This is a genomic window from Streptomyces sp. NPDC052773, from assembly GCF_044547145.1.
Classification (GTDB): domain Bacteria; phylum Actinomycetota; class Actinomycetes; order Streptomycetales; family Streptomycetaceae; genus Streptomyces.
In genome coordinates, this window is sequence record NZ_JBITZX010000009.1 from 287,363 (window position 1) to 329,478 (window position 42,116).

Annotated in this window: 34 protein-coding genes and 1 riboswitch; of the genes, 14 read left to right on the forward strand and 20 right to left on the reverse strand. The window is 71.4% G+C overall.

Annotation, left to right across the window (positions count from 1 at the left end):
• Positions 1-72 precede the first annotated feature (72 nt).
• Complete coding sequence (locus ACIG0D_RS21880) at positions 73-699, forward strand: TetR family transcriptional regulator (RefSeq protein WP_399803255.1); 627 nt, start codon at positions 73-75, stop codon at positions 697-699.
• A gap of 52 nt (positions 700-751) precedes the next feature.
• On the opposite strand, the gene ACIG0D_RS21885 is transcribed toward ACIG0D_RS21880, so the two are convergent.
• The 10 genes from ACIG0D_RS21885 to ACIG0D_RS21930 all read right to left on the reverse strand — a co-directional run bounded on the left by ACIG0D_RS21885 (position 752) and on the right by ACIG0D_RS21930 (position 11,513).
• Positions 752-1,603 carry a thioesterase family protein gene (locus ACIG0D_RS21885; RefSeq protein WP_399803258.1) on the reverse strand — a complete coding sequence of 284 codons (852 nt, stop codon included), beginning with the start codon at positions 1,601-1,603 and terminating at the stop codon, positions 752-754.
• A 25-nt stretch (positions 1,604-1,628) separates the two neighbouring features.
• Positions 1,629-2,306, reverse strand: a complete 678-nt coding sequence (locus tag ACIG0D_RS21890) for a trimeric intracellular cation channel family protein (protein ID WP_365760960.1) — start codon at positions 2,304-2,306, stop codon at positions 1,629-1,631.
• A gap of 64 nt (positions 2,307-2,370) precedes the next feature.
• The gene (locus tag ACIG0D_RS21895; protein ID WP_399803374.1) at positions 2,371-3,609 is read right to left on the reverse strand and encodes an ABC transporter ATP-binding protein; all 1,239 of its coding nucleotides are present in this window, start codon (positions 3,607-3,609) and stop codon (positions 2,371-2,373) included.
• Positions 3,610-3,623: 14 nt separating this feature from the next.
• Positions 3,624-4,724, reverse strand: coding sequence for an ABC transporter ATP-binding protein (locus ACIG0D_RS21900; protein ID WP_399803261.1), 1,101 nt, complete (start codon positions 4,722-4,724; stop codon positions 3,624-3,626).
• Complete coding sequence (locus ACIG0D_RS21905) at positions 4,721-5,719, reverse strand: ABC transporter permease (protein ID WP_399803264.1); 999 nt, start codon at positions 5,717-5,719, stop codon at positions 4,721-4,723. The genes ACIG0D_RS21900 and ACIG0D_RS21905 overlap by 4 nt, the downstream gene beginning before the upstream one ends.
• Positions 5,720-5,826: 107 nt before the next feature.
• Positions 5,827-7,623 (reverse strand): ABC transporter substrate-binding protein, encoded by a 1,797-nt coding sequence (locus ACIG0D_RS21910; protein ID WP_399803267.1) that lies wholly within the window; start codon positions 7,621-7,623, stop codon positions 5,827-5,829.
• 70 nt (positions 7,624-7,693) lie between these two features.
• Positions 7,694-8,701, reverse strand: a complete 1,008-nt coding sequence (locus ACIG0D_RS21915; RefSeq protein WP_399803270.1) for an ABC transporter permease — start codon at positions 8,699-8,701, stop codon at positions 7,694-7,696.
• 338 nt (positions 8,702-9,039) lie between these two features.
• The gene (locus tag ACIG0D_RS21920) at positions 9,040-9,858 is read right to left on the reverse strand and encodes an enhanced serine sensitivity protein SseB C-terminal domain-containing protein (protein ID WP_399803272.1); all 819 of its coding nucleotides are present in this window, start codon (positions 9,856-9,858) and stop codon (positions 9,040-9,042) included.
• Positions 9,859-9,956: 98 nt separating this feature from the next.
• The gene (locus ACIG0D_RS21925) at positions 9,957-10,751 is read right to left on the reverse strand and encodes an enhanced serine sensitivity protein SseB (protein WP_399803275.1); all 795 of its coding nucleotides are present in this window, start codon (positions 10,749-10,751) and stop codon (positions 9,957-9,959) included.
• 90 nt (positions 10,752-10,841) lie between these two features.
• The gene (locus ACIG0D_RS21930) at positions 10,842-11,513 is read right to left on the reverse strand and encodes an AAA family ATPase (RefSeq protein WP_399803278.1); all 672 of its coding nucleotides are present in this window, start codon (positions 11,511-11,513) and stop codon (positions 10,842-10,844) included.
• Positions 11,514-11,691: 178 nt separating this feature from the next.
• Positions 11,692-11,791, forward strand: a riboswitch (glycine riboswitch).
• A 173-nt stretch (positions 11,792-11,964) separates the two neighbouring features.
• Here ACIG0D_RS21930 and gcvT point away from each other — a divergent pair.
• The 5 genes from gcvT (at position 11,965) to ACIG0D_RS21955 (ending at position 16,852) form a co-directional block, all read left to right on the forward strand.
• On the forward strand, positions 11,965-13,092 hold the full coding sequence (gene gcvT, locus ACIG0D_RS21935) for a glycine cleavage system aminomethyltransferase GcvT (RefSeq protein ID WP_399803281.1): 1,128 nt from the start codon (positions 11,965-11,967) through the stop codon (positions 13,090-13,092).
• Positions 13,093-13,201: 109 nt separating this feature from the next.
• Complete coding sequence (gcvH, locus tag ACIG0D_RS21940; RefSeq protein WP_399803283.1) at positions 13,202-13,579, forward strand: glycine cleavage system protein GcvH; 378 nt, start codon at positions 13,202-13,204, stop codon at positions 13,577-13,579.
• 14 nt (positions 13,580-13,593) lie between these two features.
• Complete coding sequence (gene glyA / locus ACIG0D_RS21945; protein ID WP_399803286.1) at positions 13,594-14,859, forward strand: serine hydroxymethyltransferase; 1,266 nt, start codon at positions 13,594-13,596, stop codon at positions 14,857-14,859.
• 63 nt (positions 14,860-14,922) lie between these two features.
• Complete coding sequence (locus ACIG0D_RS21950; RefSeq protein WP_399803289.1) at positions 14,923-16,290, forward strand: L-serine ammonia-lyase; 1,368 nt, start codon at positions 14,923-14,925, stop codon at positions 16,288-16,290.
• A gap of 19 nt (positions 16,291-16,309) precedes the next feature.
• On the forward strand, positions 16,310-16,852 hold the full coding sequence (locus ACIG0D_RS21955; RefSeq protein ID WP_399803291.1) for an MOSC domain-containing protein: 543 nt from the start codon (positions 16,310-16,312) through the stop codon (positions 16,850-16,852).
• 1 nt (position 16,853) lies between these two features.
• Here ACIG0D_RS21955 and ACIG0D_RS21960 read toward each other — a convergent pair whose 3' ends face one another.
• The 3 genes from ACIG0D_RS21960 to ACIG0D_RS21970 all read right to left on the reverse strand — a co-directional run bounded on the left by ACIG0D_RS21960 (position 16,854) and on the right by ACIG0D_RS21970 (position 18,871).
• Positions 16,854-17,516, reverse strand: coding sequence for an NADPH-dependent F420 reductase (locus ACIG0D_RS21960; RefSeq protein ID WP_399803294.1), 663 nt, complete (start codon positions 17,514-17,516; stop codon positions 16,854-16,856).
• 170 nt (positions 17,517-17,686) lie between these two features.
• The gene (locus ACIG0D_RS21965; RefSeq protein WP_043504252.1) at positions 17,687-17,899 is read right to left on the reverse strand and encodes an EF-hand domain-containing protein; all 213 of its coding nucleotides are present in this window, start codon (positions 17,897-17,899) and stop codon (positions 17,687-17,689) included.
• A 60-nt stretch (positions 17,900-17,959) separates the two neighbouring features.
• The gene (locus tag ACIG0D_RS21970; RefSeq protein ID WP_399803297.1) at positions 17,960-18,871 is read right to left on the reverse strand and encodes a MerR family transcriptional regulator; all 912 of its coding nucleotides are present in this window, start codon (positions 18,869-18,871) and stop codon (positions 17,960-17,962) included.
• A 47-nt stretch (positions 18,872-18,918) separates the two neighbouring features.
• On the opposite strand from ACIG0D_RS21970, the gene ACIG0D_RS21975 reads away from it, so the two are divergent.
• Positions 18,919-19,560, forward strand: coding sequence for a GNAT family N-acetyltransferase (locus ACIG0D_RS21975; RefSeq protein WP_399803300.1), 642 nt, complete (start codon positions 18,919-18,921; stop codon positions 19,558-19,560).
• Positions 19,561-19,564: 4 nt separating this feature from the next.
• On the opposite strand, the gene ACIG0D_RS21980 is transcribed toward ACIG0D_RS21975, so the two are convergent.
• The 6 genes from ACIG0D_RS21980 to ACIG0D_RS22005 form a co-directional block, all read right to left on the reverse strand.
• Entirely contained in the window at positions 19,565-20,743 is a 1,179-nt protein-coding gene (locus ACIG0D_RS21980) for a YncE family protein (protein ID WP_399803303.1), read from the reverse strand.
• Complete coding sequence (locus ACIG0D_RS21985; RefSeq protein WP_399803306.1) at positions 20,743-21,771, reverse strand: polysaccharide deacetylase family protein; 1,029 nt, start codon at positions 21,769-21,771, stop codon at positions 20,743-20,745. Before ACIG0D_RS21985 ends, ACIG0D_RS21980 begins: the two co-directional genes overlap by 1 nt.
• 121 nt (positions 21,772-21,892) lie before the next feature.
• Positions 21,893-22,396, reverse strand: coding sequence for an ATP-binding protein (locus tag ACIG0D_RS21990; protein WP_399803309.1), 504 nt, complete (start codon positions 22,394-22,396; stop codon positions 21,893-21,895).
• 266 nt (positions 22,397-22,662) lie between these two features.
• On the reverse strand, positions 22,663-23,430 hold the full coding sequence (locus ACIG0D_RS21995; RefSeq protein WP_399803312.1) for an enoyl-CoA hydratase/isomerase family protein: 768 nt from the start codon (positions 23,428-23,430) through the stop codon (positions 22,663-22,665).
• A 76-nt stretch (positions 23,431-23,506) separates the two neighbouring features.
• Positions 23,507-24,763 (reverse strand): Ig-like domain-containing protein, encoded by a 1,257-nt coding sequence (locus ACIG0D_RS22000; RefSeq protein WP_399803315.1) that lies wholly within the window; start codon positions 24,761-24,763, stop codon positions 23,507-23,509.
• A 187-nt stretch (positions 24,764-24,950) separates the two neighbouring features.
• A complete protein-coding gene (locus ACIG0D_RS22005) occupies positions 24,951-26,198 on the reverse strand; it encodes an Ig-like domain-containing protein (RefSeq protein WP_399803317.1) in 1,248 nt (415 codons plus the stop codon).
• Between the two features lie 156 nt (positions 26,199-26,354).
• Between ACIG0D_RS22005 and glgX the strand changes: the two genes are divergently transcribed.
• The 6 genes from glgX to ACIG0D_RS22035 all read left to right on the forward strand — a co-directional run bounded on the left by glgX (position 26,355) and on the right by ACIG0D_RS22035 (position 37,296).
• Positions 26,355-28,586, forward strand: coding sequence for a glycogen debranching protein GlgX (gene glgX, locus ACIG0D_RS22010; RefSeq protein WP_399803320.1), 2,232 nt, complete (start codon positions 26,355-26,357; stop codon positions 28,584-28,586).
• Between the two features lie 137 nt (positions 28,587-28,723).
• Positions 28,724-30,577 carry an ABC transporter ATP-binding protein gene (locus ACIG0D_RS22015; RefSeq protein WP_399803323.1) on the forward strand — a complete coding sequence of 618 codons (1,854 nt, stop codon included), beginning with the start codon at positions 28,724-28,726 and terminating at the stop codon, positions 30,575-30,577.
• On the forward strand, positions 30,574-32,448 hold the full coding sequence (locus tag ACIG0D_RS22020) for an ABC transporter ATP-binding protein (protein WP_399803326.1): 1,875 nt from the start codon (positions 30,574-30,576) through the stop codon (positions 32,446-32,448). Before ACIG0D_RS22015 ends, ACIG0D_RS22020 begins: the two co-directional genes overlap by 4 nt.
• A 330-nt stretch (positions 32,449-32,778) precedes the next feature.
• Positions 32,779-34,824, forward strand: coding sequence for a M4 family metallopeptidase (locus ACIG0D_RS22025; protein WP_399803328.1), 2,046 nt, complete (start codon positions 32,779-32,781; stop codon positions 34,822-34,824).
• Between the two features lie 239 nt (positions 34,825-35,063).
• Entirely contained in the window at positions 35,064-36,707 is a 1,644-nt protein-coding gene (locus tag ACIG0D_RS22030) for a M4 family metallopeptidase (RefSeq protein ID WP_399803331.1), read from the forward strand.
• Between the two features lie 70 nt (positions 36,708-36,777).
• Positions 36,778-37,296, forward strand: a complete 519-nt coding sequence (locus ACIG0D_RS22035; protein WP_399803334.1) for a DUF1990 domain-containing protein — start codon at positions 36,778-36,780, stop codon at positions 37,294-37,296.
• Positions 37,297-37,299: 3 nt separating this feature from the next.
• On the opposite strand, the gene ACIG0D_RS22040 is transcribed toward ACIG0D_RS22035, so the two are convergent.
• The gene (locus ACIG0D_RS22040; protein WP_399803337.1) at positions 37,300-39,918 is read right to left on the reverse strand and encodes a glycosyltransferase family 1 protein; all 2,619 of its coding nucleotides are present in this window, start codon (positions 39,916-39,918) and stop codon (positions 37,300-37,302) included.
• 1,116 nt (positions 39,919-41,034) lie between these two features.
• Here ACIG0D_RS22040 and ACIG0D_RS22045 point away from each other — a divergent pair.
• A partial coding sequence (locus ACIG0D_RS22045; RefSeq protein WP_399803340.1) for a maltotransferase domain-containing protein occupies positions 41,035-42,116 on the forward strand: 1,082 nt, incomplete at its 3' end.

Consider the following 42,116-nt stretch of genomic DNA (forward strand, 5'->3'; position numbering starts at 1 on the left):
TGTTCACTGACTACCCAGTCTAACGCGTCGCACCTCTTCCCCCTTACGGAGAACAGTTGTTAACTGCATGGCATGAGTCACACCCTCGGTATCCGGCAGGCCCAGAAGCAGAAGACCCGGCAGGCGCTCCTGGACGCGGCGTTGCGACTGCTGGAGGAGCAGAGCCTGAGCAGCCTGGGTCTGCGTGAGGTCACCCGCGCCGTCGGTGTCGCCCCGACCGCCTTCTACCGGCACTTCCGCTCCACGGCGGATCTCGGCGTGGCCCTGGTCGAGGAGGCGCTGGGCAGCCTGCACCCCATGATCCGGACGACGGTGTCCGCGGTGGACGACCACGACGAACGCATCGCGCGTACCGTCGAACTGATCGCCCGTCATGTGGACGCGTACCCCGCACACGTCCGGTTTATCGCCCGCGAGCGACATGGCGGAGTCCAGCCGGTGCGCGAGGCCATCCGGGAGCAACTGGCCCGGTTCACCGAGGAGGTGAGGACCGAGCTGGCCAAGGACCGGGAGTCCGAGGGCTGGAGCGACGACGACCTGCTGATGCTCGCCGGTCTCTACGTCGACCAGATGCTCGGCACCGCCTCGCTCTTCCTGGAGACCCTGGACGCCCCCGAGGAGGAGCGCCGGCGCGTCACCCGGCTCGCCACCCGCCGGCTCCGCCTGATCGGCCTCGGCCGGGCGCACTGGCGGGACTGAACCGCCGTAGGGGCAGCCGCGGTTCAGTCCGGCACGATCGGCGAGAAAGCCTCTAGGCCCCTTGGAGCCGGGCCCTCGCCAGCTGGCGGGACTGGGCGACCAGGCGGTCGTCGCTGTCCCAGACCTCCGCGTCCTCCTCCAGGAAGCCACCCGCGAGGTTGCGGGTGGTGATGGAGACGCGCAGCGGGCCGGGGGCCGGGCGGCAGCGGACGTGGACGGTCAGCTCGACCGTGGGCACCCAGCCGGAGAGGCCCAGTTCGAAGGCGGTGGGCGGCAGCGCGTCCACCGCGAGCAGCAGGGAGAAGGGGTCGGCGTCGCGGCCGTCCTTCAGGCCGAACCAGGCCCGCATCTCGCCCTTGCCGGAGGGCGCGCCGAGCGCCCAGCCGAGGGTGGCGGGGTCGAGCTTGAGCATCAGCCGGTCGGTGATGGCGGAGCTGCCGGGCACGGGGGCGGGCGCGTCGTCGGGGCCGAAGCACTGGTCGATCGGCGGGATCGCGGGCGGCTTCGCCGTCGTGCGGACGTCGTCGGGGAGGGCGTCCAGGTCGCCGTAGGAGGCGAGGACGCGGATCCGCTCGACCTCGTTGCCCTGCTCGTCGTACTGGAAGAGGGAGGCCTGGCCGGTCGACAGGGTGCGGCCGGTGCGGACCACGTCCGTGCGGACGACCGCGGGGCCCGGCTGGGAGGCGGTCAGGTAGTGCGCGGAGACGGTGAACGGGTCCGGGTGCGGCAGGGCGTCCGCCAGCGCGCGGCCCAGGACGGCCAGCAGATAGCCGCCGTTGACGGCGTTGATGATGGTCCAGCCGGCGGAGAGGTCGATGTCGTAGACGCCCTCCGCGCGGCGCGTGACGGCCGTGTCGCGGTCGAACTCGCTGTCGCCGATCGTCGCCTGGGATGCCTGAGCCATGGCGGTACGGTACAACAACAAACTACTAAGCGGTAGCTTTTGCGGGGTCCTCTTCCCGCACCGTCGACCGCCGGTTCCACGCCCGCGGCGCCCGCCAGTGGAACCGCATCGCCAGCAGCCGCAGCACGAACGCGGTGACGACGGCCGTCGCCGAGGTCACCGTGGTCAGCGCGTCGAAGCGGATGCACAGCACGACCATCGTGGCGCCCACCATCGCGGGCACCGCGTACAGATCGCGGTCCCAGCGCAGCAGCGAGGGCACCTCGTTGGCGAGGACGTCGCGCAGCACACCGCCGCCGACCGCGGTGGCGAGGCCGAGGGCCGCCGAGGCGGTCAGGCCCAGGCCGTACTCGTACGCCTTGATCGTCCCGGAGACGCAGAACAGGCCGAGGCCGGCGGCGTCGAAGACGTTCACGCCGGTCTGGATGCGCTCCACCTGCGGGTGGAGGAAGAAGACGAGCAGCGCCGCGAGCAGTGGGGTGAGGAAGTACCCCAGATCCGTGAAGGCGGCCGGCGGTACGGCGCCGATGATCAGGTCACGGAAGAGCCCGCCGCCCAGCGCGGTGACCTCGGCGAGGACGGCGATGCCGAAGACGTCGAAGTTCTTGCGGACGGCCAGCAGGGCACCGGAGATCGCGAAGACGAAGATGCCGATCAGATCCAGGGTGTGCTGGACGGACGGGGTGAACAGTTGCTGGAGCACCCGAACATTCTGACGCGTCAAGGGGGGTGCACCTGGCAAACGCAGGTGCACCCCCCTTGATCGTTTATTTCTCTTCGGTGGAGGTCCCGCCGTCGGACGCCTGCTCGGCAGTCTTCTCCGCGGGCTTCTCGCCGGTCTTCTCGCCCTTCTCGGCGGTCTTCTCGACGGCCTTCTTGACCGCCGCCGAGGTCTCCGCCGACTCCTCCAGCACCGCGTCCGGCACCAGTTCCCCGGCCTCCTTGGCGGCGCTCAGCAGGACGGTGTCCTGCGGGGCCTGGTCCTCGAAGTTCTCCGGGTGGTGGCAGGCGACCCGCTGACCGGGGCGCAGCTCGAGCAGCGGCGGCTCCGTCGTCTTGCAGATCTCCGTCGCCTTCCAGCAGCGGGTGTGGAACCGGCAGCCGCTCGGCGGGGAGATCGGCGAGGGCACGTCGCCCTTGAGCAGGATGCGCTCGCTCTTGACGTTCTTGCGGGCCGGGTCCGGGATCGGCACCGCCGACATCAGCGCCTTGGTGTACGGGTGCATCGGCGACTTGTAGAGCAGGTCGCGGTCGGCCAGCTCCACGATCTTGCCGAGGTACATCACCGCGATGCGGTCCGAGACGTGCCGGACCACCGAGAGGTCGTGCGCGATGATCACGTACGTCAGGCCCAGCTCCTGCTGGAGGTCGTCCAGCAGGTTCACCACCTGCGCCTGGATCGACACGTCCAGCGCGGACACCGGCTCGTCGGCGACGACCAGCTTCGGGTTCAGCGCGAGCGCGCGGGCGATGCCGATGCGCTGGCGCTGGCCGCCGGAGAACTCGTGCGGGTAGCGGTTGTAGTGCTCGGGGTTGAGCCCGACCACCGACAGCAGCCGCTGCACTTCCTTCTTGATCCCGCCCTCGGGCTCGACGCCCTGGAGCCGGAAGGGGGCGCCGACGATCGTGCCGATGGTGTGGCGCGGGTTCAGCGACGAGTACGGGTCCTGGAAGATCATCTGCACATCGCGGCGCAGCGGACGCATGCCCGTCACCCCGAGGTGCGTGATGTCCTTGCCCTCGAACTCGACCGTGCCGCCGGTCGGCTCCAGCAGCCGGGTGATGAGCCGGCCCATCGTCGACTTGCCGCAGCCGGACTCGCCGACGACGCCCAGGGTCTCGCCCCGGCGCACCTCGAAGTCGATGCCGTCGACCGCGTGCACCGCGCCGACCTGCCGCTTCAGCAGCCCCTTCTTGATCGGGAAGTGCTTCTGCAGGCCGGTGACCTTGAGCAGCACGTCACCGTCGGCCTCCCCGCGGGACGCGCTCTGCGCGGGGATCGTCACTGCTTTCTCGTCGCTCACAGCTTCGGCGCAATCTCTTCGGTCCAGATACGCTCCCGCTGCTCCTGCGTCATGTGGCAGGCGGCCCAGTGCCGGCTGCCGACCTCGGTCAGCTCCGGGCGGACCGTGCGGGTGACGTTGTCCTTCGGCAGGTCCGCGTACGGGCAGCGCGGGTTGAAGGCACAGCCGGACGGGACGTTGATGAGGGAGGGCGGGGAGCCCTTGACCGGGATCAGCCGCTCCTGCTGGTCGCGGTCGAGGCGCGGCATCGAGCCGAGCAGACCCCAGGTGTAGGGGTGGCGGGGCTCGTAGAACACCTTCTCGGCGGGGCCGCGCTCGACGCACCGGCCGCCGTACATCACCAGCAGGTCGTCGGCCAGCTCGGCGACGACGCCCAGGTCGTGGGTGATGATGATGACCGCCGAGCCGAACTCCTTCTGCAGATCCCGGATCAGGTCCAGGATCTGCGCCTGGACGGTGACGTCCAGGGCGGTGGTCGGCTCGTCCGCGATGAGCAGTTCGGGGTTGTTGACCAGCGACATCGCGATCATCGCGCGCTGGCGCATACCGCCGGAGAACTCGTGCGGGTAGCTGTCGACACGCTTGTCGGGCTGCGGGATGCCGACCCGGTCGAGCATCTCGACCGCGCGGCGCTTGGCGGTCTTCTTGTCGACGTCGTGGTGTATTCGGTACGCCTCCACGATCTGCTGGCCGATCGTGTAGTACGGGTGCAGCGCGGACAGCGGGTCCTGGAAGATCATCGCCATCTCGCGGCCGCGCATCCGCCGCACGTGGTCCGGGTCGGCCGACAGCAGCTCGGTGCCGTTCAGCCAGATCTCGCCGGAGATCTGCGGCTTGCGCTTGCCGTAGTTGCCGGCGGTGTGCAGGCCCATGATGCCGAGCGAGGTCACCGACTTGCCGGAGCCGGACTCGCCCACGATGCCGAGGGTCTTGCCCTTCTCCAGCTGGAAGCTGAGCCCGTCGACGGACTTGACCAGGCCGTCGTCGGTGGGGAAGTGCACCTTCAGGTCGCGCACTTCGAGGAAGGCGGTCGGGGCGGGACCGGCGGCGGGGGTGGGCTCGCCCACGGCCGCGCCCGTCTTGCTGAGTTCGGTCATGTGAGCCTCACTCGGGGGTCGATCACGGCGTACAGGACGTCCACCACGAGGTTGGCGATGAGCACCGCGAGAGAAGTGATCAGGGTGACGCCCAGGATGACGGGCAGGTCCTGGTTCTTGATCGCGTTCAGCACGGCCTGGCCGAGGCCGGGCAGGGAGAACGTGGTCTCGGTCAGGATCGCACCGCCGATGAGGGCGCCCAGGTCCATGCCGAGCATGGTGAGGATGGGCGTCATCGTCGAGCGCATGGCGTGCTTGCGGATGACGACCTGCTCCCGCAGACCCTTGGCGCGCGCCGTGCGGATGTAGTCCTCGCCGAGGATCTCCAGCATGGTGGCGCGGGTGATGCGGGCGTACATCGCCGCGTAGAGGAAGGCCAGGGTGACCCACGGCAGGATCATGCCGCCGAGCCAGCCGGTGAAGCTCTCCTCCAGGGGGACGAACTCGCCGTTGATCCAGCCCAGTCCGTAGGAGAAGATCGCGAGGCTGAGCAGACCGGTGAAGTAGATGGGAAGGGAGACACCCGCCAGGGCGACGATCATCGCGCCACGGTCCCAGAAGCTGCCCCGCTTGAGGGCGGAGAGCACACCCGCGGCCAGGCCGAAGATCAGCCACAGGACGGCCGCGCCGAGCGCCAGCCCCAGGGTCACCGGGAAGCGGTCGGTCAGCACGGGCCAGATGGCCTGTTCGCTGCGGAAGGAGTAGCCGAAGCACGGCGCGGCGCACTGCGTGACGTCACCGCCGCCGGCGTAGGTCCGGCCGACGAAGATGCCCTTGAAGAACTCCCAGACCTGCGAGTAGATCGGGTCGCCGAGGCCCAGCTTCTCCCGCACGCCCTCGACGGCGGCGGGGTCGGCCTGCTTGCCCACGAAGTTCAGGGCGACGTCGACGCCCGCCCACTTGGGGATGAGGAAGAAGATGCTGAAGACCACCACGACGATGACCACGAGCATCACTGCGGCGGCGAACAACCGCCTGATGAGGTAAGCGAGCACAGCTAACGGCCCGCCGCGGACCGCGGGCCGCCGGAGGTCTTCCGGGGCCCGCGGTCACGCCGCGCCGGCCTTCACCTGCCTTTCGTGCCGTACGGCGGGTGTGCCGGTTACTTCGTGTTCTTCAGACCGAGGTTGACGAAGTCGTACTGACCGCTGTACGCGTCGGTGGTGTAGACGTTCGCCAGCCGGTCCGAGCGCCAGTTCAGGAACCGCTCGAAGACGAAGGGCAGGTAGTACGCGCCGTCCATCACCTTGTGGTTGATCTGCGTGGCGATCTCGACCTTCTCGGCCTCGTCCAGCGTCTTCGTGTAGTCGGCGAAGAGGCCGTCGATCTCCTTGTCCTCGATCAGCGCGTAGTTGTTGTTGGCGCTCTCGAGGATGTACTTGCTGTGCCAGAGCGGCAGGCCGAAGCCCTGGACGGACGGGAAGTCCGCGCCCCAGCCCATGATGATGATGCCGTAGCCCTTCTTCTTCACGTTCGAGGGGCTGCCGACGACGCTGGAGTTCTGGGCACCGTCGTACTGGTCGATCTCGACGTCGATGCCGACCTTCTTCAGCGAGGCCTGGAGCGACTCGGCGGTGGCGACCTCGGCGGGCTTGTTGTTGCGGACCGCGATCTTGGTCTTGAAGCCGTTCGGCTTGCCGCAGGCCTTCAGCTCTTCCTTGGCCTTGGCGGCGTTGCCCTTCTTGTTCTCACCGGCCATGCCGTACGGGTCGTACTTCTGGCCCTCGCCGCCCGGGATGCCCGGAGGCAGCATGTTGGTGCCGATGTCGCCGCCGGCGACGGGGCCGCCGCGCGCGGTCTGCAGGGAGACGTGGTCGGCGCCGTAGAGCACCGCCTTGCGGCAGTGGATGTTGTCGAACGGCTTCACGTTCTGCGCGAGGGCCGCGTAACGGATGTAGCCGGAGACCGGGTTGTCCAGGTTGTCCTTGTGCTCCTTCAGGGCGGTGGCGCGGCCCTGCGGGGAGAGGCTGGTCTGGGCCAGGTCCAGGTCGTAGTCACCGGCGATCAGACGGGCGTCCAGGTCGTTGGCGTTCGAGAAGAACTTGACCGTGATCTTGTCCGGGTACGCCTTGCGGATCGGGTCCGAGGACTGCTTCCACTCGGTGTTGCGGACCAGCGTGAGGTCCTTGCCCGGGCTGTAGGACTCGAACTTGTACGGGCCGGAGGAGAACGGCCGCAGCGCGTACTTGGACTTGGTGTCCTTGTCCTGGCGGACCGGGGAGGCCGAGATGAGGGCCAGCATCTCCTCGAAGTCCGAGTTCGCCTCGGGCAGCTTGAAGACGATGGTCTTGTCGTCCGGCGTCTCGATGGCCTTCAGGCCGAGCTTGTCCTTGGACTTGTCCTTGTACGGACCCGGGTACTCGCCCTTGGGGTCGAGCACCTCCTTGAGGTACGTCGGGCCGCCGGACAGCACGTCCTGCGCCCAGACGCGCTCGATGCCGTACTTGATGTCCTTGGAGGTGATCGGCTTGCCGTCCTCCCAGGTGATGCCGTCACGCAGGGTGTACGTGTAGGTCTTGCCGTCGTCGCTGATCTTGGCGAGACCGGTGGCGAGGTCCGGGGTCAGCTCGGTGCCGGCCTTGCCCGGCTCCGTCTTGTTCGTGACGAGCTGGCGGCTGTAGTAGCGCGCGAAGTTCCACATGAAGCCGTAGTAGCCGCGGGTGGTGTCCCACGAGTCGGCGTCCTGCGGGGCGGCGAACTTCAGGGTGCCGCCCTTCTTCGCGAGGTCGGCCTGGGCGACCTTGTTGTTCGCCGCGTTGAAGCCGGCCGCGCCGTTCTTCGACCCGTTGTTGCTGTCCTTGCCACCGCCGCCGCACGCCGCCGTGGTCAGCAGCGCGGCGACCACCGCGGCAGCGGCCATGGCCTGCTTGCGCCGCCCTGAGGTGCGTTGGGTAGTCACGATCTCGGATCCTCCGGAATTGATGAGAGACCCCGTGCCTTGCGCCACGGGTCGCTTGCGGTACGGCAGTTCAGCGCGAGCCCTTCGGGTCGAGCGCGTCGCGGACGCCGTCGCCGAAGAGGTTGAAGGCCAGAACGGTGATGAAGATCGCCACGCCCGGGATCACCATGTACATGGGGTCCGAGTCGTAGTAGTCGATCGCGTTCGAGAGCATCTGCCCCCAGGACGGCGTCGGCGGCTTGACGCCGACGCCCAGGAAGCTGAGTGCCGCCTCGGTGAGGATGTTGGTGGGAATCATCATCGTCGTGTACACGATGATCGGCGCGACCAGGTTGGGCAGCAGCTCCTTGAAGAGGATGTAGAACCGCCCGGCGCCCAGCGAGCGGGCCGCCTCGACGTACTCGCGCTCGCGCAGCGACAGCGTCTGGCCGCGCACCACGCGTCCGATGTAGGGCCAGCCGAAGAAGCCGATGACCAGGATCATCACGAACAGGCGCACGCCGGTGCCGGTCAGTCCCAGCATCTCGCTCGGCATCACCGAGACCAGCGCGATGATGAACAGCAGCTGGGGGAAGGCCAGCAGGCCGTCCATGACCCGGCTGATGACGGTGTCGACCCAGCCGCCGAAGAAGCCGGCGAGGATGCCGAGAACGGTGCCGATGACGACGGCGACGATCGCCGACAGGAAGCCGACGAGCAGCGAGATCTGGGCGCCGTAGACGATCCGGGCGAAGATGTCGCGGCCGTTGACCGGCTCCACGCCGAGCCAGTGCTCGCCGCTGATGCCGCCGAACGAGCCGATGGGCGTGCCGAACAGCGGGTCGATGAGGTCCTCGTGGTGGGCCTCGGGGTCCTGTCCCGCGAGTCCGGTGATCACCGGCGCGAGCACCGCGACCAGGATCAGGAACAGCACCACGATGCCGCCCGCGAGGGCCAGTTTGTCGCGCTTCAGCCGTTCCCAGGCGATCCGTCCCAGGGAACGTCCCTGTACGGCCTTCGCCTCGCCGCCGGCCAGCGCCGCTTCCTCGGCCGCACTCGGAGCCGCTTCCGCGGTCGGCTCGTGCAATGGTGCCGTCATCTGGCAGGGACCCCTCTCAACCGGCGGTAGCCGGCCCGCACTTGCCGCTGTAGCGGCGTGATCAGTCCGTCGTACACAGGGGGCGAACACCCGGGCGAACACCCCTGGAGCGGGAGTCTTCAACGCTTTGGCGATCTGTTGCCAGACTTGACGGTGAATGGATGCGTAACCGTGATGCTGTCTGCCGGGTTCCGTTATCCGAACGGTGTGTAACGCGGGCCGGACAGGGGCGAGTTGGGGCAATCAGGACAGAACGGTTGTTTCTGCCCCACGTCTACGCGCGCAGAGGTGGTTGAGGTCCGGACCTGACCGGGATGCGGACGGGGCCCGCGGGCGCGTCAGTAGCGGCCCTGGACGGGCGGCACCGGCGGGTAGCCGTAACCGGCCGCCGGTGCCTGCGCGGGCGGCTGCGCCGGGGCGGCGTGGGCCTCGCGGTCGTAGAACGGGCGGGCGTGGGCGCGCAGCCACATCGCGACCGGGTCGTAGGTGTCGGACATCGCGACCGTCGACACCGGCAGGCCGTCCGGTACGGCGCCGATGGACTGCTGCATCATCGCGCGCACCGAGTCGACGGCGGCCGGGGAGGTGTCGTACACGTCCAGCCCGATGGCGAGGTACGGTGCGCCGAGCGCGGGCTGCACCCAGGCGCGGCGCAGTGAGCGGACGGCGGGGGTGCGGTGGGCGTTCTGGGTCAGCAGGGCGTAGAACGCGGGGATCTCGATGGTCGGCTCGGCGAGCCGCAGCGGGCCGGCGGGCTGGCGGTCCAGGCCGGTGGCGATACGGCGCAGATCGAGCCACGGGATGCCGACGCCGCCGCCGGGGGCGTGCGGGTTCAGCCAGAGGCCGTAGCGCTCGGGGTAGAGGGTGCGGGCCACGTCGACGCCGTCGACGACTTCGTAGCTCCGGTTCCAGCCGCTGGCGGACAGCTCCTGGGCGGAGGTGACGCAGGGCGCGTAGCCGTAGCCGTCGACCTCCATGGTGCCGTACTGGGCGTCGGGGCTGCCGGCCTGACCGTGCCACAGCAGCATCCAGACCTGGCCGGAGGAGGGGGTGGCGAGGGCGCGCAGCAGGGCCTCGTAGGCGTCGTAGCGGCCGGGGGTGACCTGGCGCAGCATGTGCTCGACCTGGCCGGCCGCGGCGGTGCCGCTCACGCTCACTGTTTACCGCCCCTTCGTACAGCGCCCTCGTTCGAGCCGTGACCCTAGCTTAAGGGTGCTCACCGGCTCCGGGACCGGTGCGTCGCGCGGGCACGGGTTCAGTGGGCGCGCGTGTAGAAGGGACGCACCTTCTCGCGCATCCAGCGGCCGACCGGGTCCTCCGCCACGTCCAGGAGGACGAGGTTGACGGGCCACTTCACGGGGACCTTGGCGAGGGCGCGGCCGAGGGCGTCCAGGGGCTGGACGCGGGCGTCGCCCTCCCACTGCGCGAGCTCGACGCCCACGAACATCACGGGGTCGGCGGTCTCGACGGCCGCGAGGCAGCGGCGGGCCGTCAGCACCACGCCGATTCCCTCGAACTCCTCGGAGGCGGCGGAGAGGAAGTCGACCGGGTCGTCCTGCCAGTCCGGCTCGAAGAGACGGACCCGGCCGCCGCTCGCGGGCCCGTCGAGGGGGGTGCGGCCGGCCCGGCACAGCTCGGCGACGGCGGGCGGCGGCAGCGGGACGCCGACCACGCCGCCGGGGTTCAGGGCGATACCGGCCTGCGGCGGCAGTCCGCGCGCGAACTCCACGGCCGGGGCGATGGTGTACGCCATGTGGGCGCCGGCGACCTGGCGGAGCTGCTCCTCCGAGCTGAACACCGGGACGTAGGCCTGACCGTCGATCTCCATGGCCGGCAGATCGAGCGAGCCGCTGTCCGGCCCGCCGCCGTTGGGCAGCGGCACCCACACGAAGCTGCGGCCGAGCACCTCGACGATCCGCCCGCCGGCCGAGGGGCCCGCCCCGAGGGACGCGGACAGCACCTCCTCCAACTCGTTGCCGGGCCAGCCACCGTGCGGCTGCGGGTGCGCCTGCGCCGGGAAGTCCGCGGAAAAACCCGCCGGGAAGTCCATCTGTCTACCGCCTGCTTCACAACCACTGCACTCCCTGTGCCCGCCCAGGCTAACGGGCGACCGGGGGCGTGGGCGCGGCCCCGTCCCGGGTCAGCCCGTGAAGCCGATGCGGTGGAGGGTGTTCGCGGCGTCGCGGTCCAGGAGGATGGCGGAGGTGCAGCCGCGGGGGAGGTTGCCCTGCTCGATGGCGCGGAGGAGGCGGGTCGCGGCGGCGCGGTGGCGGAGGAAGGCGTAGCGCGAGACGCCGCGGCCGCGGGCGCGCTGGCCGGCGAGGGCCTGTTCGGGGGTGACGTCGAGGAGCAGGAGGTGGAGGGTGCCGCCACGGCGGCGGGCCTCGCGGGTCAGCCAGCGCCGCACCCACGCCTGGGTGCCGCAGTCGTGGACGACGACGCCCTCGCCGGTGCGCAGGGCGCGGCGCAGGCCGGCGTAGTGCGCGAGGCGGACCAGGGGGCGGTAGACCGCGTACGGCAGCCAGGACGGCATCCGGCGGTCCCAGCGGTCGCGGGTGTCCTGGGAGTCGACGCGCCGGGCGTCGCGCACCGTGCGGCGCATCAGGGTCGACTTGCCGCTGCCGGGCAGCCCCGTGACCACCGCCAGGTCCTGGGGTCCGAAGAGCAGCGCGTGCGGGCTGCGTCCGCCGCGCTCGCGCAGGTCGCGGACGACGGGGGAGGGCAGCGGGGGGCAGGCCTGCTTCACCGGGACGCCCGGCTGGGTGGGCACCGCGATGCCGGTGGTGGTCGCGTACGCCGTGGTCCTGTTCACCGTGATCGTCCTCCCTGGGGCGGTTCACGTGTTCCCATGCCCGTCGAGTGTAAAGAGAAGGTAATCCGCGATGTCGTGTGTTTTCGTTCTCGTACCGCCACAGCCCGGTTACAGATGTGGTCTGCCACGATCCGGCGCGGCGTGCAATGATGTGCGCGCCAACTGCATACCGGCCGTTTGAATCCGCGCGGGAGAGTCCCCGGCCACCGTGTCGCCGGGGCGCCGAAGGAGCAAGTCCCTCCCTTGAATCTCTCAGGCCCCGTTACCGCGCGGGCGAGGCACATCTGAAAAGCGGGCCGCTCCTGTCCTCGACGAGGAGACCCGGCCCCACCCAAGGTGCAAGCCGTGATCGTCCCACTGGCGGTCGTGGCGAACCTCTCAGGTTCCGATGACAGATGGGGAGGACCTTTCCTCGCCCGCATGCGTTCATGCCCTGGGAGACGACCGACCGATGAGCAGTACCGAACCCTCGCAGAAGCGTCACACCGCGCTCGATGCCGTGCATCGCTCGCTGGGCGCGACGATGACCGACTTCGCCGGCTGGGACATGCCGCTGCGCTACGGCTCGGAGCGCGACGAGCACAACGCCGTGCGCACCAGGGCCGGCCTCTTCGACCTCTCCCACATGGGCGAGATCACCGTGACCGGCCCCCAGGCCGCCGCGCTGCTGAACTACGCCCTCGTCGGCAACATCGCCTCCGTCGGCGTGGGCCGCGCCCGCTACACCATGATCTGCCAGGAGGACGGCGGCATCCTCGACGACCTGATCGTCTACCGCCTGGCCGAGACCGAGTACATGGTCGTCGCCAACGCCTCCAACGCCCAGGTCGTGCTCGACGCGCTCACCGAGCGCTCCGCAGGCTTCGACGCCGAGGTCCGCGACGACCGCGACGCGTACGCGCTGATCGCCGTGCAGGGCCCGGCGTCCCCGGAGATCGTCAAGAGCCTCACCGACGCCGACCTCGACGGGCTGAAGTACTACGCCGGCCTGCCCGGCACCGTCGCCGGCGTCCCCGCGCTGATCGCCCGCACCGGTTACACCGGCGAGGACGGCTTCGAGCTGTTCGTGAAGCCGGAGCACGCCGTGGAGCTGTGGCAGGCGCTGACCAAGGCGGGCGAGGGCGCCGGGCTGGTGCCGTGCGGCCTGTCCTGCCGGGACACCCTGCGCCTGGAGGCGGGCATGCCGCTGTACGGGCACGAGCTGTCGACCTCGCTGACCCCGTTCGACGCCGGGCTCGGCCGGGTGGTCAAGTTCGACAAGGAGGGCGACTTCGTGGGCCGCGAGGCGCTCACCCAGGCCGCCGCGCGCGCCGAGCAGAACCCGCCGCGCGTGCTCGTCGGGCTGATCGCCGAGGGCCGCCGCGTCCCGCGCGCCGGGTACGCGGTCGTCGCGGACGGCGAGGTCATCGGCGAGGTCACCTCCGGCGCGCCCTCCCCGACGCTGGGCAAGCCGATCGCCATGGCCTACGTGGACGCCGCGCACGCCGCTCCGGGCACCCCCGGCGTCGGCGTGGACATCAGGGGCAGTCACGAGCCGTACGAGGTCGTCGCGCTCCCCTTCTACAAGCGTCAGAAGTAGCCACCGAGCGCGGTCCGTACGTGACACCGCGCACATTCGCGCTGCTCACGCACGGTTCCGGCAGTCCCCCATTCACCAGCACTCCCCCGCGTACAGGAGAATTCAGGCCATGAGCAACCCCCAGCAGCTGCGCTACAGCAAGGAGCACGAGTGGCTGTCGGCCGCCGAGGACGGCGTCGCGACGGTCGGCATCACGGAGCACGCGGCCAACGCGCTCGGCGATGTCGTCTTCGTTCAGCTCCCGGAGGTCGGTGACACGGTGTCCGCGGGCGAGACCTGCGGCGAGCTGGAGTCGACCAAGTCGGTCAGCGACCTGTACTCCCCGGTGTCCGGCGAGGTCACCGAGGTCAACGAGGACGTCGTCAACGACCCGTCGCTGGTGAACTCCGCCCCCTTCGAGGGCGGCTGGCTGTTCAAGGTACGCGTCGCGGAGGAGCCGGCCGAGCTGCTCTCCGCCGACGAGTACACCGCCTTCATCGCCGGCTGAGGAGTCGTAGACGTATGTCCGTCCTGAACACGCCCCTGCACGAGCTCGACCCGGACGTCGCCGCCGCCGTCGACGCCGAGCTGCGCCGCCAGCAGTCCACCCTGGAGATGATCGCCTCCGAGAACTTCGCCCCGCTGGCGGTCATGGAGGCCCAGGGCTCGGTCCTGACCAACAAGTACGCCGAGGGCTACCCGGGCCGCCGCTACTACGGCGGCTGCGAGCACGTCGACGTCACCGAGCAGATCGCCATCGACCGGGTCAAGGAGCTGTTCGGCGCGGAGTACGCCAACGTGCAGCCGCACTCGGGCGCCTCCGCCAACCAGGCCGCGCTGTTCGCCCTGGCCCAGCCCGGCGACACCATCCTGGGCCTGGACCTGGCGCACGGCGGTCACCTCACCCACGGGATGCGGCTGAACTTCTCCGGCAAGCAGTTCAACGTGGTCGCCTACCACGTGGACGACAACGGCCTGGTCGACATGGCCGAGGTCGAGCGGCTCGCCAAGGAGCACCGCCCGAAGGTGATCATCGCGGGCTGGTCGGCGTACCCGCGCCAGCTGGACTTCGGCGAGTTCCGCCGGATCGCCGACGAGGTCGAGGCGTACCTCTGGGTCGACATGGCGCACTTCGCGGGTCTGGTCGCCGCGGGGCTGCACGAGAACCCGGTGCCGTACGCCGATGTCGTGACGTCCACCACGCACAAGACGCTGGGCGGCCCGCGCGGCGGCATCATCCTCGCCCGCGGCAAGGACTTCGCGAAGAAGCTGAACTCCGCCGTCTTCCCGGGCTTCCAGGGCGGCCCCCTGGAGCACGTGATCGCGGCCAAGGCGGTCTCCTTCAAGATCGCCGCCTCGGAGGACTTCAAGGAGCGCCAGCACCGTACAGTGGAAGGCGCGCGGATCCTCGCCGAGCGGCTGACCGCCCCGGACGCCCGCGAGGCCGGGATCAACGTCCTCACCGGCGGCACCGACGTCCACCTCGTCCTGGTCGACCTGCGCGACTCGGAGCTGGACGGGCAGCAGGCCGAGGACCGTCTCCACGAGGTCGGCATCACCGTCAACCGCAACGCGGTCCCCAACGACCCGCGTCCGCCGATGGTGACCTCCGGCCTGCGCATCGGTACGCCCGCGCTCGCCACCCGCGGCTTCACGGCCGAGGACTTCCGCGAGGTCGCGGACGTGATCGCGGAAGCGCTCAAGCCGTCCTGCGACGTGGCGGCACTGAAGTCCAGGGTCACCGCCCTGGCGGACAAGCACCCGCTCTACCCGAGCGTCGGCAAGTAAGCACCACCCCGTGCGGGGCACCCCACCGGGTGCCCCGCCACCACCCGCATTGAGGAGTCTGACGTGGCCATCTCGGTCTTCGACCTGTTCTCGATCGGCATCGGCCCCTCCAGCTCCCACACGGTCGGCCCGATGCGCGCGGCGCGCATGTTCGCCCGCCGGCTGCGCAACGAGGGCCTGCTGGACTCGGTCGCCACCGTCCGCACCGAGCTGTACGGCTCGCTGGGCGCCACCGGCCACGGCCACGGCACGCCCAAGGCGGTGCTGCTCGGCCTGGAGGGCGACTCGCCGCGCACGGTCGACGTGGAGACCGCCGACGAGCGGGTGGAGACGATCAAGGATTCGGGCCGGATCCGCCTCCTCGGCGAGCGCGAGATCCCGTTCTCCTTCGACGACGACCTGGTCCTGCACCGCCGCAAGACCCTCCCCTACCACGCCAACGGCATGACGCTGTGGGCGTACGACGCCGACGGCGCCGAGCTGCTGACCAAGACGTACTACTCGGTGGGCGGCGGTTTCGTCGTCGACGAGGACGCGGTCGGCGCGGACCGGATCAAGCTCGACGACACGGTCCTGAAGTACCCCTTCCGCACGGGCGACGAGCTGCTGCGCCTGACCAAGGAGACCGGCCTGTCGATCTCCGCGCTGATGCTGGAGAACGAGCGGGCCTGGCGCACCGAGGACGAGATCCGCGCGGGCCTGCTGGAGATCTGGCGGGTCATGCGGGAGTGCGTGGAGCGCGGCATGTCCCGCGAGGGCATCCTGCCGGGCGGGCTGCGCGTCAAGCGCCGGGCGGCGACGACGGCGCGCAAGCTGCGCTCCGAGGGCGACCCGCAGGCCCTGGCGATGGAGTGGATCACCCTCTACGCGATGGCCGTGAACGAGGAGAATGCGGCCGGCGGGCGCGTGGTGACCGCCCCGACGAACGGCGCGGCCGGGATCATCCCCGCGGTGCTGCACTACTACATCAACTTCGTGCCCGGCGCCGACGAGGACGGCGTGGTCCGCTTCCTGCTCGCCGCCGGAGCCATCGGCATGCTCTTCAAGGAGAACGCCTCCATCTCCGGCGCCGAGGTCGGCTGCCAGGGCGAGGTGGGCTCGGCCTGCTCCATGGCGGCCGGCGCCCTCGCGGAGGTCCTGGGCGGCTCCCCCGAGCAGGTGGAGAACGCGGCCGAGATCGGCATGGAGCACAACCTGGGCCTCACCTGCGACCCGGTCGGCGGCCTGGTCCAGATCCCGTGCATCGAGCGCAACGGCATGGCCGCGGTGAAGGCGGTCACGGCGGCGCGGATGGCTATGCGCGGCGACGGCTCCCACAAGGTGTCCCTGGACAAGGTCATCAAGACGATGAAGGACACCGGCGCGGACATGTCGGTCAAGTACAAGGAGACGGCCCGGGGCGGGCTGGCGGTCAACATCATCGAGTGCTGACCCCCGGTAGGGTGAGCCCGTGAGCGGGACGATCACTGCGGTCAGCAGCAACGGGACGTACTCCTTCTCCAAGCCGAACCGTGAGAGCGTCACGCTCGTCGCGGGCCTCGGTGTCGAGGGCGATGTGCACGCCGGAGCGACGGTGAGGCACCGGTTCCGGATGGCGAAGGACCCGGCGCAGCCGAATCTGCGGCAGGTCCACCTGATGCACGAGGAACTGTTCGACGAGGTCCGCGCCGCCGGTTTCGAGGTCGCCGCCGGGCAGCTCGGAGAGAACGTGACCACGCGCGGGATCGATCTGCTGAACCTGCCGACGGGCACCCGGCTGCACCTCGGCGACGAGGCCGTCGTCGAGGTGACCGGGCTGCGCAACCCGTGCGCGCAGATCGACGGATTCCGCAAGGGACTGATGAAGCAGGTCGTCGGACGGGACGCCGGCGGCGCGGTGCGGTTCAAGTCCGGGATCATGAGCGTCGTGCTCACCGGCGGTGTGGTGCGGCCCGGCGACCCGGTGCGCGTCGAGCTGCCGGACGGACCGCACACGCCGCTGACGATCGTCTGAGTCAGCCCCGGAACTCCGGCGTCCGTTCCGGCGAGGCCTCCGCCAGTGCCTTGCGCACCGCCTCGACGCCGCCCCGCAGCCCGTACACCGGGGTGCCGGGCTGCTGGCGCCAGGACTCGTCGATGCCGCCCGCGTCGACCGTGTCGAAGCCGAGCTCCTCTATCAGTGCCCGCACCTTCCGCTTGGCCGCCTCGTCGTCGCCCGCGACCGGCAGCGCCAGCCGGTCCGGGTCGCCGGCCGGGCGCGGGCGGTCGAGGATGTCCCGGGCGTACGTGCCGTTGAAGGCCTTGATCACCGGGTGCCCCAACCGGCGTTCCGTCCAGCGGCTCTCGGTCAGCCCCTCGTCCTCGATCCCAGCGATCCGCCCGTCGCGCTCGCGCGGGTAGTAGTTGCCGGTGTCGATGACGGCGACGTCGTCGGCCGCCTCGTCGAACAGGCCGGACGGCAGGTCCGGCACCGCCTTCAGCGGGATGGTGACGACGACGATCCCGGCGCCGCGCGCCGCCTCCTCCACCCGCACCGGCGTCGCCCCGGTCTCCTCGGCGAGCGCGGTGAGAGTGTGCGGGCCGCGGGAGTTGGCGACCGAGACGTCGTGCCCGAGGGCGGTGAGCCGCCGGGTGAGGTTGCCGCCGATGTTCCCCGCGCCGATGATGCCGATCTTCATGGCCGGCCCTTTCCAAGTCGTCGTTCCTGGCGTGCCGTTGCGAGGGACGACAACCCTGCGTCGGCCGGCGCTATTCCGGGCACAAGCGCAGGCGCCCGCATCCCTGTGCGGGATACGGGCGCCCTCGCGGCATGCGTCACGCGCTTCGGCGCGTCACGTGTTCCGGTGCGTCACTTGTTCAGGTGTGCCCAGAACTCGTCGAACGACAGCAGCTTGTCGCCGTTGAGGTCGCGGCTGGCGATGATCGCCTCGGCGACCGCCTCCGTGACGTTCCAGTCGCCGCCCTGGGCCAGGGCGGCCTTGAACTCGGCTGCGGTGATCTGGCCGTCCCCGTCCGTGTCGATCCGCTCGAACTGCTTGCGTGCTTCCTCGATGTCGGCCACCGATCCGCCCCTCTTCGTCCTACTTTGCTATGTGGTGCTGTCGCACTGACGCAGGTCAGATTAACTGCCCGCTCTCGCGCGCAGTGCGGCGACCACCCAGGCGAAGTCCTCGGTGTGCGGTGGCGCGGGCTGCCGGTTGACCACGGCCAGCAGTTCCCGGTAGCGGGCGACACGGTCGTCGAAGCCGGCCGTCATGCGGGCGAGGACGGCGCCGCGGTCGGCGTCGCCGAACAGTTCCCGCAGCACCTCCTCGGCCTCGGGCGCCTCGGGGGTGACCCCGCGCTGCCGGGCCGGCCCCACCAGCTCCACCAGGCGCTTGGCGAACCACAGGGAACGGCCGGGCGGCGCGTCCGGGTCCCGGTCGGCCGCGTTGAACTCCACGGCCCGCCGCATCTGCGCCCGGAAGTCCGGGTCCTGGAGCATCTCGGCCAGTTCCACCCAGGCATCGACCTGCTCGGGGGTCGGATCGTCGGTGAGGTCGACGGAGGTCTGCCGGATGCGCTCCCGGATGTCCGGGTCGACGTTGTCGAGCCCGTGCAGCGCCTCCTCCACGAACTCCCGCATGATCCGCTGCCGTTCCGCCGCCGACAGCCGTGCCAGCTTGTTCATCAGGGTCGTCTCCTCCGCTGTGGAACCACGTCGCGCCACGGTCGACAGCACCGCGCGGATCACCTTCAGCGACCTGATCTGCGCGTCCAGGGCCGCCACATGCGCCGCCGCGACCTCCGCGACCGTCCGCTCCCCGGCCAGCACCCGGCGCACGTCGGCCAGGCCGAGGCCCAGTTCGCGCAGGGTGCGGATCAGTTCCAGGCGGGCGGCGGACCCGGTGTCGTACAGCCGGTAGCCGCCCGCCGACCGGGTCACCGGGGTCAGGACGCCCTCGTCGGACCAGTAGCGGATGGTGCGCACGGTCAGTCCGGTGGCCCGGGCCAGCTCGCCGATGGTGAGGAGTCCGGTGCCGTGATCGCTCATGTCTGCGAGTCTGGGCCTTCCAGTGGGTGGAGACTCAAGGAGCCGGCGTGGGACAGACCCTGCGGGACATTCTCGACGCGGCGGCGCGGGGCGTCTTCCCTCCGGCGGACGGCGGGACGACCGTGGTGCCGCAGCACTGCGGCCGGGACGCGGGCGTGATGGCGTTCACCGCGCACTCGGTGGTCTTCACGGACGAGGACCCGCGGTGGGTGTACGACACGCTGGCCGCCCTGGACTGCGACGCCCTCGCGGCGACGCTGCACCCACGCTTCCTGACGGCCTTCCTGGAGCGCACCGGGCGGACGACGGAGACCATCGACGCGGTCCTGGTCGGCACCCCGCTGCCGGGCGAAGCGTCGCTCGCGCTGAAGGAGATCGACTCCGGTCACCCGCGCGTCGCCTACGCCCGCACACGCCGCGACGGGGTGCGCGCCTGGGCGGCCGAAGGCGCGGTCCTGGTGATGGGGCGCGGGGTCGCGGGGCGGCTGGAGGTGTCCGTCGAGGTGGACGAGGGGGTACGGCACCGGGGGCTGGGCCGGGCGCTGGCGTCGGCGGCCCGGCACCTCGCGGGGGAGCCGCTGTGGGCGCAGATCTCGCCGGGGAACGCCCGCAGCGTCCGGGCGTTCCAGGCGGCCGGATACCGGCAGGTGGGCGCGGAGGCGCTGCTGCGCCGCGCCCACCCCGGGTAGGGCGTCAGCGGAAGATGCCGGTGTGGCCGAGCGAGTAGCGGCCCGGCTGGGGGTAGACGGCGAGGCCGTGCGGGCCGCTGCCGACGGGGATGCGGGCGAGCTGGGAGCCAGTGCGGGTGTCGATGGCGTACACCTCGGCGTCGTAGCGCCCGGACAGCCACAGCACCTTGCCGTCGGCGGAGACGCCGCCCATGTCGGGGCTGCCGCCGTCGGGCAGGTGCCACTTCTTGGTGACCTTGTTCTGGGTGAAGTCGAAGACGGAGACGGAGCCCTCGCCCCGGTTGGAGACGTACATCTCGCGGGAGTCGCGGCTGACGTACAGGCCGTGGCAGCCCTCGCCGGTGGGCAGCAGCTTCGGCTCGCCGAAGGTGTCGCCGTCCAGGACCCACATGCCGTCGGCCATCATGTCGGCGATGTAGAACGTCTCGCCGTCCGGGGAGATCTTCACGTCCTGTGGCATGGCGCCCTCGAAGGGCAGCTTCTGCTGGCCGACCACCTTCATCTTCTCGGTGTCGACCTTCAGCAGCTCGCCGCTGAACTCGCAGGAGACGATGAAGTAGCGGCCGTCGAGGGAGAAGTCGGCGTGGTTGACGCCGTAGCAGCTGACCGGCTCGGTCTTGATCCGCTTCATGGTGTGCGGGTCGCGGAAGACGAGTTCGCGGTCGAGGGAGGCCATCACGACGGCGTACTTGCCGTTGGGCGTGAAGTACAGGTTGTACGGGTCGTGCACCTCGACGGGCTTGCCCGCCTTGCCGGTCCTCGGGTCGATGGGGGTGAGGGTGTGGCCGCGGTTGTTGTTGACCCACAGCGTCTTCATGTCCCAGGACGGCACGACGTGCTGCGGCTGCCGGCCGACGGGGATGGTGTCGATGATCTCGTACGTCTTCGGGTCGATGACGGAGACCGTGTCGGACTCGGTGTTGGGGACGTAGACCCGGGACGGGAAGTCCTTCACCACCGGCGAGAGCTTGTTGGGGCGGTCGGCGGCGTAGACGTCCTTCGGGTCGAGCACCGGGGGCATCCCCGGGAGTCCGTTGATCTGCGGCCCCTTCGGCGGGGCGGACACCTCGGCCTTCGTGGGGCGGGTGGGCTGGGCGGTGTCCTCGGCCTCGGTGCCGCAGGCGGCGAGGGCGACGAGTGCGGCGCCGGCGATCAGGGCGCGGGTGACGAGGGTGCGTGGCATCAGCGGATCAACTCCGTGGCGGTCACCGCGGTGAGGCCGCGGCGGTCGAGTTCTTCCAGTACGGCGGGGAGGGCGGCGATCGTGTCGGCGTATCCGAAGTGCAGGCTCACGATCGATCCGGGGCGGACCTGGTCGAGGACCGCGCGGGTGACGGCGGGGGCGCCGGGCTCGGTGAAGTCGAGGGAGTCGACGTCGTACGACAGCACGTGCGGGTAGCCCGCGCGGTGGGCGAGGCGTTCGACCAGGGGGGAGGCCCGGGTGGCGCGGGAGGGGCGGAACCAGCTGCCGATCGAGCCGGTGAGCCGCTTCAGGCGGTGCGCGCAGTCGGCGATCTCGGCGTGCGCCTGCGCCTCCGGCAGGGCGTTGACGTCCAGGTGCCGCTGGGTGTGGTTGCCGAGTTCGTGGCCGCCGTCGAGGATGCGGCGGGCCAGCTCCGGGTGCGCGTCCAGCCAGCTCCCGACGGCGAGCACGGTGACCCGGGCGCCGCGCCGCTCCGCCTCGGCGAGGAGCGCGCGGGCGGTGGCCGGGTCGCCGCCGCCGTGGAAGGTGAGGGCCACCTGCGGGTGACCGCGCGGGCCGTGCGCGATCTGCCCGGGGCGGCCGGGGAAGCGACGGGGGGCTGCCGCAGGGGGCGCGGGGGTCGCCGGGGTGGCCGGGGTGGCCGGGGTTGCCGGGGTTGCCGGGGTTGCCGGGGTTGCCGGGGTTGCGAGGGGGTGGCCGGAGGGCGCGGGCGTGCGCCCGGAGGTCCCGGGGACGGACTGGGAGGTCGCGTGGCCGGAGGCCCCGGGGGCGTGCCCCGAGGTTCCGGGGGTGGGCCGGGGGGTTGCGGGTGTGCGCCCGGAGGTCCCGGGGGTGGGCCGGAGTGTCGCGGGGGCGTGTCCCGGGGTCCCCGGGGCGTGCCCGAAGGTCGCGGGGGGCCGCTCGGGGTGCGCGACGGCGCCGCCGGAGGTGCAGGCGGCGGTCAGGGCGCCCGCGGCGACGAGGCCCGCGCCGGTACGCAGCGCCGTGCGACGGTCGGTCGTGGTCACGCGCCATTTATAGGGGGGTTACGGGCGAAATCGGGCCATTGACCCAACCGGCGGTGCGGTGCCCTCGGGCCGCCCACGGACGCGCCGCGGAGCCGGTGGCGCGAGGGGCGACCGCGGACGCTCAGCGGTCCGCCACCCGCATCTCGAACCAGGTCGTCTTGCCGCGCGGGAGCAGGTCGACGCCCCAGCGGTCGGAGAGTTTGTCGACGAGGAAGATGCCACGGCCGCTGACGTCCATCACCTGGACCGGCATCAGGCAGGGCAGCCCCCGCGACGGGTCGCGGACCTCGATACGGATCCTGCCGCGCAGGCGGCGCATCCGGAGCCCGAAGACCCGGGCGCCGGTGTGGCGTACGGCGTTGCCGACCAGCTCGGAGACGAGTAAGACGACGTCCTCGGTCATCTTCGGGGTCAGTCCCCACTGGCGGAGGACCACCACCTGGGCCAGCCGGCGGGCCGTCGCCGCGGACTCCGGACGGGACGGCAACGCGACCTCGCCCTCGGTCGGGTTGCCGAACAACTCCAGTGCCCTGAGCGCCAGTTCGTCCTCGACCGCGGGCGACCAGCGCGCCGCGGTGGCACGGCCGCGTCCTCGCGGCTGATCGATGCCCTCCAGCCCCGCCATGCCCCCATCATGGCCGCCCGGCGCACCCTCCGGGGCCGTTCCGCCGGAATAGGCCCCCGGTACACCTTCACTCCCCGCCGACCGAACGGCATATGCCGCAGGCAGAGGAAATCCGAACAGACCCTCGCCGACCTGCGAAGACCGCTCGATCAACGGCGCCGGACGGGCGCCCTCGCCGGGACCGGCTCACGGTCGCCGCACGGCTCGCGCAAACCGCCCCTTCGAGGGACCCGGACCGGACACCGCGTCGACGGGGAGCCCGCGTGTCAGCGGAACTTGGCCTTGCCGGGACCCTCTTCCACGAAGCTGCGCATGCCGATCGCCCGGTCCTCCGTGGCGAACAGGCCCGCGAACCAGTTGCGCTCCACGGCCAGGCCCGTCTCGATGTCGGTCTCCAGGCCGGTGTCGACGGCCTCCTTCGCCGCGCGCAGCGCGATCGCCGGGCCCTGGGCCAGCTTCGCCGCCCAGGCATGCGCCGCCTCGTACACCTCGCCGGCCGGCACCACCCGGTCCACCAGGCCGAGCGCCAGCGCCTCGTCGGCCTTGACCTGACGGCCGGTGAAGATGAGGTCCTTGGCCTTGGAGGGGCCGATCAGCCGGGCCAGCCGCTGGGTGCCGCCCGCGCCCGGGATCAGGCCGAGCAGGATCTCCGGCTGGCCCAGCTTGGCGTTCTCCCCGGCGATCCGGTAGTCGGCGCACAGCGCCAGCTCGCAGCCGCCGCCCAGCGCGTACCCGGTGACGGCCGCGACGACCGGCTTGGGGATGCGGGCGACCGCCGTGAAGGAGTCCTGGAGGGCGCGGGCGCGCAGGACCATCGCGGTGTGGTCCATCTCCTGCATCTCCTTGATGTCCGCGCCGGCCGCGAACACCTTCTCCCCGCCGTAGATCACCACGGCGCGCACATCCTCGCGGCGCGTGGCCTCCTCGGCGAGCTCCTTGAGCCGGTCCTGCGTGGCCACGTCCAGCGCGTTCATGGGCGGGCGGTCCAGGCGCAGCGTGCCGACGCCGTCCGCGACTTCGAGGTTTACGGTCATGCAGGCAGGTTAACGTCCATTAACGACAACGGGCCCGGTGCGGTAGCTCACACCGGGCCCGTACGCGTTCAGCGCGTCACGCCTTCCACTTCTCCCACGACATGTTCCAGCCGTTGAGGCCATTGTCCGGGTCGATGATCCGGTCGTTGGAGTTCTTCACGACGACCACGTCGCCGATCATCGAGTTGTCGAAGAACCAGGCGGCGGGCGCGTCCTTGTCCCAGCCGCCGCGCACGTCGCGCAGGCCCACGCAGCCGTGGCTGACGTTGCGGTTGCCGAAGGCGTCGCCGCCCCAGTAGTTGCCGTGGATGAAGGTGCCGGAGGTGGACAGCCGCATGGCGTGCGGGACGTCCTTGATGTCGTACTCGCCGCCGTAGCCGACCGTCTCGCCGTTCATCCGGGTGACCGTCAGCTTCTCGCTGATGACCATCTGGCCGTTCCAGGTCTCGTAGCCCGGGGCGCCGGTGGTGACGGGGATGGTCTTCACGACCTTGCCGTCCCGCATGACCTTCATCGTCAGCTTCTTCGCGTCGACGACGGAGACCTGCTCGCGGCCGATGGTGAAGGAGATGGTCTTGTCCTGCTCGCCGTAGACGCCGTCGCGGCCCTCGACGCCGTCCAGGTTGAGGTCGACGGTGACCTTGGTGCCGGCCTTCCAGTACTTCTCCGGCCGGAAGTCGAGGCGGTCGTTGCCGAACCAGTGGCCCTCGACCTCGACGGCCGGCTCGGTCTTGATCCTGATGGCCTTCTCGACGTCCTCGGGGTTGGTGATCCCCCGGGTGAAGCGGAGCGAGAACGGCATTCCGACGCCGACCGTGGAGCCGTCCTCGGGGGTGAAGTGGCCGATGAACGTGTTCTGCGGCGTCAGCGTGGTGAAGCGGGAGTCCTCGGCGGCGGTGCGCCCCGCGGAGTCCTTGGCGACCGCGTGCACCGAGTACGTGGTGGCGGCGGCCAGATGGGTGGACGGCGTCCAGGTGGCGCCGTCCCCGGATATCGCGCCGTCGATCTTCGCGCCCTCGGCGTCCTTGACGACGACCTCGGTGAGCTTGCCCTTGGTGGCGGTCACCTTGAGGGCGCCGCTGGTGTCGACGGACTTGGCGCCGTCCTTCGGGGCGATGGAGACGACCGCCTCCGACTGCCCGCTCACGGCGTTCGCCGAGTTCTCGCCCTTGCCCTTGCCCTCCCCCGCGCCGGAGGTTCCGGCCTCCGCGCCGCCGCCGCACGCGGTGACCGTCAGCAGCAGCGCTCCGAGTATCAGCGCCAGCGGCCCCCTGCCGCGTCCGCGCCCCCCGCGCGCGTCAACCGACGCCCCCGATATCGGTCGCACGTTCAAGATGTTCTCCCCTCCATGGGCCCGGAAGCCGGGACCCTCAACGGGTCCGCGACCGGACCCCCCAACGGGCCCGTCGGGCCCGCTCCCCAGCGCGACCAGCGCGCTCGGCGCATATTAACCACAAGGTCAGCGCGCCGAGCGCCCGGGAAATGTCACCGTTCGGTCCCAACCGTTCCCCCCTGTCCGGTCACTTCACCGCACTGCCCGCTTTCCACTGGTTCCAGCTCATGTTCCAGCCTCCGAGCCCGTTGTTCGGTGCGACCGTTTTGTCGTTGCTGTTGACGACCTCGACGACGTCCCCGATGAGGCTGCGGTCGAAGAACCAGCCCGCCGGGGTGTCGGCGCCGCCGCCCTTCACATCGCGCAGGCCGACACAGCCGTGACTGACGTTGGCCCGGCCGAAGACGCTGGGGTCCGCCCAGTAGTTGCCGTGCAGGAAGGTGCCGGAGTCGGTGAGGCGCATGGCGTGCGGGACGTCGGGGATGTCGTACTCGCCCTTGCCGTTCTTCTTCTTGAAGCCGACCGTGGCGCCGTTCATCCGGGTCACGTCGTACATCTCGGTGATCACCATCTTGCCGTTGTACGTGGTGGTCTTGGGGGCCCCCGCGGTGATGGGCACGGTGCCGACCAGCTCGCCGTCGCGCCGCACCTCCATGGTGTGCCGGGCCGCGTCGACGAGGGAGACCTGGCTGCGGCCGACGGTGAAGGTGAACGTCTTGTGCTGCAGGCCGTAGACGCCGGGGGCGCCCTCGACGTCCCTCAGCCGCAGGTCGACGGTGACCTCGGTGCCGGGTTTCCAGTACGACCGCGGACGGAAGTCCAGGCGGTCGTCGCCGAACCAGTGGGGGCGGATCTCGACGGCGGGTTGCGCGGTGACGCGGATGGCGCGTTCGACGGCCGCGCGGTGCTCGATCTCCCGGTTGAACACCAGCGAGACGATCATCCCGGTGCCGACCGTGGCGCGGTTCTCCGGGCTGACGTATCCGATGAAGCGTTCTTCGGGAACGTGGGTGGTGAAGGTGGTGTGCCGGGCGGCGCGGCGGCCGTCGCCGTCGACGGCGATCGCGTCGACCGAGTACTTCGCGGCGAGCGCCAGTGTGTCGTCGTGGGGTTCCCACCGCCGTCCGTCCGCGGAGATCCGGCCCGGCACCGGGGTCTCCTGAGCGTCCTGGGACTTCGTCACCCTCACCTTCTCCAGGCGCCCGACCGGCACCCGGACGGTCAGGTCGGTGCCCGGCCGGACGCCCTTGCTGCCGTCGTCCGGGAAGACGCGGATGATGTCTTCGGGGGGCCGGGGTTTGCCGGGCCCGGCCAGACCGATTCCGCCGGTGCCGTCCCCGGTGCAGCCGGCGGCCCCGGCCAGGAGTCCTGCCCATGTCACTACGGCGGCCAGTGCGGCCCTCGCGCGCCGCGCGCGCCCTTGTACGTGCCTCACAAAGATGTCCAACGACGGCGCCCGCCCTGGGGAAACGTGAGTGCGACCCAAGCTCTGGGCAGAACAGTGGGGAGGACGACGCGGCGGGGAGCCCCGGGCCGGGACGCCACAGGCCTTGTTGTGCGCGTCGTCCCATGAGCCGTGGGAGGCGTACTGGTGTCCAGCGCTGCCGAGCAGGAGACGCGTGTCGGGGAGGGACGCCCCGCCTCCGCGGTGAACGGCGCCGCGCGCGAGGCGCCGGAGATACCCGTGTGGCCGGGGGCGGCGATGCCGCTGGGCGCGCGGTTCCGGGTGGGGCCGGACGGGGTGGCGGGCACCAACTTCGCGCTGTGGGCGGGTGGGGCGGAGGCGGTGGAGCTGTGCCTGTTCGACGACTCGGGCGGCGAGCGCCGGGTGCGGCTGACGGAGCTGACGCACGAGATCTGGCACGGGTTCGTGCCGGGGGTGCTGCCGGGGCAGCGGTATGGCTACCGGGTGCACGGCCGCTGGGATCCGTGGACCGGCGGCCGGTGGAACCCGGCGAAGCTGCTGCTCGACCCGTACGCGCGCGCGGTGGACGGCGAGTTCGCGCTGCCGCCCGAGGTGTACGGGCATGTGCGGGACTGGCCGCAGCAGCAGGTCGCGGACACCGTGCGCGACGACCGGGACTCGGCGCCCTTCGTCCCCAAGGGCGTGGTCGTCCACGATGACGACGACTGGGCCGACGACCGCCGCCCGAAGACGCCGTGGGCGGACTCGGTGATCTACGAGCTGCACGTCAAGGGCTTCACCAAGCTGCACCCGGGGATCCCCGAGGAGCTGCGCGGCACCTACGCCGGGCTCGCCCACCCGGCGGCGATCGAACACCTGACCAAGCTGGGGGTCACGGCCGTCGAACTGCTGCCCGTCCACCAGTTCGCCCACGAGGACCACCTGCTCAAACGCGGCCTGAAGAACTACTGGGGCTACAACTCCATCGGCTACTTCGCCCCGCACGCCGCCTACGCCGCCTCCGGCACCCGCGGCCAGCAGGTCGGCGAGTTCAAGCGGATGGTGCGCGCCCTGCACGCGGCCGGTATCGAGGTCGTCCTCGACGTGGTCTACAACCACACCGCGGAGGCCGGCGAGCTGGGCCCCACGCTGTCCCTGAAGGGCATCGACAACCGGGGCTACTACCGGTTGCAGTCGGACGCGCGCCGGTACGCCGACTACACCGGCTGCGGCAACACCCTGCACGTCGTCAAGCCGCACGTGCTGCGCCTGATCACGGACTCGCTGCGCTACTGGGTGACCGAGATGGGCGTCGACGGGTTCCGCTTCGACCTGGCGGCGGCGCTGGCCCGCTCCATGCACGACGTCGACATGCTCTCCCCGTTCCTCGCTGTCATCGCCCAGGACCCGGTGCTGCGGCGGGTGAAGCTGATCGCCGAGCCGTGGGACGTGGGCTCCGGGGGCTACCAGGTGGGCGCGTTCCCGCCGCTGTGGACGGAGTGGAACGACCGGTACCGCAACGCCGTACGCGACTTCTGGCGCCACGCGCTGCCCGACGTACGCGAGATGGGGTACCGGCTGTCGGGCTCCAGCGACCTGTACGCCTGGGGCGGGCGCAGGCCGTACGCGTCCGTCAACTTCATCACCGCGCACGACGGCTTCACCCTGCGGGACCTGGTGTCGTACGAGCGCAAGCACAACGAGGCCAACGGCGAGGGCAACCGGGACGGCTCGAACGACAACCGGTCCTGGAACTGCGGCGCCGAGGGCGAGACCGACGACGAGCGGGTACGGGCGCTGCGCCGCCGCCAGCTGCGCAACCTGCTCACCACCCTGCTGCTGTCGACGGGCGTGCCGATGCTGGTCGCGGGCGACGAGCTGGGCCGCACCCAGGGCGGCAACAACAACGCCTACTGCCAGGACAACGAGATCAGCTGGCTGGACTGGGGGCTGCTGGAGGAGCCCGGCTGGAAGGCGCTCTTCGACCTCACCTCCCGGCTGATCGCGCTGCGCCACCGGCATCCCGTGCTGCGCCGCCGGGCGTTCTTCTCCGGGCGGGCGCACTCGGCCGACGGCCTCAGGGACCTGGCGTGGTTCACCGCGCGGGGCACCGAGATGACCGAGCGGGACTGGTACGCGCCGGCCGCCACGCTCGGCATGTACCTCTCCGGCCGGGACATCCCGGGCCGCGACGAGCGGGGCGCGCCGATCCTCGACGACAGCTTCCTCGCCGTCCTGCACGCCGGTGAGCGGCCGGTGACGTTCGTGCTGCCGGGGCCGCCGTGGGCGGAGCGCTACGAGGTGGTCGTCGACACCGCGGAGGAGGAACAGGCGGCGGCGCCGGGCCGGGAGCACCGCGCGGGGACGGTGATATCGGTGCCGGAGCGGTCGGTGCTGCTGCTGAAGGTGGTCGGCTGAGGGGGCTTGCCGGGGGCGTGGGAGGCGGTCGCGGAGGGCTGTTGCCGTACCCGGGCGCCTGAGCGCGCTCCCGGGCGGGGCGGTGGGCCGCGGAAACTCGGTGGGCGTTGTCGGTCGCTGTCCGTAATCTCGACGTGATGCCGACGACACCTGCCGCCACCGAAGAAACCGGTCCCGACCAAGCCGTTGACCAAGCCACCGACCAGGGCGTCGACCCGCCCGCCCGGCGCTCCGCCGTACGGTCCCTGTTGCGGCTGTGGCCGTATGTGCGACCGGTGCGGGCGCGGTTGGCCGCCGCCGCGTTCGTCGCGATCGTCGCCTCGTGTGCCGGTCTGGTGATTCCGCTGGTGCTGAAGTGGCTGGTGGACGGGCCGGTCGCCGAGCGGGACCCGGCGGGGGTGTGGCTGGGCGCGCTGTATCTGCTGCTGCTCGGGCTCGCCGAGGCGCTGCTGTTCGGGCTGCGGCGGTGGCTGGTGGCCCGGCCGCTGGCCGGGGTCGAGGCGGCGATGCGGGCGGATCTGTACCGGCATCTTCAGCGGCTGCCGGTGGCGTTCCACGACCGCTGGGCCTCGGGGCAGTTGCTGTCCCGGGGCACCGGAGATCTGGCGCTGCTGCGCATGTTCCTCGCTTTCCCGCTGACCTTTCTGCTGGTCAACGGGGTGACGATCCTCGTCGGCGTGGTCATCATGCTGGTGCAGGACTGGACGCTGGGGCTGGTGATCCTGGGGCCGGCCGTGCCGGTGATGGTGATCTGCTCCGTCTTCGAGAAGCGGTACGCGCTGGCCGCGCGGCGGGCGCAGGACCAGGTCGGCGATCTGACCACGGTCGTCGAGGAGAGCGTGCTCGGCATCCGGATCGTCAAGGGGTTCGGCCGCCATCGCAGCCAGGCGCGCGCCTTCCGCGAGCTGTCGCGCACCCTGCGCCGGACGGAGCTGCACAAGGCGCGGCTGCTGGCCACGATCTGGGCCGCGATGATGACGCTGCCCGAGGTGGCGATCGGGGCGGCGCTGGTGCTGGGCGCGGTGCGGGTCGCCGACGGCGATCTGTCGGCGGGCACCCTGGTCGCCTTCCTCTCCACGGCGCTCGCCCTGCGCTGGCCGGTGGACTCCATCGGCTTCCTCCTCGCCCTGAGCCAGGAGGCCGCGACGGCCACGGAGCGCTACTTCGAGGTCATGGACGCCGAGCCGGAGTCGTCCGGCGGTACCCGGGCAACGGTCCGTGAGGGGGACGGCGACGGGGACGGTGACCGGGGGCTGCGGTTCCACGGGGTCACCTTCCGCTACCCGGACGCGCCTCCCGGCTCCCCGCCCGTGCTCGACCGGGTCGATCTGCACATCCGGCCCGGTGAGTCGATGGCGCTCGTCGGTGCGACCGGCAGCGGGAAGACGACGCTGACCGCGCTGGTGCCGCGGCTGTACGAGGTCACGGAGGGGCGGATCACGCTCGACGGGGTGGACATCGCGGCGATGTCCCGCGAGGAGCTGCGTACCCGGGTGGCCGTCGCGTTCGAGGAGCCCACGCTGTTCTCGGCCACCGTGGACGAGAACGTCCGGATGGGCCTGGGCGACGGCGCGGACCCGGACGCGGTGAAGCACGCGCTGGCGGTCGCCCAGGCGGACTTCGTGGACGCGCTGCCGCAGGGCGTCGACACCCAGGTGGGCGAGCAGGGGCTGAGCCTCTCCGGCGGTCAGCGGCAGCGGCTGGCGCTGGCCCGGGCGGTCGTGGGGCGGCCCGACTTCCTGGTCCTGGACGACCCGCTGTCCGCGCTGGACGTGCACACGGAGGCCGCCGTGGAGGCCGCGCTGCGCCGGGTGCTCGCGGACACCACGGCGCTGATCGTGGCGCACCGCCCCTCCACGGTGCTGCTCGCCGACCGGGTCGCCCTGCTGTCCGGCGGCCGGATCACCGCCGTGGGCACCCATCACGAACTGCTGCGCTCTCACGCCGAGTACGCCCATCTGATGTCAGGCGAAGAGGAGGACGGCCGATGACGACCACCACCACGGCACCGGCCGAGGACGGCCCGGAAGAGCCGGAAGAGCGCCGCTCCCCCGCCGGTGACCCCGCCGGCGACCTCTTCGACCGGGACGTCCTGCCCACCCCGCCCGGCGCGACCGCCGCCCTGCTGCGTTCCCTGCTCGCCCCGCTGCGGGCGCGCGTCGCGCTCACCACGCTGTTGCTGCTGCTCCAGCAGGCGGCGGTGCAGGCCGGCCCGCTGCTGGTGGCGTACGCCATCGACCACGCCGTGCCCGCGCTGCGCGCGGACGACCACGGGCCGCTGATCGCGGTGGCCGCCGGTTATCTGCTGTGCGCGCTGGCGGCCGGGACGCTGCAGTACGGGTTCGTCCGGGCCTCCGCCGGGGTCAGTCAGGACGTGCTGCTGGATCTGCGCGGCCGGATCTTCCGCCACGCGCAGGCGCTCAGCATCGACTTCCACGAGCGTTACACCTCGGGCCGGCTGATCTCCCGCTCCACGAGCGATGTGGAGTCGCTGCGCGAGCTGCTGGAGGACGGCCTCCAGGAGCTGGTGATGGTGATCCTGTCCTGCGTGTACACGGCGGTGCTGCTGCTGTGGCTGGATCTGGGGCTCGGCGGGCTGGCGGTGGCGTCGTTCGTGCCGTTGTGGTGGCTGGTGCGGATGTACCGGCGGCGGGTGCAGCGGGTGTATCTGCGGCGGTCGAGCGCCATCGCCGCGGTGATCGTGAAGTTCGTGGAGACGATGAACGGGATCCGGCCGGTGCGCGCCTTCCGCCGGGAGGCCGCGAACGACGCCGAGTTCCGGGTGCTGAACCGGCGGCACGAGCGCACCAACGGCGACGCGCTGCTGGAGATGGCCCGCTATGTCGTCGGCTCGCGGATCGTGGGCAACACCGCGGTGGCGCTGATCGTGCTGTGGGGCGCCTGGCGGGTGGCGGACGGCACGCTGGCGCTGGGGGTGCTGGCGGCGGCGGTGCTGTATCTGCGCAGGATGTACGACCCGATCGACCGGTTCGGGATGTTCCTCAACTCGTACCAGTCGGCGGCGGCCTCCCTGGAGAAGATCGCCGGGCTGCTGGCCCAGACGCCGTCCGTGCCCGAGCCGTCCGCGCCGAAGCCGCTGCCGCCGCTGGAGGACGCGGACCGTCCCGGCCGCGAGGTCGTCTTCGACGGCGTCCGGTTCGCCTACCGCACCGGCGGCGAGGTGCTGCCCCGCTTCGACCTGACCCTGCCGGCCGGGCAGACCGTCGCGGTGGTCGGGACCACCGGCGCGGGCAAGTCCACCCTGGCCAAGCTGCTCGCCCGGTTCTACGACCCGACGGACGGCCGGGTGCTGCTGGACGGGGTGGATCTGCGCGAGCTGTCCACGGCGGAGCTGCGGCGCGGTGTGGTGATGGTGACGCAGGAGGCGTTCCTGTTCTCCGGCACGGTCGCCGAGAACATCGCCATCGGCCGCCCGGACGCGAGCCGCAAGGAGATCGAGCGGGCGGCGAAGGCGATCGGCGCGCACGACTTCATCAGCGCGCTGCCCGACGGTTACGACACGGACGTGCGCAAGCGGGGCGGCCGTATCTCGGCCGGTCAGCGGCAACTGGTCGCGTTCGCGCGGGCGTTGCTCGCCGATCCGGGGGTGCTGATCCTCGACGAGGCGACCAGCTCGCTGGACGTCCCCGGGGAGCGGGCGGTGCAGCGGGCGATGGCGACGGTGCTGAAGGGGCGTACGGCGGTGGTGATCGCGCACCGGCTGTCCACCGTGGAGATCGCGGACCGGGTGCTGGTGATGGAGCGGGGCCGGATCGTCGAGGACGGCAGTCCGGCGGAACTCGTCGCGGGTACGGGCCGGTTCGCGGATCTGCACCGCGCGTGGCGGGACAGCCTGGCCTGAGCCGGCCTTGCCGCGGACCCGCGGCATCCGGGGACTGAGCGGGCCTTGCCGCGGACCGGCGGCATCCGGCCGCGAGAGCCGTAGGACAGGACCCGACGAGTTCGTATATCGAACGTGAACTCCCGGACAACGAACGATTTCCGGCCAAGTTTCTGACGCGCCCCTGACAGAACCGGCGGGGTGCTGCCACTCTTCCCACGGTCGCCTCACAGCAACCCCACAGACCTTCGCGCTGTGGCACGGCCCAGCTCCACGCACGCCCGGACGGCCCACCCGCCGCCCGGTTCTCCCCTGGCCGCGCGATCCGCGGCCGCGCAGAAGGAGTCAGTGTTGAGCAGCAGTCCCTCTCACAGACGCACCTCCCACACCCCCCGTCGCCGGGCGGCGGCCGTCGCGCTGGTCGGTGTCGCCGCCCTCGTCGCCGCGGCCGTGCAGTCCGGTGCCGCGACCGCCGCCCCGGAGAAGGCACCGTCGGCGTCGGCCCAGGCGGACCCGGGCGCCCTGCCCAAGAAGCTCACCCCCGCCCAGCGCGCCGAGCTGATACGCGAGGCCCAGGCGGACACGGCGGCGACGGCGCGGCAACTCGGCCTCGGCGCCAAGGAGAAGCTGGTCGTCCGGGACGTCGTCCAGGACCGTGACGGCACCACGCACACCCGCTACGAGCGCACCTACGACGGTCTGCCCGTCCTCGGTGGCGACCTGGTCGTGAAGACGGCGAAGAGCGGCGCGACCGAGGGCGTCGTGCGGGCCACCCGGGCCGCGGTCAAGCCCGCCACCCTGAAGCCGACGATCACCGCCGAGCGCGCCGAGCGGCAGGCGCTGGCCGCAGCGAAGGCGGAGAAGGCGAAGAACCCGGACGTCGACCGCGCCCCGCGCAAGGTGGTCTGGGCCGCGAACGGCACCCCGACCCTCGCCTGGGAGACGGTCGTCGGCGGCCTCCAGCACGACGGCACCCCGCAGGAGCTGCACGTCGTCACCGACGCCGCGACCGGCGAGAAGCTGTTCGAGTGGGAGGCCGTCCACAACGGCACCGGCCACACGGTGTACAGCGGCACGGTCCCGCTCACCACCACCCAGTCGGGCTCGACGTACAACCTCACCGACGGCGCCCGCGGCGGCCACAAGACGTACAACCTCAACCGCGGCACCTCCGGCACCGGCACGCTCTTCTCCGGCCCGGACGACGTGTGGGGCAACGGCTCCCCGTCCAACCTGGAGTCGGCCGCCGCCGACGCCCACTACGGGGCCGCGCTGACCTGGGACTACTACAAGAACGTGCACGGCCGCAACGGCATCCGCGGCGACGGCGTCGGCGCCTACTCGCGGGTCCACTACGGCAACAACTACGTCAACGCGTTCTGGTCGGACAGCTGCTTCTGCATGACGTACGGCGACGGCTCCGGCAACGCCAACCCGCTCGTCTCGATCGACGTGGCCGCGCACGAGATGACGCACGGTCTGACGTCGGCGACCGCGAAGCTCGTCTACAGCGGCGAGTCCGGCGGCCTGAACGAGGCGACGTCCGACATCCTCGGCGCGGCCGTGGAGTTCGCCGCGAACAACTCCTCCGACGTGGGTGACTACCTCATCGGCGAGGAGATCAACATCAACGGCGACGGCACACCGCTGCGCTACATGGACAAGCCGAGCAGGGACGGCTCGTCGAAGGACAACTGGTACTCCGGTATCGGGTCCATCGACGTGCACTACTCCTCCGGCCCCGCGAACCACTTCTTCTACCTGCTGAGCGAGGGCAGCGGCGCCAAGACCATCAACGGCGTCAGCTACGACTCGCCCACCGCGGACGGGCTGCCGGTCACCGGCATCGGCCGGGCCAAGGCGGAGCAGATCTGGTTCAAGGCGCTCACCACCAAGTTCACCTCCACGACGAACTACGCGGCGGCCCGCACCGGCACGCTCGCGGTCGCCGGTGAGCTGTACGGCACCACCAGCGCCGAGTACAAGGCGGTCCAGGACGCCTGGGCCGGCGTCGCGGTCGGGTCCCGTTCCGGCGGGGGCGGCGGTGGCACGTCCTTCGAGAACACCACTGACGTGTCCATCCCGGACAACGGCGCCGCGGTGACCTCCTCGGTGAACGTGACCGGGCGGACCGGCGCCGCGCCGTCCAACCTGCAGGTGGGCGTGGACATCGTCCACACCTGGCGCGGCGACCTGGTGATCGACCTGCTGGCGCCCGACGGGACGGCGTACCGGCTGAAGAACTTCAGCTCGTCCGACTCGGCGGACAACGTGCAGACCACGTACACGGTCAACGCCTCGTCCGAGACCGCCAACGGCACCTGGAAGTTGCGGGTCCAGGACCAGGCGGCGCAGGACACCGGCTACATCAACGGCTGGAAGCTGACCTTCCCGTAAGGCCGGCGGCGGCTCGTACGACGCACAGGGCCGCACAGAGCGCACAGGGCGCCGCTCCGGGGCAACTACCCCGGAGCGGCGCCCCTTTCGTTGCCCCGCTTTACCTTTCGGAAACGTTTTCTTGGGAGTTGGGTTTCGGCCAACATCACTTGAGGCTCCTGACATGTACGCACCACGGGTGTCACTCTTCCCTCACCCGCCGCACAACTTCCCAGCAGCCCCCCACCCAAGGAGCTTGTGTGTCCCCCACGCGCACCACTCTGGCGCTGGCCACCGCCATCGCCGCCGGCGCCCTCCTCACCACCGGCCTGACCACCGGCCCGGCCACCGCCCAGACCCCCGCCGAGGGTCCGGCCGTCCGCGCCGCCACCCCGCTCGCCCTCTCCCCCGCCACCCGCACGGCCCTGATCCGCGAGGCCGACGCGGCCACCGAGCGGACCGCCGACGAGATAGGCCTCGGCGCCAAGGAGAAGCTGATCGTCCGCGACGTCGTCAAGGACGCCGACGGCAGCCTGCACACCCGCTACGAGCGCACCTACGCCGGTCTCCCCGTCCTCGGCGGCGACCTCGTCGTCCACGAGAGCCCGACCGGGAAGACCGAGGGCGTCACCAAGGCGACCAAGGCGAGAATCGCGGTCGCCGACCTCACCCCGGAGGTCGGCGAGGCCGCCGCCGAGACCCAGGCCGTCAAGCGCGCCAAGGCCCTCGGCGGGACGAAGGCCGACGCGGCGAAGGCCCCCCGCAAGGTGATCTGGGCGGCCGACGGCAAGCCCGTCCTCGCCTACGAGACCGTCGTCGGCGGCTTCCAGGAGGACGGCACCCCGAACGAGCTGCACGTCATCACCGACGCGGCCACCGGAAAGAAGCTCTACGAGTACCAGGGCATCGAGACCGGCACCGGCAAGGGCCTCTACAACGGCACGGTCACCCTCGGCACCTACCTGTCCGGTTCGACGTACCAGCTCTACGACCCCTCGCGCGGCGGCCACAAGACGTACAACAAGGCCCGCTCCACCAGCGGCTCGGCCGGCACCCTGTTCACCGACGCCGACGACACCTGGGGCACCGGCACCGCCTCCAGCTCCTCCAGCGACCAGACGGCCGCCGTCGACGCCGCCTACGGCGCCCAGACGACCTGGGACTACTACAAGAACACCTTCGGCCGCAACGGCATCAAGAACGACGGCAAGGCCGCGTACTCCCGCGTCCACTACGGCAACGCGTACGTCAACGCCTTCTGGTCGGACAGCTGCTTCTGCATGACGTACGGCGACGGCGAGGGCAACACCAAGCCGCTCACCTCGCTCGACGTGGCGGCCCACGAGATGACCCACGGCGTCACCTCGAACACGGCCGGCCTGAACTACTCCGGCGAGTCCGGCGGCCTGAACGAGGCCACGTCCGACATCTTCGGCGCGGCGGTCGAGTTCTACGCCGGCAACCCCGCCGACCCCGGTGACTACCTCATCGGCGAGAAGATCGACATCAACGGCGACGGCACGCCGCTGCGGTACATGGACAAGCCGAGCAAGGACGGCGTGTCCGCGGACTACTGGTCGTCCTCGCTGGGCGGCATGGACGTCCACCACTCCTCCGGCCCCGCGAACCACTTCTTCTACCTGCTCAGCGAGGGCAGCGGCGCCAAGACCGTCAACGGCGTCGGCTACAACTCGCCGACCTACAACGGCTCCACGGTCACCGGCATCGGCCGCGCCAAGGCCGCGGCGATCTGGTACAAGGCACTCACCACGTACATGACCTCGACGACCAACTACAAGGGCGCCCGCACGGCGACCCTGAACGCGGCGTCGGCGCTGTACGGCGCCTCGAGCACCGAGTACAAGGCGGTGGCGGCGGCCTGGGCGGCCGTCAACGTCAACTGAGCCACAGCCTGATCGGCGAGGCGGCACCCGGCGGACACACGACGCCGGGTGCCGCCCTACGCTGGGGCGCATGTCTCCTGGGGATTTCACGTACGCGGACGTCGGCGGCACCCGTGAGCCGGGTTTCTGCCCGCCCGGCTTCCACCGCATGGACGTCCGCACCCGGATCGGCGAGGGCCACGAGGTCTTCCGCCGGGCCGCCGAGGCGGTGTGCACCTGGGAGATGCACCGGGCGATGGGCGTCGGCATCGACGCGAGCGCCGACCGCGCCGCCCCGGAGGTGACGGTCACCGTCACCCTCGCCGGACTGGTCAGGGCGCCCTGCCGGATCGTCTGGACCGTCGACGAGCCCCGCCGCGCCGGCTGGGCCTACGGCACCCTGCCCGGCCACCCCGAGTGCGGCGAGGAGTCCTTCGTCGTCAACCGCACCGGCGACGGCACGGTCTGGCTGACCATATCGGCCTTCAGCCGCGCGGCCAGCTGGTACGCCAAGGCCGGCGGCCCGGCCACCCGCGGCCTCCAGCACGCGTACGCCAAGCGGTGCGGGAAGGTGCTGCGAGCCTTGTGCGCCCGGGCCCCCGAGAGCTGACCCCTACCTCATCAGCACCCCCGCCGCCTCCCTCACCTCGTCCGCCGGGACCGCCAGCAGGCCCAGTTCCGCGCCGGAGGCCAGCAGGCGGTGGGCGGGGAGGATGCGGACCGTGTAGCCGAAGGGGCCGGTGCGGTCCAGGCAGAGAGGGCCCTCGTAGACCCAGCGGCCCTCCATGTCGGGGCCGCCGGCCGGTTTGAGGGGCACGGCGGAGGCGTCGGCGATGCGGTCCTCGGAGTCGACGCGGCCGGCGACCGCCTGCACCTCGACGTCCTCGGGCGCGAGGTCGCCGAGGCCGACGCGGACCCGCAGGGTCAGGGTCGTGCCGAGTTCGGCGGTGGCCGCCGTCACGGAGGTCTCGACGTGGTCGACGGTCACCCCGTGCCAGGCCGAGCGGACGCGGGCCTTCCACTCGGCGAGGTCCCGCGCGGAGTCCGGGTCCATGGCGCGGTGCGCGTGCGCGGCCGGGGCGTAGAGGCGTTCCACGTACTCCCGGACCATCCGGCCCGCCAGCACCTTCGGGCCGAGCAGGGTGAGCGTCTGGCGGACCATCTCGATCCACCGGTCCGGCAGCCCGCCCTGGCCGCGCTCGTAGAAGCGCGGGGTGATCCGCTGCTCCAGCAGGTCGTACAGCGCGGCGGCCTCGATGTCGTCCCGGCGGTCCGGGTCGGTGCCGTGGCCGTCGGCGGTGGGGATGGCCCAGCCGAAGTCCGGCTGGAACCACTCGTCCCACCAGCCGTCCAGCACGGACAGGTTCAGACAGCCGTTGAGCGCCGCCTTCATCCCGCTCGTGCCGCAGGCCTCCAGCGGGCGCAGCGGGTTGTTCAGCCAGATGTCGCAGCCGGGGTAGAGCTTCTGCGCCATCGCCATGCCGTAGTCGGGCAGGAAGACGATCCGGTGCCGCACGCGCGGGTCGTCGGCGAAGCGGACCAGCTCCTGGATGAGGCGCTTGCCGCCGTCGTCCGCCGGGTGGGCCTTGCCGGCGACGACGATCTGCACCGGCCGCTCGGGGTGCAGGAGCAGTTCCATCAGCCGGTCGCGGTCGCGCAGCATCAGGGTCAGGCGCTTGTACGACGGGACGCGGCGGGCGAAGCCGATGGTCAGGATCTCCGGGTCGAGCACCCCGTCGATCCAGCCCAGTTCCGCCGTGCCCGCCCCGCGCTGGCGCCAGGCCGTGCGCAGCCGCTCGCGGACCTCCGTCACGAGTTGTTCGCGCAGGGACCGGCGCAGGTCCCAGATGTCCTGGTCGGGGATGTCGGCGACGGCGTCCCAGCGGTCCGAGCCGCCGATGGTCATGGCGTCCTCGGTGCGCTGCGGCCCGATCTGCCGGGCGCCGAGCCGGAACACCTCCGGGGCGACCCAGGTGGGGGCGTGCACCCCGTTGGTGACGGAGGTGATCGGCACCTCCTCGGGGTCGAAGCCCGGCCACAGGCCGGAGAACATCTCCCGGCTGACCCTGCCGTGCAGCAGGGACACGCCGTTGGCGCGCTGGGCCAGCCGCAGGCCCATCACGGCCATGTTGAAGAGGCTGGGCTCGCCACCGGGGTACGTCTCCATGCCGAGCTGGAGCACGCGGGGCACGTCGATGGCGGGCAGCTCGGCGTCGGGGCCGAAGTGGCGGGCGACCAGCTCCCGGTCGAAGCGGTCGATGCCGGCCGGGACGGGGGTGTGGGTGGTGAAGACGGTGCCCGCCCGTACCGCCTCCAGCGCCGAGTCGAAGTCGAGGCCGTCCGCGCACAGTTCGGCGATCCGCTCCAGGCCGAGGAAGCCCGCGTGTCCCTCGTTGGTGTGGAACACCTCGGGCTCGGGGTGGCCGGTGAGGCGGCAATACGTGCGCACCGCCCGCACCCCTCCTATGCCGAGCAGCATCTCCTGGAGCAGCCGGTGTTCGCTGCCGCCGCCGTAGAGCCGGTCGGTGACGCCGCGTTCGCCGTGGTCGTTCTCCTCGACGTCCGAGTCGAGCAGCAGCAGCGGCACCCTGCCGACCTGGGCGAGCCAGATCCGGGCGCGCAGGGACCGGCCGCCGGGCAGGGCGAGGGTCACCTGGGCGGGGGTGCCGTCGGGCTCCTTCAGCAGGGCCAGCGGCAGCTCGTTGGGGTCGAGGACGGGGTAGTGCTCCTGCTGCCAGCCGTCGCGGGAGAGGGTCTGGCGGAAGTAGCCGTGCCGGTAGAGCAGGCCGACGCCGATCAGCGGGACGCCGAGGTCGCTGGCCGCCTTGAGGTGGTCGCCGGCGAGGATGCCGAGGCCGCCGGAGTACTGGGGCAGCGCGGCGGTGATGCCGAACTCCGGGGAGAAGTAGGCGACGGCGGCGGGGAGTCCGCCGGGCTGGGTCTGGTACCAGCGGTCGCCGGTGACGTAGTCGTGCAGGTCGTCGGCGACCGTGGTCAGCCGGCGCAGGAAGCGGCGGTCCTCGGCCAGCTCGGCGAGCCGGGCGGGCGGCACGCTGCCCAGCAGCCGGACCGGGTCGCCGCCCGAGGCGGCCCAGCGGTCGGGGTCGACGGACTGGAACAGGTCGCGCGTCTCCGCGTGCCAGGACCAGCGCAGATTGCGTGCCAGGTCGCTCAGCGGCCGGAGGGATTCGGGGAGAACGGGACGGACGGTGAATCGACGGATCGCCTTCACGGTTCCACCTTGTCGGTGCGCTGACGGACGCGGTGTGCGTTGTTGCCGTTCTGGAGGTTTGTGCCGGTGTGGATGGTGTGGTCCTTCTCGACGGTGTCGCCCCTCTCTGCGGTGGTGCTCCTGTCGACGGTAGTGGCTACCCGGCCGCGTCGTGGCCGACTCCGGGACCGCCGCGCCCGGACCGTCGAAGTGTCACCCTCACCCCAGCCTGGCCGAAATGGCCGATTCCGCATCCCTGGGCCAACTTGTGAGGCTTCGGGCCGCACGAGAGGCCGCCCGGTGGCGGACCTGCCGACACGCCGGTCCGCCCGGGTGGAGGAGGGGGACGCGAGGCCACGGCGCGGACGCGGACACGAGCCCGGCGGGTGAGCCCGGCTCCGCCAGAGGCAGTCGCCTGGTGACGCCGAAGGGGGGAACAGGCGCTGCGTCGACGGCAGGAGCGCACATCACCGAGAAGATCGGGGCGCGCGTCAGCCCCACCCAGGGCGCGGTCCTCGACGGCTGTGCCGAAACCGCCGCGGTGGGCAACGAGGCACTTCCGGCCACTCTTTTCTCCCTCGCGAGGGTGTGGCGGGCCATCTCGGCGGGCGCCACCGGCCGGAGGGACGCCCGCGCGCCCTTCTCCCGCCACGCCACCGCATCCCCCACCACGGCACCGCCCCGGACCTGTTCGCCCCCGGTGCCGCGTCACCTCGGCGCCCCGCGCCGACGGCTCCGCGAAGTCGGCGTACTCCGGTACGTCGATGGCGTCCCCGCACGTCACGGGCGTCGCGGCACCCTGTCGGGCCGGTCGTACCGAGGCCGGTCCGGCCCGGCCCGCGCAAGCGATGACGGCGGGCGCGGCGACCGGCAAGGTGCCCCGGAGCGGCCCCGGTTCACCGAACCGGGTTCCTCGAACACCGCCCTGCCGACGGCACGGTCCCGGACACCGGCCCCGTGGCTCCCGGACGGGGCCGGACTTGTGCGTAGACATACGCGTGAGTAGTTAACAAAGTGCCGGATTGCCCACCCGAACAGTGTGGGAAGGCTCCTGCGGTACACCTCACAGGCACCTCCAGCAGAACCCACCTCCCCACAGCAATCCGCCCACCCACGTTGACGCGGACAGGAGCGGTGATGCCCGCCACGCACCACTCGTCGGCACCCCCGACACCCCCAACCCGAACACCCCTCGCGCACCCCGCCGACGCCGACCCGCCGGCCACCCCGGAGCCACCCTCCGCGGGCGGCGACGTCACCGCCGTCGGACGCATACCCGTCCTCGACGTCCGTCCGGTGGTCCAGCACGGCCGCCGGCCCGCGAAGGCGGTGACCGGCGAGCGTTTCGAGATCTCGGCCACCGTGTTCCGGGAGGGCCATGACGCGGTCGCCGCCAACGTCGTCCTGCGGGACCCGGACGGCCGGCCCGGCCCTTGGACGCCGATGCGCGAACTCACCCCCGGCACCGACCGCTGGGGCGCCACCGTGACCGCGGACGCGCCCGGCCTGTGGACCTACACGGTCGAGGCGTGGGCCGACCCCGTCACCACCTGGCACCATCACGCCCGGATCAAGATCCCGGCCGGAATCGACACCGGGCTCGTCCTGGAAGATGGCGCGCGGCTGTACGAGCGGGCGGCCGACGGCATGCCCGCCCGGGAGCGCGGCCTGCTCCTCGCCGCCGTGGACGCCCTGCGGGACGAGTCCCGCCCGGCCGCGACCCGCCTGGCCGCGGCCCTGACCCCGGAGGTGGAGGCGGCACTCGCCCGCCATCCGCTGCGGGAACTGGTCACGGCGTCCGACCCGTATCCCCTGCTGGTGGAGCGGGAACGGGCGTTGTACGGCTCGTGGTACGAGTTCTTCCCCCGCTCGGAAGGGACGGAGGAGCGTCCGCACGGCACGTTCCGTACGGCGGCGCGCAGGCTGGCCGCGATCGCGGAGATGGGTTTCGACGTCGTCTATCTGCCGCCGATCCACCCGATCGGGACGACCCACCGCAAGGGCCCCAACAACAGCCTGTCGGCGGGCCCTGACGATGTGGGGGTGCCGTGGGCGATCGGCTCGCCCGAGGGCGGGCACGACGCCGTACACCCGGATCTGGGCACGCTCGAGGACTTCGACTGTTTCGTGGAGCAGGCGCGCGGGCTGGGTCTGGAGATCGCGCTGGACTTCGCGTTGCAGTGCTCGCCGGACCATCCCTGGGTGGACAAGCATCCGGA

Bases quoted from the DNA above. Each gene is read 5' to 3' on its own strand.
- gcvH (WP_399803283.1), top strand. From the start codon at position 13,202: ATGAGCAACCCCCAGCAGCTGCGCTACAGCAAGGAGCACGAGTGGCTG.
- ACIG0D_RS21915 (WP_399803270.1), bottom strand. From the start codon at position 8,701: ATGACGGCACCATTGCACGAGCCGACCGCGGAAGCGGCTCCGAGTGCG.
- glyA (WP_399803286.1), top strand. From the start codon at position 13,594: ATGTCCGTCCTGAACACGCCCCTGCACGAGCTCGACCCGGACGTCGCC.
- ACIG0D_RS21900 (WP_399803261.1), bottom strand. From the start codon at position 4,724: ATGACCGAACTCAGCAAGACGGGCGCGGCCGTGGGCGAGCCCACCCCC.
- ACIG0D_RS22035 (WP_399803334.1), top strand. From the start codon at position 36,778: ATGTCTCCTGGGGATTTCACGTACGCGGACGTCGGCGGCACCCGTGAG.
- ACIG0D_RS22020 (WP_399803326.1), top strand. From the start codon at position 30,574: ATGACGACCACCACCACGGCACCGGCCGAGGACGGCCCGGAAGAGCCG.
- ACIG0D_RS22015 (WP_399803323.1), top strand. From the start codon at position 28,724: ATGCCGACGACACCTGCCGCCACCGAAGAAACCGGTCCCGACCAAGCC.
- ACIG0D_RS21980 (WP_399803303.1), bottom strand. From the start codon at position 20,743: ATGCCACGCACCCTCGTCACCCGCGCCCTGATCGCCGGCGCCGCACTC.
- ACIG0D_RS21925 (WP_399803275.1), bottom strand. From the start codon at position 10,751: ATGGACTTCCCGGCGGGTTTTTCCGCGGACTTCCCGGCGCAGGCGCAC.
- gcvT (WP_399803281.1), top strand. From the start codon at position 11,965: ATGAGCAGTACCGAACCCTCGCAGAAGCGTCACACCGCGCTCGATGCC.
- ACIG0D_RS21880 (WP_399803255.1), top strand. From the start codon at position 73: ATGAGTCACACCCTCGGTATCCGGCAGGCCCAGAAGCAGAAGACCCGG.
- ACIG0D_RS21995 (WP_399803312.1), bottom strand. From the start codon at position 23,430: ATGACCGTAAACCTCGAAGTCGCGGACGGCGTCGGCACGCTGCGCCTG.
- ACIG0D_RS21970 (WP_399803297.1), bottom strand. From the start codon at position 18,871: ATGAGCGATCACGGCACCGGACTCCTCACCATCGGCGAGCTGGCCCGG.
- ACIG0D_RS21990 (WP_399803309.1), bottom strand. From the start codon at position 22,396: ATGGCGGGGCTGGAGGGCATCGATCAGCCGCGAGGACGCGGCCGTGCC.
- ACIG0D_RS21960 (WP_399803294.1), bottom strand. From the start codon at position 17,516: ATGAAGATCGGCATCATCGGCGCGGGGAACATCGGCGGCAACCTCACC.
- ACIG0D_RS21885 (WP_399803258.1), bottom strand. From the start codon at position 1,603: ATGGCTCAGGCATCCCAGGCGACGATCGGCGACAGCGAGTTCGACCGC.